Origin of the sequence: Aeromonas sp. D3, assembly GCF_027705025.1 — a bacterium.
Lineage (GTDB): Bacteria > Pseudomonadota > Gammaproteobacteria > Enterobacterales > Aeromonadaceae > Aeromonas > Aeromonas salmonicida.
The window spans coordinates 1-56,881 of the sequence record NZ_JAPDBE010000022.1 but is presented as its reverse complement, the minus strand read 5'-3'; the positions used below and the strand labels follow the sequence as shown (position 1 = coordinate 56,881).

Below are 56,881 nucleotides of genomic sequence, written 5' to 3'. Positions count from 1 at the left end.
CGCGGCGTGATGACGGTGATGAGCGGCGAGGAGAACTTCATCTCCGGCGACGTGGAGTGGAGCGCCCAGAACTACAGCATTCCTTCTCTGCCGAGCCATGTGGATCAGATGCTGCTGACCCCCAACTTGCGCATCCTGTTTGTGCGTGAGGGCAACCGCCTCTCTGTCTACGACATCCACAACCTCAATAATATCGCCCTGCGCAACGTGCTGGAGATCAACGCCCCCAATGCCAATGTGACCCGGATTGAGCTGCTCGCCGGTGCCTCCTCTTTACTGGTGGGCAACGACAACGGTGTCATCTCCCAGTGGTTCGAAGTGGCCAAGGATGGCAAGCGTCAGTTCACCCAGATCCGTGATTTCAAAGGCGATGGCCCTGTGGATCTGCTGACCCCGGAGCACTTTCGCAAGGGCTTTGTCAGCGCAGGCAAGGATGGCACCATCAGCTTCTTCCACGCCACCGGCGAGAGCAAGCTGCTGAGCGAGAAGATAGAGGGGGGCGCACTGTTGGCGCTGGCCATCTCGCCCCGCCACAACGTGCTGCTGATGCAGCAGGACGATACCTTCAAGCTGTTTGCGGTCGAGAATGATCACCCTGAAGTGACCTGGTCTGCCCTGTGGCAAGAGGTGTGGTATGAAGGCTACCCGGAGCCCATGTATGTGTGGCAATCCACCTCTGCCAGCAACGATTTCGAAGCCAAGCTGAGCCTGATCCCCATTTCGTTCGGCACGCTGAAGGCGGCATTCTACGCCATGATGTTTGCGGTCCCGCTGGGGGTCGCCGGCGCCATCTATACCGCTTATTTCATGTCTGCCGGCATGCGCAAGTTTGTCAAGCCGACCATAGAAATCATGGAGGCACTGCCAACCGTTATCCTCGGTTTTCTGGCTGGTCTGTGGCTGGCACCCATTGTCGAGGATTACCTGCCAGGGATCTTCATGATGCTGGTGATGCTGCCGATGGGGATGTTGCTGGCCGCCCTGGCCTGGCATCTGCTGCCGGGCAAGCTCAAGCAGTGCGTGCCGGAAGGGAGCCAGGCTGTCTTGCTGATCCCCGTGGTGCTGCTGGTCGGCTGGTTGTCGTTGACCCTGAGTCCTGTGGTGGAAAATGCCTTCTTTGGCGGGGATACCCGTAGCTGGCTGACCCATGAAATGGGGATAAAGTTTGACCAGCGCAACTCCCTGGTGGTTGGTATCGCCATGGGCTTTGCGGTCATCCCCACCATCTTCTCCATCGCCGAAGACGCTGTCTTCTCCGTGCCTAAGCATCTGACTCAAGGATCGCTGGCACTGGGTGCCACTACGTGGCAGACACTGAGCCGTGTGGTGATCCTCACCGCCAGCCCGGGCATCTTCTCGGCAGTGATGATGGGTCTTGGCCGCGCCGTGGGCGAGACCATGATAGTGCTGATGGCGACCGGCAATACCCCCATCATGGACTTCTCCATGTTCCAGGGACTGCGAACCCTGGCTGCCAACATAGCGGTGGAGATGCCGGAATCGGAAGTGGGCAGCTCCCACTACCGGGTACTGTTCCTCGCGGCCTTCGTACTGTTTGTGTTCACCTTTTTCTTCAACACCCTGGCCGAGTTCGTGCGTCAGCGGTTGCGTGAAAAATACAGCTCCATGTAACGGGCAAGGAATCGACAATGGGTAAGTGGTTTAAGTCAGGGGCCCCCTGGATCTGGATGACAGGCGGTGCAGTCAGCCTGAGTCTGGTGGCGGTACTGGGTCTGTTGCTGCTCATCGGCTGGCGTGGTCTGATCTATTTCTGGCCTCACCCCATCTATGAGTGGCAGATCCAAGATGTCAGCGGCAACAAGAGCGTCTTGATCGGTGAAATCAATGACAGCGAGCTGGTGCCGGTGGAGCGGCTACGGGCTGCGGGTATTCCGCTGGAAGGTGAAGATCGCGAGGTGTTGACCCGCTATCTGGTCAAGACCGGCAACCGTGAGTTCGTCGACCTCGATTTCCGCTGGGTGCTGGAGACTGACATCAAGTCCCAGTCACTGCCTGCCGAGATGGCGGTGATTGAACGTACCACCAATGGTAACTTCTATGGTTATGTGGTGCAGGCCAAGGAAGATGGCGTGCTCCACGAGCAGGATCTGCACAAGGTACTCAAGAGGATGCTGGCTCGCAGCAACGGCCTCTCCGAGCAGGCCAGCAAGCTGCAAAAAGGTGCCATAGGATCAATCAACTACCAGTTGGAGAAGTTGCGTCTCAAAGAGCGCAAAGCCGAGCTCAATGATGAGCTGACCGATCAGCTTAAAGCCGAGCTGGTCGAAGAGCGCAAGGCACTCAACGACCGCTATCAAATATTGGAAAAGGAACTCTTTTCCCTGCGAGCCCAAGCGGATCGTGATGCCATCACAGTCAAGGACATGCGTGGTGAGCTGGTGACCATGCCCATGTCCAAGGTACTGGATGTGACCTGGCCCAACGCCATGGGGTTGCCTGCCAAGGTGGGCCACTGGTTCCATCAGATAGGCAAGTTCGTCACGGGTGAGCCTCGCGAGGCCAACACGGAAGGCGGTGTATTCCCGGCCATCTTCGGCACCGTCTTCATGGTGATCCTGATGGCGATCATCGTCACGCCCCTCGGTGTAGTGGCGGCGGTCTACCTGCACGAGTATGCGGGCAAGAACAGCCTGACCAAGCTTATCCGCATCGCTGTGATCAACCTGGCGGGTGTGCCCTCCATCGTCTACGGCGTGTTTGGTCTGGGCTTCTTTGTCTATACCCTGGGTGGCTCGCTGGATCAGCTGTTCTACCCGGAGGCGCTGCCAAGCCCGACCTTTGGCTCACCCGGTGTCATCTGGTCGGCACTGACCCTGGCCATCCTGACCCTGCCGGTGGTGATCGTCTCTACCGAAGAGGGACTGTCCCGTATTCCCAGCACCATCCGTCAGGGGTCGCTGGCGCTGGGGGCCACCCAGGCCGAAACCCTGTGGCGTATCGTGCTGCCCATGGCGAGCCCGGCCATCATGACCGGCCTTATCCTGGCGATAGCCCGGGCCGCCGGTGAAGTGGCACCGCTGATGCTGGTGGGGGTGGTGAAACTGGCGCCGACCCTGCCGATGGATGGCAACTTCCCGTACCTGCATGTGGAACGCAAGTTCATGCACCTGGGCTTCCACATCTATGATGTGGGATTCCAGAGTCCGAACGTCGAAGCGGCGCGGCCGCTGGTGTATGCCACCTCCTTCCTGCTGGTGACGGTGATCGTCGGCCTCAACCTGACGGCCATCGGCATTCGTAACCACTTGCGTGAAAAATTCCGGTCGCTGGAGCATTAATCCGGCGTCCTTGAGACAAGATCGAGAAAACAGATGCGCGGTTCAGAGAGTGCCGCCATCTGTCAGTAGCAATCATGGCGGTCGCTGGCAAGAGTCCGGCCACTCCAGACTGATTTTGAGGTAACAGATGATCAACGTATCGACCACATCCACTCAGCACACAGCGCTGGACCTGCTCAACCTGACCCCGGAGCAGACAGCGCTGGAGGTGAAGGATCTCAACCTCTACTACGGCAACAAGCAGGCGCTGTTCAACGTCAACATGAAGATCCCGAAAGGGCAGGTGACGGCCTTCATAGGTCCGTCCGGCTGCGGCAAGTCGACCCTGTTGCGCTGCATCAACCGGATGAATGATCTGGTGGAGATCTGCCGCATCGAGGGTGAAATCCAGCTGCACGGCCACAACATTTATGACAAGGGAGTGGATGTCTCCGCCCTGCGTCGTCAGGTCGGCATGGTGTTCCAGCGTCCGAACCCCTTCCCCAAATCCATCTACGAGAACGTGGTTTATGGTCTGCGGCTGCAGGGCATCAACGACAGACGCACCCTGGACGAGGCCGCCGAGCGTTCACTGCGTGGCGCTGCCTTGTGGGAAGAGGTGAAGGATCGACTGCATGACAATGCATTCGGTCTCTCCGGTGGTCAGCAGCAGCGTCTGGTGATTGCCCGGGCCATCGCCATCGAGCCGGAAGTCTTGTTGCTGGATGAACCCACCTCGGCCCTCGACCCGATTTCGACGCTTACCATCGAGGAGCTGATCAACGAGCTCAAGAGCCAGTTCACAGTGGTGATCGTGACACACAACATGCAGCAGGCTGCGCGAGTGTCGGATCAGACGGCGTTCATGTACATGGGCGAGCTCATCGAATATGCGGACACCAACACTATCTTCACCACACCGGCCAAGAAAAAGACCGAAGATTACATCACGGGTCGCTACGGCTAAGGCAAGGTTGGTGCAATAAGGTGATTGATATGAACAGCAAGCAACAGATTACCGGCCAGTTCAACGGCTAAGGCATAATCGGAGCATCAAGGATTATTTGTATGGACAATATGAACCTCAATAAACACATCTCCGGTCAGTTCAATGCCGAGCTTGAGAATGTGCGCAATCAGGTGCTGGTGATGGGCGGTCTGGTGGAGCAACAGCTTACCGACGCCATTGCCGCCATCCACGATCAGGATCTGGATGCGGCGCGCAAGATAGTGGCCAATGACCACAAGGTCAACGCCATGGAAGTGGCCATCGACGAAGAGTGCACCCGCATCATCGCCAAGCGTCAGCCCACAGCGTCCGACTTGCGTCTGGTGATGGCCATCATCAAGACCATCACGGATCTGGAACGCATCGGCGACGTGGCGGACAAGATAGCCCGCATGCTGACCGACAACGCCAACAAGCCACAGCCGCCGCTGGTGTCCCTCGAGAACATGGGGCGCCGCACCATCAAGATGCTGCACGACGTGCTCGATGCGTTTGCCCGCATGGATCTGGAGGCGGCCATCGCCGTCTACAAGGAAGATGACAAGGTAGATCGGGAGTACGAGTCCATCATCCGCGAGCTGATGACCTACATGATGGAGGATCCGCGCACCATTCCCCAGGTACTCAACGTACTGTGGGCGGCGCGAGCCATCGAGCGGGTCGGCGATCGCTGCCAGCACATCTGCGAGTACATCGTTTACTACGTCAAGGGCAAGGACGTTCGCCACACCAAGGCTGACGAGCTGAGCGATCTGCTTGGCAAGAGCTGATGAAATGAATAAAAAGGCGCGTTTCGCGCCTTTTTTGTTGCACTGCATGTCAGAGCAAGATATCGCCACCCGGATGGCGGTTTTCTGCTAGAATATGCCCCCTGTGTGAGTCTCGGATGGACTCACGGTCTGGTCTCCCAGGCCCAGTTTGCCGTCTTGTGCTAAGGCGGGTGTAGCAATAGGTTAATCATGAGTTTTGCCGATAGTATATTTCTTCTGATGCTGCTGGTTGCCGGCAGTGTGTTCTTCTCCCTTTCCGAGATCTCCCTTGCCGCCTCCCGCAAGATCAAATTGCAGGTGATGGCCGATGAGGGGAACCGCCATGCCGCCAAGGTGTTGGCGCTGCAGGCCCAGCCGGGTAATTTCTTTACCGTGGTGCAAATTGGCCTCAACACTGTCGCCATCCTGGGCGGTATCCTGGGCGAGTCTGCCCTGAATCCGGCCATCAAGGAGTTCATCTCCAGCTTCTATCAGGGCCCCTGGCTTGGCCAGATAAGTTCTGCCGCCTCCTTCGTGTTCGTCACTGGCATGTTCATCCTGATAGCAGACCTGATGCCCAAGCGCCTGGCCATGACCATGCCGGAGCGGATCGCTGTTGTGGTGGTACGCCCCATGCTGCTGTGCGTGACCCTGCTGATGCCGCTGGTGTGGTTCTTCAATGGCATGGCGAATGCGTTGTTCCGTCTGCTGCGGGTCTCCATGATACGCAATGACGAGATCACCTCCGACGATATCTATGCAGTGATGGATGCGGGCGCTGAGGCGGGCGTTATTCAGCGCGAAGAGCATCAGCTCATCGAGAACGTGTTCGAGTTGCAGTCCCTCGGCGTGACCTCCGCCATGACGGCGCGGGAGAGCCTGATTTACTTCACCCTGCAAGAGGGTGAAGAGAGTATCAAGGCCAAGATCGCCGAGCACCCCCACAACAAGTTCCTGGTCTGTGACCACAACCTCGACAGCATCAAGGGCTTCGTCGATGCCAAAGAGTTGCTGATCCGCGTCATCAGCGGCCAGAGCATAGATCTCAACAGCGGCTCCCTGGTGCAGAACGTCATCATCATTCCCGATACCCTCAACCTCTACGAGGCGATGGAATACTTCAAGAACCACAGGGGTGACTTCGCCGTTGTGATGAACGAGTACGCCCTGGTTGTGGGGATAGTCACCATGAACGATCTGATGAGTACCGTCATGGGTGAGTGGGCCACCCACGTAGTGGAAGAGCAGATTGTGCAGCGGGATGAAAATTCCTGGCTGGTGGATGGCGTGACCCCCATCTCTGACGTGATGCGTGCTTTCGACATAGAGGCGTTTCCGGATAGCCAGAACTACGAGACTATCGCCGGTTTCATCATGTTCATGCTGCGCAAGATCCCCAAGCGTACCGACTCGGTCAAATACGCGGGCTACAAATTTGAAGTCGTGGATATCGACAGCTACAAGATCGACCAGCTGCTGGTCACTCGGGTTGAACCCATAGTGACCGACAAGTCCGCTCAGGAATCGTAAAGGAGCTACCAAGGAGTCATGAAGATGCAGTCTCATTCCCGTGCGCTGGCCTGTGTGGCGCTTGCCCTGGCGCTGGGCGCTTGCAGTCAGAGCGCCCCCCGCAAGGCGGTTGTCGTTGCCAAACCGGTTGCCGCCAAGGCAGAAGTTGTGCCGCAATCCGATCCCGATGCCGTGGTACAAAGCGCCGTAGTGGAGCCAAGTCCGGTCTTTGATGAGGAGTACCACGGCCCGGATCAGGGATCCCTGGAGTCGGTAACCGCCCTGTTTGCCCGTGGTTACATCGAGTCTGCCATGCGTGAAACCATGCTGGCGGCGGTGCACAGCGACTATCCGCTGCTCGGCATGCGGGATGTGCGGTTGACTGATCCTGTCTCCAAGTTTCTCACCTCGACCCAGGCTGCCACCACGGCCCACGACTATCTCTATGCCGGTGTGCAGCGTCGTCTCGGTCGCCCTCTGAGCCCGGCCCAGTGGGCACAGATCTGGCAGGGATTGCCCCAGCAGGGGCGGGTCTCTGACTGGACCAAGCAGATCAAGCGAGTGCTGGCAGGGCGTTAAACCGCCAGCTAACCAGACAGCAGTGAGGCCACCCTTGGGTGGCCTCACTCATTTCTACCTTTCCTCATCTTTGCGTTCTGATTTCTGTTGATACCGATTGCCGCCTGCACTGCTTTGCTTTATCTTGTTTTAGCCGTCTAAACATCTATATGTTTTTATGGCTGGTGTTGATAGGGATGCCTCACCACCATGGGCCCGGCGACGCACAGCCGCAGAGCAACGCTAAAGAGTGCATGGCAGCGCAAAAAAGCTGCAAATCGACAAAACAGACAAACACAGAACAACAAAGAGACACGACAGATGGAAACACAGGCATTGTGGGTACTTGATGGTGGCATGGGACGCGAGCTGGCACGGCGAGGGGCGCCATTTCGCCAACCTGAATGGTCGGCGCTGGCGCTGATGGAAGCACCACAGACGGTGCGCGAAGTGCATCAGGCCTATGTGGCGAGCGGTGCCCGTGTCATCACCACCAACAGTTATGCCCTGGTGCCGTTTCATATCGGTGCCGAGCGATTTGCCGCCGAAGGGGAAGCGCTGGCCGCGCTGGCTGGCCAGCTGGCGCGTGAGGTTGCCAATGAGCAACCGGGCTCGGTGCAGGTCGCAGGATCCTTGCCGCCGCTGTTTGGCTCCTACCGCGCCGACCTGTTCGAGGCGGACAGAGTGGGCGAGCTGGCCACACCGCTCATTCGGGCGCTGACGTCCCATGTGGACATCTGGCTGGCCGAAACCATGAGCCTGATTGCCGAGCCGCTGGCCCTCAAGGCGCTGTTGCCACAGGATGGCAAGCCGTTCTGGGTCTCCTTCACGCTGGAAGATGAAGCGCCGGGCTGCGAGCCTGCGCTTCGTTCCGGTGAGCGGGTGGCGGATGCCGTCACCGCACTGGCATCGGCCGGTGTGGACGCCATTCTGTTCAACTGCTGTCAGCCCGAGGTGATCGAGGCCGCGCTGACGGTGGCCGGTGACAGCTTGCAGGCGCTGGGTCGAGGGGATATTCGCCTCGGCGCCTATGCCAATGCGTTTCCGCCCCAACCCAAAGAGGCGACCGCCAACGACGGGCTGGACGAGATCCGCGCCGATCTTGGGCCGCTGGATTACCTCGGCTGGGCCGAGCGCTGGCGCGCCGTGGGGGCCTCTCTCATTGGCGGCTGCTGCGGCATAGGCCCCGAGCATATTCAGGCACTGGCCAGCCGGCTGCGCTAAGGAGAGCATATGAAAGAGAGCAAAATAGGCCTCTGGTCCCTCACTGCGCTGGTGTTCAGCTCCATGGTGGGGGCGGGCATCTTCAGCTTGCCCCAGAACATGGCCGAGGTGGCCGGTGCCCGCGCCGTGCTGATCGGCTGGGGCGTGACCGGGGTAGGTATACTGGCACTCGCCGCGAGTTTTCTCTACCTGTCGCGGCTAAGACCGGATCTCGATGGCGGCATTTACAGCTATGCCCGCGCAGGCTTTGGCGATCTGGTGGGTTTTTTCTCCGCCTGGGGCTACTGGCTGTGCGCCACCATAGGTGTGGTAGGTTACCTGGTGATCGCGTTCGCCGCCCTTGGCAGCTTCGTCGATACCCCTGAACAGATTTGGTTTGGCGATGGCAATACCCTGGCGGCCTTTATCGGCGAGTCCTGCATCCTCTGGGCCGTGCATCTGCTGGTGGCCCGTGGCGTGCAACAGGCCGCTCTGTTCAATCTGGTGGCAACCCTGGCCAAGAGCCTGCCGCTGCTGCTGTTCATCCTGTTCGCCTGCTACTGGTTTGACCCTGTGACCTTTGCGACGGATCAGGGGGGCAGCACGCTTGCTGTGCCGGTCTCCGAGCAGGTGCGCAACACCATGTTGATCACCCTCTGGGTCTTTACCGGCATCGAAGGGGCGGCCGTCTTGTCGGCCCGTGCGAGGAACAAGCGGGACGTGGGCACGGCCACAGTGCTGGGGGTAGTGCTGGCGTTGCTGCTTTATGTGCTCATCTCGGTACTGGCGCTGGGGATATTGAGCAGACCCGAGCTGGCGGCTCTGCCCAATCCCTCCATGGCGGGGCTGATGGCCCAGATGACAGGCTCCTGGGGCAAGGTGCTGATCAGTGTCGGCCTCATCGTCTCTGTACTCGCTTCTTACGTGAGCTGGACCCTGTTCTCGGCCGAGGTGCCCTACAGCGCTGCCCGCTACGGTGCCTTCCCGGCCATCTTCCGACGCCAGAATCGCAACGGCACCCCCATAGCATCGCTGTGGCTCACCAGCCTGACGGTGCAGGGCTGCCTGCTGCTGGTGTGGCTGCTCGGCAAGGGGTATACCAACCTGCTGCTCATCTCCACCTCCATGATACTGGTGCCCTATCTGCTGATCGGCCTGTTCCTGCTCAAGCTTTCCTTGAGTGGCGAGGGCAATGGCCTGATGCGGACAGTGGCACTGGTGTCGAGCGGTTATGGCCTCTGGCTGCTCTATGCCGCCGGTGTGGAATACCTGCTGCTCTCCTTGCTGCTGTACGGGCCGGGCTTGCTGCTGTTTCTCTACAGCCGCCGACAGCTTGGTGACCATCAGCGGCTCAGTGGTCGCGAACGACTGCTGGCCGGGATAACCCTGGTGAGCCTCATTCCCGCACTCTGGTCATTTGCCTCTCCATAAAGGGGATACGTGATCCTTGCAAAATGAGAGAGCGCCTTGGTGGCGCTCTCTTTTTTGCTTTGTTCCCTGGCTCAGGCGCTGTCGGGGCCGGCCGGTTTGCCAAACAGCACCTTGAGCTTCTCTGACCAGGGGAGATCACGGGCCTCGCGCAGCATGTCGCGCCACTCGTGGAAGGTGAGGGTGAGCGGATTGAAGCTGCGAACCGGTTTGGTGATGCCAAAGCGGCATGGCTCGGCGGGATCCTCTTCCACAAAGGTGCCAAACAGCCGATCCCAGATGATGAGCACGCCGGCGAAGTTGCGGTCTATGTATTTGGCGTTGCTGGCGTGGTGCACCCTGTGGTGGGAGGGGGTATTGAAAACCCACTCAAGCCAGCCCAGCTTGCCCACCACCTGGGTGTGAACGAAGAACTGAAAACCCAGGCTCAGCAGCACGGTCGCCACCACTGCCTGGGGCGGGAAGCCGATGAGGATCATGGGGATCCAGAACAGCCACATGCCCGAGACGGGGTACATCAGGCTCTGGCGAAAGGCGGTGGAGAGGTTGAGTCGCTCCGAGCTGTGATGCACCACGTGGGAGGCCCACAGCCAGCGCACATGGTGGCTGGCAAAGTGGAACAGCCAGTAACAGCAATCCTGCAGCAGGAACAGCAGCAAGATGCTCCAGACATTGAGCTCGATGTCAAACAGCCGCCAGCCCCACAGGGTGTCATACAGGTAAGCGATGGCGATGGCCGTCAGTGCGTCGCCCCCCTGATGCATCAGGGCCAGGGTGGTGTTGGCGAAGAGATCCTTCCACTGGTAGGTGGCGGTGGGAAAGGCCGCCCCGTGCTTGCGCAGGTAAAGCATCTCCCAGCCGACAAATGCCAAAAAGACGGGGGAGAGATAAAGCAGCAGCAGTTGCACATCCATGTCGAGCATCCGGTTTGACCAGTTGTATTCCAGCATACCGAATGGATTTAAAATTTCATTAACATATTGCACCGCCATCTGGTGACGGACTTATGGAAAGCATTAGGATAAGCATTTGTTTTCATGTGACAAATAAGATGGCTGTGAGATTTGGCAGGGACGAAGTACCTGGCCCTGTGTTGCTGCAGGATCCAGCCCTATTAAGATGGCAGGCCAAGTCCGTGCTGGAAAAACAGAGGGAGCCATGGGCTCCCTCTTCTGCTTTCTACGGCTGTCAGCGTCAGAGCACCTGACTCAGGAACTGGCGCAGGCGCGGGGAGGGGGGATTGTCAAAGAAGTCGGTGGGCTTTTCATCCACCAGCAGCTCGCCGTTTTCCATAAACAGTACCCTGTCCGCCACCTCGCGGGCGAAACCCATCTCGTGGGTCACCACCACCATTGTCATGCCCTCGCGAGCCAGCCCCTTCATGACGTCCAGTACCTCGCCCACCATCTCGGGGTCCAAGGCGCTGGTGGGCTCGTCAAACAGCATGATGCGCGGCTGCATGGCAAGCGCCCGTGCGATGGCCACCCGCTGTTGCTGGCCGCCGGAGAGCTGGGACGGATAGCTCTCGGCCTTGTTCGACAATCCCACTTTCAGCAGCAGGGCCTTGGCCCTGTCCCGCGCATCATTGCGCGACAGCCCGCGCACCTTCTGCGGGGCGAGGCAGATGTTGTCCAGTACGTTCAGGTGGGGGAATAGGTTGAAGGACTGAAACACCATGCCCACCTCTTCCCGCAGTTTGTTGACGTCACCCGGTTCAGTCAGGCAGATGCCATCGACCACTATGTTGCCGTCGTTGATGGTTTCCAGCTGGTTGAGGGTTCGCAGAAACGTGGATTTTCCCGAGCCGCTCGGCCCGACGATCACCACCACTTCCCCTTCGGCGACTTCCGTGCTGACGTTCTTCAGGGCGTGCACACCACCGGCGTAGATCTTCTCCACTCCGCTGGCTTTTATGATGGGATCAGGCTTAGTTGCTGCGTGCATATTTCACCTCCAGACGACGCACCAGAAAAGAGAGGGTGCCGGTCAACACCAGATAGAGCAGGGCCACGGTGAACCACACCTCGAACGGGCTGAAGGTGGAGCTGACCACCTCACGCCCCGCCTTGGTGAGATCCGTGATGGAGATGACAGACACCAGGGAGGAGTCCTTGATGAGGTTGATGAACTGGCCTGCCAGCGGCGGCAGCACCCGCTTGAAGGCTTGCGGCAGAATGACGTAGCGCATGGTCTGGGCCGAGGTGAGCCCCAGGCTGCGGCCCGCTTCCATCTGTCCCTTGTGGATTGAGCTGATGCCGGCGCGCACGATTTCGGCCACATAGGCGCCGGTAAAGACGGCCAGTGCCGCCACCCCGGCGGTGAAACGGTCCAGGTTCAGCACAGTGCCGATAAAGAAATAGACGATGAAGATCTGCACCAGCAGCGGCGTGCCGCGAATGAGCTCCACATAGGTGACAGCCAGATTGCGCAAGGCCGGATTGGGGGAGAGGCGGGCCAGACCTGCCAGGGTGCCGAGCAGGATGGCAAACACCCCTGCCACCAGGGAGAGCTTGACCGTGACCCAGACACCCCAGGCGATGGGGCCCGCGGTCCAGGTGAGTTCGGTATCCAGGGTATCGCCCCGGAAAATGGTGTCCCCTTCGGTGACCTTCACTCCTGTGCTGGCGATGGCCTGTCGCTGATTGGGGTCGAGATCATTTTGCAGGAACAGTTTGCCCTGCTCGGCGCTGGTGGTGCCGGCGATCACTGTGCCGTCAAATTCGGCCAGGTTGTTCTGCTCCGCCTGATAGGCGATGTATTGGGGAATTCGCTCCCAGCGCCAGGTGTAATCCACGGACTGAACCGCTTTATAGATGCCGAATACGGCAGCCAGCAGCATCAGCAGGAAGACGCCGTGCCAGAGCAACTGGTTGGGTTGTTTTTCCATCTGTCTTGTTGGGTTGTGCACTGTCGCAACCTCTTTGTAGTTATTGTGTGGGGATCTGCGTGAAGGGGCGGCAGGCCGCCCCTTGCGAGGTTACTTGAGCTGGTTCAGCCAGGCGTTGGATTCGAACCACTTCTTGTAGAGGCGGTCGTAGCTGCCATCGCCCTTGATCTGGCGCAGATAGTTGTTGAACCAGTTGAGGGTGTCCTGATCACCCTTGCGGATGGCCCAGGCCAGGGGTTCGAAGGTGAACGGCTTGTCCAGGTGCACAACGGCACCGGTATTCTGGGAAGCGAAGATGGCGTTGTAGGGCAGGTCGTAGACGAAGGCGTCAACCTTGCCGTTGATCACTTCCAGCTTGGCGTCATCCTGGGTTTCAAACTGCAGCAGGGTCGCTTTGGGGATCAGACGTTTGACCGCCTGCTCGCCTGTGGTGCCGAGCTTGACCGCGATTTTGTACTTGGGATCGTTCAAATCGCTGAAGGATTTGATCTCGCCGGCCTTGTCCTTGCGCAGCACTATGGTCTGGCCCACGACTATGTAGGGATCGGCAAAGTTGACCCTCAGGTTGCGCTGGGGGGTGACTGTCATGCCGCCCATGATGACGTCGAACTTGTCGGTCAGCAGCGCAGGTATGATGCCATCCCAGGCGGTGTTGACGAACTCCACCTTGACGCCCATCTCCTTGGCGACCATCTTGGCGAGATCCACGTCAAAGCCGATGTACTGGCCCTGCTTGTTGGTCATTTCAAAGGGTTGATAGCCGGCGTCGAAACCGACTCTCAGCACGCCGCGATCGAGCACGGCATCCAGGGTGGAGGCAGGGGCGGCGGCGTTGGCGAGCCCGCACAGCAGCAAGGTAGAGAGAATGAATTTTTTGATCATAAGTGACGTCTCTGTCGGTGGTGTGTTCGGCCTTGAACCTGATCCCGTGCGACTCCGTGGCACAAGAGACTGCTGCATCCGGCAACAGGCAAGACAGGATTATTGTCTTGGTTGAGGCAAAAGCCCCATATGAGATTCCATTTCCTGTGTGCTGAGTGAAAAATGTACCAAATTCCGATTGTGCCAGATGACTCAACAGGTTAGTGACGCTTTTCCCCCGTGACTGCACTCATAAAATCACACGAAAACAACATATCTATCTAATGGGGCGGGTTCAAGTCCAAAATGCCAGCGGGACACTTTGTTACATCCGGCCTCGTCATCGGCAGTGCCAAACGTTACTCACTTTCTCAACTGCGATGGAATTGGGATTCCAATGGAGCATTTTTAGCGGATTTTTATGCAATACGTGAACTTTTATTGAGGATTTAGTCAGACACCACTGGGTCTTGTTTTGCGCTTCAAATATACTCAGTTACCTTCGTTTAGTGGCACGGGTATGGACGCCTCAATACTGCTCAAGCTGGATGTATTCACCCTCATGGTCATGGCCTTGGGTGGCTACAGCCTCGGTTTTATCACCCTCTCCATCATATGGTTGACCCACAGGGAGATCCCCGGACTCGGATTCTGGTGGTGGTCGAGCCTGTGCGCCCTGGCGGCCCAGAGTCTCTTCTCCCTGCAGGCTTTCATGCCCAATCTGGCGGGGATCTGGCTGGCCAATCTGCTGATCACCGTCTGTATCGCCCTGATGCCGCTGGCACTGCAGCGCTTCTTCGGCAAGCCGCTCAGCTGGGGTGCCAGCGCGCTGTTCATGCTGGTCTATGTGCTGATCCTGAGCTGGAGCATCTTGTTCAACGACCATATGGCGCCCCGGGTATTGCTGGCCTGTCTGAGCTACATGGTTTTGGGGGCCGTGATCGTCTTTCTCATCTGGCGACACGGCTATCCCGCCTACCTGCCGGCTGTGCTGGTGTTCACCGTGGTCAATATCCTGCTTTATGGCTTCAACCTGATGCGGATGGGCTTCCTGCTGGAAGGGGATGCCAGGGTGCTGATGGATCAGAGCGGGGTCAACGTGCTGCCCTTTCTCTCCATGTTGATGGGCAGTTACCTCTCCACCTTCGGGGTGCTGCTGCTCTGCACCCAGTACCGGGCCCTGGCCCTGCGTCAGCAGGCCAGCCATGACTCACTGACAGGTCTGTTGAACCGGCGCGGTTTCATGGAGCAGATGGGAGCTCGGCGGATTGGCGAGTTCGGCGCGCTGGCCGTACTGGATCTGGATGACTTCAAGCAGGTCAATGATCGTCATGGCCACGAGATAGGGGACAGGGTGCTGGAGGCGGTCGGCGCCTATCTCGGCGCTCAACCTGAGCTGGTGGCCAGCCGTTTTGGTGGGGAAGAATTCGTCTTGTTGCTGCCCGGAGAGGATGAACAAGCCCAGCAGGCACGCTGCGAACGGATATTGCAAGATCTGGCGGCGCTGGATCTGAGCGGGATCCGCATCACGGTCAGCATGGGGCTGGCGCGCTGCCAGCACGACTGGCATTTCGATACCCTGTTCAGCCAGGCCGATAGCGCCCTTTATCAGGCCAAGCGAGAGGGCAAGAACCGCATCTGCCGACTGGCCTGAAGGGACTGGCTCATGCTGCTTCTGCGGCGAGAGGGCGTGGTGCCTGGGCCTTGAGGAAGGGGAGCAGCAACAGGGCCGAGACCCCTGCCGCAACCGAGATCACCACGAAGAAGCCGTTCCAGTGCCAGATCTCCATCACCTTGGCCAGCGGATAGCCCGACAGCGCCGCCCCCATGTAGGCAAACAGGCCGACGAAGCCGGTGGCGGCCCCCGCCGAGTTTTTATGGGAGCACTCGGCTGCCGCCATGCCGATCAGCATCTGGGGGCCGAACACGAAGAAACCTATGGTGAAGAAACAGGCTGCCTGCATCACATAGCTGAAGAAGGGCATCAGCCACAGCGACCCCACCGCCAGCAGTATCCCCACCGCGAAGATGAGGTTCATCGGCCCGCGATTGCCGTTGAACAGCTTGTCCGATCCCCAGCCCGCCACCAGGGCACCGATAAAGCCCCCCACCTCGAACATCGAGATAGCCGAGTTGGCGCTCATCAGATTGAAGCCGCGCAGCTCCGTCATGTAGAGATTGCCCCAGTCATTGATGGCGGTGCGCACCACATAGACCAGCACGTAGCAGCAGGCAAGCAGCCAGATGTAGGGATTGCCAAGCACGTATTTGCGCAAGATCTGGCGATGGGATAGGCCGGCATCCTGAGTCTGCTGGGCCAGCTCCATGGCATCCTGGCGCCACTCCCCGACCGTGGGCAGCCCCATGGCGCTCGGGGTATCTCGCAGTCGCCAGCACAAGAACAGCCCGGCCAGAATGGCGATGACGCCGGGCACTATCATGCCGTAGCGCCAGCCGTGCTGCAGAGCTATGGTGCTGACGATAAGGGGAATGAGCGCCCCACCCACGTTGTGGGCCGTGTTCCAGACCGACCACCAGACGCCCCGCTCGCTGCGGGAATACCAGCTGGTGAGCAGCTTGGAGCAGGGGGGCCAGCCCCAGCCCTGAAAGAAGGCGTTGGCGACCCAGAGTGCCGCGAACAGCCAGAGGGATGACGACAGGCCGAACAGTATGTTGATGACACCGGTGGCCATCAGCCCCAGCCCCATGAAGTAGCGGGGGTTGGCCCGGTCGCTGATGATGCCGGAGAAGAACTTGGAGCAGCCGTAGGTGATGTAGAACAGGGTCCACAAGATGCCGATGTCGGACTTGTCCAGCATGCCGTCCGCCAGCATGTCCGGCATGGCGAAGTTGAAGCTCTTGCGGGTGAAATAGAAGACAGCGTAGCCCAGGTACATGGTCAGCAGAATATGCAGTCGCCAGTGACGGTAGCTGGCATCGATCTCGGCCTGATCACGGATGAGCGGCAGTGGCGGTGCGCTCCTCATAAAGCTCAACATAAGACGGTCTTCTCCCGGGATGGCGCGTCAGTCACGGGGATCTTCCCGTTTGCGATTGGGCAGGTGTACGGTCAGCTGGGTGCCGTGGATGCAGGAGAGCTGCAGGCTGCCACCGAGTGCCTGCACTCGTTCGCGAATACCGAGCAGGCCATAACCCTGGGGAGATCTGTGCTCCGGCAAGCCGCAGCCGTCGTCTTCCAGCAACAGCAGCAAACGCTCGGCCTGGCGATGGGCCCGAATGGTGACCGAGCTGGCGTTGGCATGCTTCACCACGTTGTTGAGCCCCTCCTGACAGACCCGGAACAGGGTGACCCGCTGGGCGTCGGAGAGCCCTTCGTCCGTCAGCTGCCACTCGAGCCGGGTGACGATGCCGTGGCGTTCCAGCTCCAGCTCCCGCAGCAGGCCGCGCACCGCCTGCTCCAGACTCATGTCGTCGAGCTGGCGGGGGCGCAGGCGGCCGAGCAGGCCGCGCACCGCATCATAAATACCCAGGGAGAGCGTCTCGATGAGGGCGCTGCTCTGGCCGACCCCGGCATTGTCCGGCGCGAGACGCCGTACTATGCCGGCCTGGGTGCGAATAGCCGTGATGGTCTGGCCTATGTCATCGTGCAGCTCGCGGGCCACTTCCTTGCGGATGCTCTCCTCGGTTTCCAGCAACCGCTCTGTGAGTTGACGGTTATGGGCGAGCTGGCGGGTCAGTGCCTGATTGAGCTCACGCTGGCGCTGGATGCCGGCCCCCAGCAGCAGGCCGGTCAGGCTCTGGGCCAGCAGGGAGAGCAGCAGATCCAGCGGGTGTTCGTGCCAGGCCTGCCCTGCCATCAGGGCGACCGTGTTCATCAGGGTGGCGAGCAGGGCCCCCTGCCAGCCGTAGCGCCAGGCCATGGCCATGATGGGAATGGCCAGACAAAACGGGGTGAAGCGCACCAGCGAGTCCGGCAGGCCGAGCTGCAACCAGAGGCTCAATACAAACAGCAGCAGATACCAGACCAGATGGCGAAAACGCCAGTCCACCGGTTGATCCACCAGAGCGGGTCCCAGCGGCACCCAGGTAGCACGGGTGAGGTAGTGCCAGATCAGCATGCAGGTGGAGGTGAGGGTCAGGCCGCCGGTCAGGGTGAGCAGCAGGGCGGTGAGGCCATCTTCCCCGGCCAGATGCCAGAGCAGGGATTGCAGCAGCGCCGCCACCGTCACGGTGGCTAGCAATACCAGCAGTTGTTGCCAGTCGTTGCGCACCTGCTGGCGGCGGGCGATGAGCAGTGGCAGCAGGGTGAGCAGGCTACCCGCCTGAACAAGTGGCCAGGATGGCAGGCCGACTTCGCTGTCGAGCCAGTAGAGCAGCAGGGATTCACTGAGCAGCAGCGGCGGCCAGTAGGCGATCGGGCTTTGCAGCAAGAGGCCCAGGCGAAGACCAAACGGGAACAGCAGTACTGCCAGTATGGGGGACCCCGCCAGATGCAGGCTGATGCTCCACAGGCAAAACCAGCCCGCGGCAAAGATGAAGCAGGCCGCCAGCGAGATGGCGACATAGCTGGCAAACCGGGAGATCACCAGCTGTCCAGCATGCGGTGGGCCAGCTCCACGTTGTTGCTGACTTTCAGTTTGTCCATCAGGTTGGCGCGGTGCACGTGGACCGTCTTGGGGGAGAGTCCCAGCTGCTCGGCGATGGCCTTCACTTCCAGCCCCCGCGCCAGCAGCTGCGCCACTTCCCGCTCCCGGTTGGTGAGGGGATCCTGACTGTTGCAGGCCAGCTTGTGGGCTATGTCCGGGGTCAGGTAGCAGCCACCGTGGGCGGCGGTGCGCACAGCGGCGATCAGCTCGTCCGGGCTGCAGCGCTTGGAGAGAAAGCCCTTGGCGCCGGCCTGCAACGCCTGCTCGATCAGCGCCGGGCTGTCGTGCACCGACAACATCACCACGGCAAGGCCGGAAGGCAGTCGCTTGAGCAGGTCCAGTCCGGATTGATCCGGCATTGAGATGTCGCACACGCACAGCTGCACGCCGCTGCCCGGCAAACCGGCCAGGGCGTCGGCGGCGCAGCCGAATTCGGCCACCACCTTGAGGTCTGGCTCGAGATTGAGCAGTTGGGCAAAGCCGGAGCGGACGATCTGGTGATCGTCGATGAGGGCAATCTTTATCATGATGTCAGCCTGAAATCTGCGGCCAGGGTGCTGGCGCGGCCAACAAGATACCTGCCGCTTTGCCCGGGCTCAAGGGGAAGCACAAATTGTGGTCAAGATAGGGGCGGATCCCGCCCTAAAGCTTGATCGGGATCAGGGGAGGGGATAGCTCAGAGTCAAGGGGTGACCGGAAGCGGACAAGAGCAAGCGCCGCCGCCGAAGGCGGTCGGGTCGGCGCCTGCCCCTGCCCGTGTTGGCAGCTAGCTAGCGGTGCAGCTCGCCCGCCCGCTCCGGTTGGTAGACCACTTCCAGGATCTCGACCTGGATGGTGCGACCGGCGGGGCCCGGCCAGGCGATGCTGTCGCCCACCTTCAGCCCCAGCAGGGCGCTGCCGACTGGTGCCAGCACGGAGATCCTGGACTCATCCCCCTGCACATCCTTTGGATAGACCAGGGTCAGGCAAAATTCGTTTTCGCTGTTTTGCATCTTGAAGCGCACAGTGCTGTTCATGGTGACCACGTCCGGCGGCATGTCGGCCGGTTCGCGCATCTCGGCGCGATCCAGCTCCTCTTGCAGTGCCAGGTGTTGGGGGTGGTTGCCGAGCAACTGTTCGATACGATCCAGGTCCAGGCTGGAAATCACAAGATTAGGCTTTTGCATAAGATATTCCTTATCAATGGGTTATATGACCAGGATGGCAGGCAAGCTGGTCGCAAAAAGAGTATTGGATACGAAAAAACAGATCGGGAAGGCGATGCCCCCGAACGACTCGCTGTCAGGGGCGAGGGCGGGGGCTCAACGGAGTGTGAGCTGGCTTGGAAAAATCTTGAACGCTTTCATGGGGATACCATAACCATTCTGGACTGCTTTGGCAATTATCCTGATAGGGTTGTCAGGGGGCCTGATAATCGTACTGCTTGAGGATGCGGGCCAGGCTGCCATCGTCGTGCATGGCCAGAATGGTTGTGCGCCAACGCAGCGCGTCGGCAGGGGCTGGCGGCAAGATAGAGGGTGCTCTCTTGCAGGGTATCGCCACGCACCAGATCCGTCAGTGGCAAGCCCGCCTGCTGCTGGTTGTAACGGGCAGTATTCCAGGCAACGGCCCAGCCCTGAATGCGGTTTCGGGCCAGCTTGTTGGCATTGCTGACCTCGTCGGTGACCGGGTCCTGCTTCACCCGACCAAGCGGCTGGAGCAGGTTCTGACCGTGGGAGCCACGCATCACCCCTATGGTCAGGCCGGGCAATGTTTTGACAGTGAGTGGCGCCGGGTGGAATTGACGATGGCCCACCAGCACGAAGGCTTCGTCCAGCAGGGGGGCAATCCAGAGAAACAGGGGTTCACGCTGGGGGGTTCTGGCCGGTGGCAGCAGCAACACATCCTGGCGATGGCGGGTCTGGCTCAGGGCGCGTGCCAGCGGCATCAGCTCTACGGTCAAGGGCTCCTTGAGGCGGCGGGCTGCTTCTTCCAGTACCTCTATGGCCATGCCGCTCGGGGCTCCCTGGTTGGAGCGAATGACATAAGGGGGGATCTCGGCAGCAAGCACCACGACGGCGTGGGCCTGAGCGCCAGCGAAGAGGGCGGTGCAGAGCAGCAGGAGCAAAACGGGAATGCGCATAAGAGGCCGGATCCGGGATGAGTACACAGAGTGTAACATCCCGTTACCGCAAGTCAGCTCACCCCATTCAGGGGACAGGATCAGTCGAAGAAGTCCCGCAGATCCAGAGTCTGATAACCGTCCAGTTGCAGCCAGGGCAACTGCTTTGGCAAGGATTTGAGGGTGACCTCCATCCGGTAGCTGCGATAACCGTCCAGGCTGGCGGATTCCACCACCAGGGGTATCTGCCATCGGCTCGACCAGAGGATGCGGGTGCGCTGTTTGCCCTCGCGTTTTTCATACCAGCGTGCCTGCTCGGGAGCCACCTCATCGAGCGGGGTCATCTCTTGCAACAGGGCCGGGTTGATGAGGTAGCGGATCCGTTCCCAATCCGGTTTGAAGGCCACCTGACCATACTCTTCCACCGGCACCTCCACCAACTGGTTGTGCCAGGCGTCGGCGTAGCGCAGTTGCAGCTCACCGCGCGTGTCGCGGGTCACCCAGCGCGCCGCCATCTGGTGGGTAAAGTGTTTGTGGCCAGGGGTAGCATCGTGGGTGGCGTGATAGGCACGGGCCAGGGGCAGGGGGATCAATCGCTGGCTCCATACCTGGTTGTCGACCCGTATCCACTTTTCCTGCCAATGGTTCTCCCGGGCTATGCCATCGCTGCTGGTGACCCTGTCCTGATAGCTGATCCGGGCGGCGAGATCCGGGGGCGTGTCATCGGCATGGACATGAAAAGAGAAGGTGCTGCCGAGCAGCAATAAAGGAAGCAAGCATCGCATCATCATCTGTCGCTCGAAAGAGCCGGGGCCCGGGCTCAGGATGAACCTGGGCCCCCGCTGCTTACAGGCCGAGCGCCTCCCGCAGTTTGCCGAACACCTTGGTATTGTCCAGGGTGCCCTTGAAACGGTTGCTGCCGGCGCCATCGGCGAACAGCATGACGTCACCGCCACCGTGGGTCTCGGAGCCCAGCTTGACCCCTGTCTCCTGCAGGTAGTCGTTACCCATCACCTCGTCGCTGGTGAGGGTCGGGCGCACATCGGGGCGGTTGGGCCCGTTGCCAAACACCAGGGTCGTGAAGGGTTTGCCATCCACGTCGTTCTGGGTCGAGCCATCACCGTTCTTGACCAGATCCAGCACAGGGTTGCCCTTGGCGGAGTAGCCGTTGATGGTCATGGTGTGGTCATGGTCGGCAGTCACTACGACCAGCGTATCTTTTAGATCCACCTTGCCCAGCGCCGTCTTGACCGCTTCATCCAGTGCCACCGCATCGGTGAGGGCACGCTTGGCGTTGGTGCCATGCAGGGCGTGATCGATACGGCCTCCTTCCACCATCAGGAAGTAACCCTGACTGTTCTGGCTCAAGAGATCGATCGCCTTGGCGGTCATTTCGGCCAGGGACGGCTGGGTATTGGCATCCCCCTTGGCGACGCGGTCCAGCTCGTAGTCGAGGTGGGATTTGGTGCTGAACAGACCCAGCACCTTGCCGCTGCTGACCTTGGCCAGCTCGCTCTGGGTGGTGACATAGTTGTATCCCTGAGCGGCCAGCTCGGCGGTGAGATCCCGACCATCGGCGCGGCCACCTTTATTGCTGGCGCTGTAAGGGGTCCAGTGATTGGCACCGCCCCCCATCAGCACATCGACCCCATCCCCGAGGGCGGTGTTGAAGCCGGCGCCGCCCGGCACCGCCTGTTCGGCGATGGCATAGGCCGCATCCCTGTGACAGATGTGGGAATAGGTGGCCGCCGGGGTGGCATGGGTCAGCTCGGTGGTGGTAACGGCGCCAACCGACTTGCCCGCCGCCTTGGCCAGCTCCAGTATGGTGGGCGCCGGCTTGCCGTTGTCGGCGGTGCAGTTGTTGATGCCCTTGTTGCCGTTGGCATCCTTGCCGGGCGCCACGGCCAGGGTGTCGCTGCTCATGGCGATCACCTCGTTGTTCATCTTGACACCCGTGGTGTAGGCCGCCATGGAGGGGGCCGAATCCGTGGTTTGGGCATCGTTGGAGAAGGTCTTGATGCGGGCGCTGCGTGGCAGCTTCATCATCTCCAGGTTGCCCTCTTCCCCCACCTTGAACAGTCGGGTGGCGGTGAGCACTGTGGGGCCCATGCCATCACCGATAAAGAGAATGACGTTTTTGGCGTCACCGGCCTGGGCCTGGGTGGTTGCGCCCAGCGCACTGAACAGGGCGGCGCAGACCAGCGTGTGCTTGATGGATGTATTCATCTGTTTGCTCATGAAAGTGCTCCTTACAGCTTGGCTGCAGCCTTGACCTTGCCAAAGACGGCCGTGTTATCGAGAGAGCCGTGGAAGCTGTCCGCTCCCTGGCCGATGGCGCCGAGGAAGACGTCGGTACCGCCGTGGGTTTCGTTGCCAATGTCGCCGACCTTGACCACGACCTCCTGGTGATAGTCGTTGGCGGAGACGGTGGCATCGTCCAGCGGTGCCACGCTGCTGCGCGGGCCATCCACCCGGTTGTAGCCGTTGCCAAAGCCGATGATGGTGTAAGGCATGCCATCGGCATCCTTGCTGGGTTCACCGGTTTGGTAGTTCTTCACCAGCCCGAGCACACCCGGGTTGCCTGTGGTGGTCTTGCCGGTGCGTTTGGCATAGCCGTTGAGCACGAGCGTATGGTCATGGTCGGCGGTGACCACTATCAGGGTGTTCTTCAGCTCGGGGTCGGTTTTTTTCACCTCATCGATGGCGGCCTTGATGGCATTGTCGAAGGCGAGGGTATCTTGCAAGGCACGCTTGGCGTTGGTGTCGTGCAGGGCGTGATCGATGCGGCCCCCTTCCACCATCAGGAAGTAACCCTTCTCCTTGTCCTTGAGCTGCTTGATGGCGGCCAGCGTCATCTGGGCCAGTGAAGGCTCATCGGCCGGGCGGTCCAGTTCATATTTCATGTGGCTCGAACCGAACAGTCCCAGCAGCGGCTTGCCCGCCTCGGCCTTGTTCAACTCGCTCAGGTTGCTGGCAAACTGGTAGCCCTTGGCCTGCATCTCGCTGATGAGATTGCGGCCATCCTCCCGCTTGCCCTTGTCGGCTTTTGGCAGGAAGAAGCCGCTGCCACCGCCGAGCACCACATCCAACCCCTCTTTCAGGGCGCCGTTGTAACCGGCGCCGCCCGGCACCAGCTGGACGGCGATGTCATTTTCCAGATCCCGGTTGCAGATATGGGCATAGGTGGCAGCCGGTGTGGCGTGAGTGACCCGGGTGCTGGTGACGACACCGGTACCGCGGCCGTCGGCCTTGGCCAGCTCCAGCAGTGTGGTGACCGGCTTGCCGGCACTCTTGCTGCAGTCGCTTTCATAGGTGGCATCGCCGTCCATGCTGATGACGCCGTTGTTGCTCTTGACCCCTGTCATGTAGGCCGCCATGGAAGGAGCGGAATCTGTGACCTGGGCATCGTGGGAGAAGGTCTTGATAAAGGCCGTCTCTGGCAGGGTATCCATGGTCAGATCACCCTCTTCGCCGACACCGTAGATGCGGGCCGCCGTCAGGGTATTGAGGCCCATGCCGTCACCGAGAAAGAAGATGACGTTTCTGGCGCTGGGGTCGGGTGTGGTGCTGTCGTTGTTGGAGTTGCAGCCGGCAGCCAGGGCGGCGCCGATCATCAATGCAAGTCCTGCCATTTTTCTCATTGGGGTTCGCTCCTTGTAAAACCTGAGCGCAGCCTAGAGGCAGGAGATGACACTTTTACTGACTATTGGTGACGGTTGTGTGAACAGATGAACTAAATGTTACAATATATCAATACGTTATGTGTCAATTGCTGAGGGAGACAGGTGCAGGGCCGCCATCCTTCTCCCTTCATGGCGGCGTGGTGGTTTTATGGCCTGATGGCTAGAATGACCTGTCAAATCGGGGCGCCAGCAGGTAAAATGCGCCCCCTTGCGACGCCTGACGTCTGCCATCGCCCGCCGCTCGTTCCATAGCAAGCCAGCGCCCGCAGCCCCTATTTAGAGAGTAACGGATATGTCCATCAACTGGTTCCCCGGCCACATGCACAAGGCCCGCAAAGAGATTGCCGAGGTCATGCCACAGGTCGATGTCATCATAGAGATGCTCGATGCCCGCATCCCCTTCTCCAGCGAAAACCCGCTGGTGCCCGAGTTGCGTGGCGATACCCCTGTTATCAAGGTGCTGAACAAGGCGGATCTCGCCGACCCCGAGATCACGGCGCTGTGGGTGGCCCACATGGAAAAGGAGAAAGGGATCAAGGCCCTGCCGCTGACCCAGCAGGAGCCCGAGAAGATCAGGCAGCTGCTGACCCTGTGCCACGAGATGCTGCCGGAGCGCAATCTGGAGCTGCGCGGCGTGCGGGCCATGATCATGGGGATCCCCAACGTGGGCAAATCCACCCTGATCAATACCCTGGCGGGTCGCATCATAGCCCGGACGGGCAACGAGGCAGGGGTGACCAAGTCCCAGCAGCGGATCAAGCTCGACAATAACGTCGTCCTGACAGATACCCCCGGCTTCCTCTGGCCCAAGCTCAACCCGCCCTCCGGCGGTTATCGTCTGGCGGTCACGGCGGCCATCAAGGACACGGTATTTGACTATGCCGACATTGCCATGTTCGCTGCTGACTATTTTATCAAGGCGTACCCAGAGCGGATCAAGGCGCGTTACCAGATAGCTGAACTGCCCGAGACCGAGATCGAGCTGCTGGAGATGATCGCCCGCCAGCGCGCCTTCATGCGCAAAGGCGGCCTGGCCGACCTGCACAAGGCGTCAGAAATACTGGTGAACGAGTTCCGCTCCGGCCTGCTGGGCCGCATCTCGCTGGAAACTCCCGAGATGGTGAGTGTCGAGATAGTCGCAGCCGAAGAGGACGCGGCGCAAAAGGCCAAGGAGAAGGCCGAGCGGGAAGATGAGCGTCAGGCGCGCGCCCGTCGCAAGTACGCCAGGAAGCGTCAAAAGTAGGTTCAACGTTATCCCGCCAAGGCAGGTTTGCGAAGTGTGAGCGGACTGTTTGACGCCTGTGTGGTCGAGGTAAAGAGACAAGATAATAAAGAAGAGGCGACCCAAGGGGTCGCCTCTTCTTTATTATGAATCCGGGTACACGGCAGGCATGCTGGTTTGGCCAAAGCGCTTGTGCGCCTCCTCAAACAGCGTCATGTGCAGCGGGATCAGCCGTTGCCACTCCCGACGGTAACCACCACCGGGCACAGCGGCGACAGGCAGCCCATGCTTGATTGCACAGTCAAATACCATGGCATCGCGCTGGCGAATGCCTTCATCACTCAAGGCCAGATAGCCGAGCTCGTCGGCATGGTGCACATCGACCCCGGCCTGATAGAGAACGAGGTCGGGATTGTACAGGCGCAGCGCCAGAGTGAGTGCCTGCGCCAGGGTGTCGAGATAGGCATCGTCCTGCATGCCGCTTGGCAGGGCAAAGTCCAGATGGGAGGCCGGCTTGTGGCGGGGAAAGTTGTGCTCCCCGTGCAGCGACAGCGTGATGATGTCACGCCGCCCGGCACAAAGGGCGGCGCTGCCATCCCCCTGATGGACATCGAGGTCCACGATCAGCACCTGATCGCAGCGCCCCTCGTCCAGGCAGGTTTGCGCAGCAATCACCAGATCGTTGAACAGACAAAAACCGCTGCCGTGAGCCCGGTGGGCGTGGTGATAGCCGCCGGATATCTGCAGTCCGCAGCCCTGTTCGAGAGCGTGGCGGCTGGCGGCCAGGGTAGCCCCGACCGAGAGCAGGGTGCGCTCGATGAGCCGTGGCGACCAGGGAAAACCGAGCTGGCGGATGGCGTTATCGTCAAGCTGGCCTGCAAGTGCGGCACTCACATAGTCACTGTCGTGAACCCGGTCGATCTGCGCTCGGGTTGCGGCTTGTGTCTCCTGGAGCGGATAGCCCCGGGTGCTGAGCGTCTGAAACAGGGCCTGGTATTTTGCCAGGGGAAAGCGATGGCGTTCTGGCAGCGCCAGAGAGGAGTAATAAGGGTGATGGAAAATGCGCAGTGACATGGGTGTCAGACCGGATAGGGTATGAAAAAGGGGAGCCAGGCTCCCCTTTTTGCACGATACGGCATTACTGCTGCTGGATAACCCAGATCTGGAAGGCTTTGCGGGTTTCCGCGTCGGCCTTGTTGTACCAGCTCTGCAGCTGGGTCAGGGCTTCCGGATTGCTCTGAGCCTTGTTCGGGGCAACTTGTACCGGCGCGCTGGCGGCGGCCATGACGGCGGCGGTGGAGACGGCGACTGTGGTCGGCTGGTTGAAGGCCTTGCCCATGCCCAGCAGCTCTTGCTGATAGTCACGGGTCAGCTGGAAGCCTTCGACCTTTGGCATCACGAACTGCTCGCTGGCAACGATTTGGCCGCTGTTCTTGTCTTTCAGAACGACTTTTTGATCCTTCACAAACTGCTTGGCTTCGCTTTCGTTGCGCGGCTTCTTGAAGTCCAGTACCAGTTTCTGGTTGTCGGCTGCGGTGAAGTTGATCACCAGCGGCTCGGCTGTCACCAGTTTGATGTCGCTACGGCTGGAGTAGTTGCCTTCGAAGGCGACGACCAGTTGATGATCACCCGCCTTGATGGGGTAGGTGTTGCTCTTGTCGAGCAGCTTGGGATTGATGGGTTGGCCATCGATCAACTGGGCAACATAAGGATTGGTGACTTCCAATTGGGCATCGGCCAGGGCACTACCTGCCCACAAAAGACCAGCCAGAGCCGGCACCAGAACAGTCAGTTTCATTTCATCTCCTTGAACAGTCAGGCGATTGCCCACTGAAAAACAGGGGCTCATTTTTACAGGTTTGCCCAAGGGCGGCAATAGGCGTTTATGGTGCCTCATATTTACCTGGCTGCTGACTTTTCTATGAAACAGTGGTCATGCCAGTGGGCCATGCTGGCCAGTTCAGAGCTGGCCCTATTCAATCCGGCGGCTGAAGGGGGGCAATGCATCGAGCAGTCCCTTGCCATAGCGCTTGGTCAGCAGACGCCTGTCGAGGATGGTGACCCGGCCCCGATCCGCCTCTTTGCGAATGAGGCGGCCGCAGGCTTGGATCAGCTTGCGAGAGGCTTCTGGTACCGTCAGTTGCAGGAAGGGGTTGCCACCCCGTTTCTCTACCCACTCGGCGGTGGCCTCTTCCACTGGCGAGTTGGGCACCGCAAACGGCAGCTTGGTGATCACCAGGTTGGTGAGGTAGTGGCCGGGCAAGTCCAGCCCTTCCGAGAAGCTGCCGGTGCCAAATAGAATGCTGGGCTGACCGCCATCGCATTTTTGTTTGTGCAGGGTGAGCAGGGCATTGCGGGATGCCTCACCCTGTACCAGCAAGGAGAGTCCCTTGGCCCTTAGCCCTGCCACTACTTCGTTCATCTGCCGATAGGAGGAAAAGAGCACCAGGCTTGCCTCCTTGCCTGCCAGTATGCGGGGCAGCACGCTGATGAGCTCCTCGGTAAAGGCGGGGGAGCTGGGCTCATGTTCCATCTTGGGCAGATAGAGCTCGGCTTTTTGGTAGTCAAACGGGGAGCGCAGGCGCAGATAACGGGTGCCGTCATGCTCTTTCAGTCCCACCTGATGGCGAAAATAGCTGAAAGAGGAGAGGGCTGTGAGGGTGGCTGACACCAGCACGGCGCCGAGGCACTTGGACCAGAGCCACTCTTCCAGCAGATAACCCACCTCTATGGGGGAGGCGTGCAACCAGATGTCGCCATCATCGCTCTTGGCCATCCAGCGAGCGAGCGGTGTCTTGCCCTCGGGCACATGGCGCCCCAGCATTTCCCACAGAGCGCAGAAACTCTCCAGCCGCTGCAGGTGAAAACCGCTCTCCGCCAGCAGGGGCTCGGCCTCCTTGCGACGGATTTCGCCGTCCTTGAGCGCCTCGCCGATGGCACCCTGCATCCTGTCCAGCGCCCGCAGCGCCTTCTTGCTCGCCTCCTTCAGGTTTTCCGCCAGCATGGGCAGGGGATCGGGCAGCACCCCCTCGGCAAACCTGTGGTGCTGCTCGGTGCCAAACAGCTGATCGTTGCCGGCGAGCCACTGCTCCAGCGCCTTGAGATCCGGTTGCAGGGAGGCCAGGGCATCCTGCAGCTTGAGCTGGGGGTCGAGCAAGCTCTCCTTGTTCAGTGCCCTGGCCAGCTTGCCGGCGCTCTGCACCAGCTTTTCCAGCCAGCGGCGAGACCCCTTGATGCTGGCCGAGGCGGCGCCGTGATCCCGGGCTATGGTCGGCAGGTGGTGGGCCTCATCCAGCACATAGATACACTCGTCCGGTGGCGGCAATATGATGCCGCCGCCCATGGTGAGGTCGGAGAGCAGCAGGGCATGGTTGACCACCAGCACATCGGCGGCGTCCATGTCATTCCTGGCACGGTGGAAGGGGCAGTGCTGGTGGTGGCTCAGCGCCTTGTTGCAGCTGTGGCGATCGGCGGCGATGCGATCCCAGCACAGATCCGGAATCGGCTTGGGCCAGTTGTCCCTGTCCCCGTCCCACTTCCCCTCGGTGTAGGCCTGCCACAGCGCCTGATAGCGCTCCTTGTCAGAATCTGACGGCTTGTGTTTGCTCAAGCTGCCGAAATCGAGTTCGAAATTGGCCATATCGGCGCCGCTTGCCGCTTGTTCAAGCAGATGTTCGCAGCAGTAACGCTGGCGCCCCTTGACCAGCATGAAGCGAAACGGCAGCTCGCTGTGGCGATGGTAGAAGGGCAGGTCCTTGTGGATCAACTGCTCCTGCAGGGCGACGGTGGCGGTGGAGATCACCAGCTTCTTCTGGGTGAGCCGCGCCACCGGGATGGCGCCCTGGGCATAGGAGAGGGACTTGCCGATGCCGGTGCCCGCTTCGGCCACCAGGATGCGGCGACTCTTTTCATACTCTCCGGTGAGGGTCTTGGCGATTTCGGCCACCAGAAAATTCTGCTCCTTGCGCGGCACAAAACCGGGTAAACCATCGGCAATCTGTCGATAGGTATTGCGAATGGTGGCTTTGAGGCGAGTCGATAGCATGAATGGGGTGTGACCGTGTCTGGGATGAATGGTCACAGGATACCCGCAACAGGCGGCCTGGGTCGAGGCAAGGTGAGGCAGGGGTTATGGGCCGGGATCCGCACTTATGTCATGGGGTGGATTGTGCGTGCAATAAACCACCAAAAAAGGGCGTTTCAGGCAGCGCGTATCGCTGTAAACGTTTTCCCTGAGAGGGCAAACAATATGGGATTCAGCTCACAATTTTTTCCCTATGACTATGGTTTTCTCAAAAAGTTCCAAGTTTTTTCATTGCGGATTGCAAAACCCGGTGCTAGTCTCGGGCCCCATAGTGATGCAAAGAACATCGCTAACACAGGGAATAACAACAACTTAGTGTTTAATTACAGTAGGCATTGGAAACTATGAAAAAGACAATTCTGGCTATTGCTATCCCGGCTCTGTTTGCATCCGCAGCTAACGCTGCCGTAATCTATGACAAAGACGGTACCACCTTCGACATCTACGGTCGTGTACATGCCCAGTACTTCGGCGAGTACGACTCCTACGATGCAGACGCAGATTCTTACTCCAAGAATGATGGTGAGCTGACCACCTATGCCCGTCTGGGCTGGTCCGGCAAAATGGCTCTGAATGACACCTGGTCTGGCGTTGCCAAAACTGAGTGGCAACTGGCCTCCGAAAACTCCTATGGCAGCGATAAGCGTGAGCTGAAGGCTCGTCACATCTATGCTGGCTTCGATGGTTCCCAGTATGGCCAGTTCCTGTTTGGTCAGACAGAAACTGCTTTCTACAATGCAACCGTCGCCAAGACCGATATCTTCAACGACTACGGTGACATGGCCAACGTCTATGATGGTCGTCAAGAAGGTCAGGCTATCTATAACGGTCAGTGGAACGGTTTTGGCCTGAAGGGTGGCTACATCACCAACAACGGCAGCTATGATGCGAACTACGCTGGCTGGTCTGGTGTTGAAGGTAAAATGGACCACGGCTACACCCTGGGCGCAACCTATGACTTCGACTTTGGTCTGGGTCTGGCAGCAGGTTACGAGTCCAAGAGCTTCGAAGATGCCTCCACCCTCACCATCACTTCCGAAAACGGTACTTTCAGCCGTGCTGATCTGACCGACAAGAATGACTGGGCTGTTGCCGCAAGCTACACCTATCAGGGTTTCTACTTCGCTGCCCTGTATAACGAATCCACCTACAAGTTCGACGGCTTCAACGATGCCAAGGCGCGTGGCTACGAGCTGGCTGCTTCCTACAACGTAGACGCCTGGACCTTCCTGGCTGGCTACAACTTCGCTGAAGCGAAAGTGGAAGGTGTAACTTCTTACGAAGACACCGTAGATTTCACCTCCATGGGTGTTGAATACGCCTTCAACTCCAAGCTGAAAGCTTACACCGAATACAAAATCCAAGGCCTGAGTCAGCAAGATGACGAGTGGACTGTTGGTATGCAATACAACTTCTAATCACGCTTCCCTCTCGTAGGGAACGTTGAAAGAGTTGATGAAACGGCCAAGCTTGCTTGGCCGTTTTGTTTTATCTGCCTTTCACCTTATTCCCTCCGCCGTTTGGCCCTGCGCCAGGTCACGTTGTCTCTTTTCCGCCCTTGGCTCCTTAGTCGTAAATCGCTAGATTATTCAATTCGTTGAAAGATGGTCTGCCGACAGGGAAGGATGCGTGTGATCGATTTCAGTCACCCCGAGTGGCGAGCGCTGGCTCAGCAGTTGCTGGATGAGGCGCCCCAGGTTATCCGCGGTCGCCAGTGGCAGCCCCTCATCGGCATGCTCAAGGACAATCAGCTGCTGCTCCCCCTTGGCAATCACCGCTATGAGCTGACCCCGGCCGGACGGCGCTATCTCACCCGTGAGCTGATGCTGGCCGAGCTGGCCTGTGCTCCCCCCGAACCCGAGGAGTGGCTCCATGCCCGGGGTTGGCAACTGGGGGAGCGGGTCAACGAGCGGGTGCTGGCGGCGCTCTATCGCAAGGGGGAGGCGAGCTTCAGTCCGGTCGAGCAGATCAACTTCGAAGACAAGGGGATACGGCTCTGTGCCGATCAGCTGCTGCGTCTGCGGGCGCCTGTGCCTTTCAGCCTGTTTTTCAGCGGCGGCACTCTGCTCGATGCAGCGCCCTGGTTGCAGGCGCTGGGGGAAGTGGCTGTGCCGGAGCGCACACTGGCTGACCTTGGCAAGATACTGTGGGGGGAGGGGGAGATTGAGCGGGTGATCACCACCGACAGTGTCGGTGCCTTTGCTGAGCTAAGCCTTTGTGCAGGAACCCTGCTGGTTTGGGCGCCCGCCACTGCCCAGCTCGCCTTGCAGCAAATGGTGGCGGCGTTGCCGCCCAAGGTACAGTGGAGCCACCTCACCTCCCTCGATCCTGCCGGAGTGGATCGGGTATTGGCACTGGCCCAGCGGCTCGGTCGTCCTGCCAGCTGGTGGTTGCCAACCGGCTTGCCCCCCATCATGGCAGCCTATGCCCAGCCGCTGACCGATTCCCGCCCCTGGGAACCGAGCCGCATCCCCAGACCTTTGTTAGCAGTTTGTAGCGGTTTGGTTGAGTCCAATGGTGGCTTGTCTGCCGAGGTGTGCGCCCTGGCGCCAGCATGGCATGCCATCGGTTGATATTGCCGCAGATGCCGTTGAGAAAGCGGTTTTCCCCCATTGAGCGCAGTGATATAAAGAGTTGACGAAGCGCTCGTCAAACGGGCGCTTTTGTCTGCCACGTTTTTGCGTGCGACAGACGGTTTGCCAACACGCTTTGCCACCAACGAACTCAACGGAATACAGGGAATACCATGTTTGAAAAGGTTGTTGCCGCCCCAGCGGATCCGATCCTGGGCCTGACCGAAGCCTTCCGCGCTGACTCTCGCAGCCACAAGATCAATCTGGGGGTCGGGATCTACAAGGATGAGACCGGAGCTACTCCAATCCTTCACTGTGTCAAGAAAGCAGAACAGAAGCTGCTGACCGACGAGAAGACCAAGAACTACCTCGGTATTGAAGGCAATATCGAATATGGCCGCATAGTGCAGCAACTGCTGTTCGGGCAGAGTTCCGCATTGGTTGCCAGCGGTCGTGCCAAGACAGCCCAGGCGCCGGGCGGTACCGGTGCCCTGCGCATCGCCGCCGAGTTCGTGGTGCGCAACGGTCTGGCCAAGACCATCTGGATCTCCGATCCCACCTGGGCCAACCATGTGAGCGTGTTCCAGGCCGCTGGCCTCTCCGTCAAGTGGTACAAGTACTATGATGCCGCCACCAAGGGGCTCGACTTTGCCGCCATGCAGGCCTCGCTGGCCGAGGTTCAGCCAGGTGAACTGGTGCTGCTGCACGGCTGCTGCCACAACCCGACCGGTATCGACCCCACCTGCGATCAGTGGCGCGCCCTGGCCAAGCAGAGCGCCGCCGCTGGCTGGTTGCCGCTGTTTGACTTCGCCTATCAGGGCTTTGCTCGTGGTATTGAAGAAGATGCCGAAGGTCTGCGCATCTTTGCCGAGTGCCATGACGAGTTGCTGGTGGCGAGCTCTTTCTCCAAAAACTTCGGCCTCTACAACGAGCGGGTCGGCGCCTTCACTCTGGTCAGCGCGAGCAAAGAGATTGCCGATGTGGCCTTTACCCAGGTCAAGACCGTTATCCGTGCCAACTACTCCAACCCGCCGTCACACGGTGCCGCTGTCGTCACTGCCGTGGTGAGTGATCCGGCTCTCTACGCAGAGTGGGTAGAAGAGGTGGCGGCCATGCGGGTGCGCATTCGCGAGATGCGCGAGCTGCTGGTAGAGAAGCTGGCGGCCCTCGGCGTGAGCCAGGATTTCAGCTTTATCCGCGAGCAGAACGGCATGTTCTCCTTCTCCGGTCTCTCCAAGGATCAGGTTGAACAGCTCAAGAGCGAGTTTGCCATCTACATCGTCGGTTCAGGCCGGATCAGCGTGGCCGGGATCACCCGTGCCAACATAGATCCCCTGTGCGAGGCCATCGCCAAGGTGCTGTAAGCGAGCCCTCGTTGTTCGGTGATGTACTCGCTCAGTAAAAAGCCCGCCAGGATCTCTGGCGGGCTTTTTAGTTCCTGCTGTTTGCACCTCAGCGACGTCGCTTGTTGCCTCCCAGCAGAGAGCCGAGCACCCCGCGTACCAGCTGGCGCCCCACTTCGTTGCCTATGGTGCGGGCCACGCTCCTGGCTGCGGTCTGCACCACACCGTCATGCTGGCCTCCGCGCGGGCCTGTGCGGCCAAACAGAATGCCGTTGAGGGTATCGAGCAGACCTCCCGCCGCTGGCAGCGTCTCTGTCGGGTCAGTCAGCGAGCCAGCATTTTCCCTCTTGCCGTTATTGAGCCGCTCGAAGGCTGACTCGCGATCCTCGAGAGTCTCGTATCTGCCATAGAGCAGGGATCCCCGGATCAGGGCAAGTCGCTCTGCCTCGCTCAGTGGCCCGATGCGGCTGGCTGGCGGGGCGATAAAGGCGCGTTCCACTACGCTCGGGCGACCCTTCTCATCAAGCAGGGAGACCAGGGCTTCGCCCACCCCCAGCTCTGTGATGACGCCAGCTGCGTCGAAGGCCGGATTGGCGCGCAAGGTGTTGGCGGCGATCCGCACCGCTTTCTGGTCACTCGGAGTAAAGGCGCGCAGGGCATGCTGCACCCGATTACCCAATTGCCCCAGCACGCTGTCGGGAATATCGGCCGGGTTCTGGGTCACGAAATAGACGCCCACTCCTTTCGAGCGGATGAGGCGCACCACCAGTTCTATTTTTTCCAGCAGCGCCTTGGGGGCATCGTTGAACAGCAGATGGGCTTCGTCGAAGAAGAACACCAGCACGGGTTTGTCCGGATCGCCCACCTCGGGCAATTGCTCGAACAGCTCGGACAGCAGCCAGAGCAGGAAGCAGGCATAGAGGCGGCTGGACTGGGTCAGTTTGCTGGCCGCCAGCACATTGATATGGCCGTGGCCGACCTCGTCGGTTTGCAGCAAGTCCTGAATGTCCAGCATGGGCTCGCCGAAGAAGTGATCGCCACCCGCGCTCTCCAGGGTGAGCAGGTTGCGCAAGATGGCGCCGATGGAGGCGGTCGACACATTGCCGTAGCGAGTGGTCAGGGATTTGGCGTTCTCACCGGTACATTGCACCATGGCGCGCAGGTCTTTCAGATCGAGCAGCAGCAAGCCCTCGTCGTCCGCCACCTTGAATACCAGCTCCAGCACCCCGCTCTGGGTGTCGTTGAGGCCGAGCAAACGGGCCAGCAGCAAGGGACCCATGTCGGAGACGGTGGCGCGCACCGGGTGCCCCTGCTCGGCGAACAGATCCCAGAAGAGGGTCGGGTTGGCGGCAAAGGCGGGGGCTGGGATGTCGAGCAGGGCAAGTCGGGCATCCAGCTTGCTCGACCTGGCACCGGCGGCGCCCAGGCCGCTGAGATCCCCCTTCACATCAGCCAGAAAGACCGGGACTCCCTGGCGGGAGAATCCCTCCGCCAGTACCTGCAGGGTGACTGTTTTACCCGTGCCGGTGGCACCTGTGATGAGACCATGGCGATTGGCCATGGCCGGTAGCAGGGAGAGCGTTTGGCCATTGGCATAGGCCAGTGTCAGTGGTGCGGCCATGGTGGACTCCTTGTCCTGGCAGGTGGTGTGGGGCAGCTAGCTACAAGGAGTGTGGCGGCAGAGCCAAATGATGGCAAGCGGGGGCAGGCAAGGGATAAGGGGAAGCAAGGGGATAGCCCCCTTGTCAGGACAAGCTCTGTCTTGACAAGGGGTTGCCGGGTCAGTGGGGACGGATCAGCTTGCCCAGTTGCAACAACAGTAGCGTCAGCACAGCCCCCAGAATGGCTGTCAGTACCGCCAGCAAGAGGCTGCCGAGCAGGAAAGGGGGCACCAGAGTTGCCGCTTCGTGCTCAAGCCAGTGCAGGGACCAGGTGAGATGGAATGGCTCCGGCGTCTTGTGCAGCACCAGGCAACCGGTGCGGTAGGCATAGAGATACATGAAGGGGAGCGTCACCGGGTTGTTGAACCAGACCGCCAGCAGGGCCAGTGGCAGGTTCAGACTGAACGCCAGCGCCAGAGCGACGGCGATCAGCGAGTGCATGGGGATCGGGAGCCAGCAGGCGAAGATGCCGGCCGCCACGGCGCCGCTCAGGGCGCGACTGCCACCTTGCCACAAGGCAGGTGCCAGCAGGCGATCGCCAAACAGCGCAAACCACTTCTGCTGGCGCAGGGTATCGGGGTCGAGTTTGAGACGGGGCAGCTTCATGCACGGGCCTTGCGGCGGCGCCATTGACGAATGATGCTCAAACGCCACATCAGGCGGATCGTGACATAGCCGAGCACAGAACTCAGCATCGCCAGCGCCAGTGACCCCAGCAGCAGGGGCGGTGCCACGGTTTCAAACACAGAACTCAGCCAGTGCCAGGTAAACTCGATGTCGACATGCTGGGCGGGGTGGCCGAGCAGCAGGCAGCCAACCCGATAGGCGGCATAAAACAGGGGAGGCATGGTAATGGGATTGGTCAGCCAGACCAGGGCGACGGCCAGCGGCAGATTGACCCGGCAGGCGATGGCGCCGCCAGCTGCCAGCAGCATCTGGCAGGGCACGGGGATCCAAGCCATAAAGAGGCCGACCCCGAAGGCGCCAGCGGCGGAACGGCGATTGAGGTGCCAGAGGTTGTTGTCGAGCAACAGGTTACCAAACAGCTGCAAGCGCTTGTTTTCTTTGAGCGTCTTCTGATCCGGCATCCAGCGTTTGATGATTCGTTTGGGCATATTGAAACCTTGCTAAATACTTGCACCATGGATCTGCGCTTGTTGTCGTTTGCCCTGGGGGCAAGCTCCTCGTTACTCTGGCCATGGTTGCCTTCCATCGCATGGGGGGGCGTCATGCTCTGCCTGCTGGTTCCCCTTGCATATTATCGTGCCTGGCGGCTGTTGTTTCTCCTGCTTGGCGTCCTCTGGATGCAGGCCAATCTGTCATATCGACTCGCCTGGTTGGATCAACTGGGAGCGCAGGGGAGCCACATCATAACCGCACGGCTGCAAAGTGCAGAGCCTCAGGGCGATAAATTTGTCCGGCTGCTGTTGCGGGTGACCTCCCTCGACGAGCGAGAGGTGACGCCTGAGCCCCTGATCCGGGTCAACGCCTATCAACAGTTGCCAGCCATGCCGGCGGGCAGCTCAGTGACCCTGGTGACGTCGTTGAAACCGGCCCATGGTCTTGCCAACGAGGCGGGGATGGATGGGCGACGTCTGCTGCTTGGCAAGGGGATCACCGCCACCGGCAACCTGCGCCGGGTCATCGAGATAGACCTTGCTTCCCCGGGATTGCGTGATCGCTGGCTGGCAAAGGCCACCGCCAGTTGGCAGGGATTGGCCCAGGCTCCCTTGCTCGCGGCCCTCACCTTTGGCGAGCGCAGCGGTATCAGCGATGAGCAGTGGGATCTTTTTCGTGGCGGCGGTCTGACTCATATCATCGCCATCTCCGGCCAGCATATCGCATTGGTCGCCGTGCTCGGCTGGTGGCTTGGGCGGCTGTTCGGGCTGAGGGGGGCCATTGTGGTCGCTCTGCTGTTTGCCGCCATTTACAGCTGGCTGGCAGGGTTTGCAGTGGCCACAGAGCGTGCCCTCATCATGGTGCTGGTGTGGAGTCTGTTGCGCTGGAGCAAGCGGGATTGGCCCGCCTATCGGGTCTGGTTGTGGGCGTTTGTGGTGCTTTGCCTGTGGGATCCTTTTGCTCTCTATTCGGCCGGATTCTGGCTCTCGTTTCTGGCGGTCGCCATCTTGCTGCTGGTGGGCTATCTCAATGCCAAGCCACGGTTGTGGCAGCTCCAGTTATGGTTGTTACTCGGTCTGCTACCCCTGCAACTGGCACTGTTCGAGGGCGTAGCGCCATTGGCCATGATGATCAACCTGCTGGCGTTGCCGCTGTTCTGCATTGTCATTATTCCGCTGGCCTTGCTCGGTGTTCTCTGTTCGCTGCTTTCACCCGCAGTGGGCCATGGGCTCTTCTGGGTGGCAGATCTGGGTCTCGGTTGGGTGACGGGCCTGCTCGGCTGGTTGGCTGCCAGATTCCAGCTCTGGTGGCCACTTCCCGGCTGGTGGGTACCGCTGTGCGCCCTGCTGTTATTGCTCTGGCTCGGTTGGCGCTGGTATCAGGCGCGCTGGATCTGGTTGCCAGGTGGTGTCGCTCTGTTATTGGCTTTTTGGCCTGTTTCCGAAAGGTGGCAGTTGCGTGTGCTGGATGTGGGGCAGGGGTTGGCGGTGCTGATCAGCCGAGGTGAGCGGGCCATCCTCTATGATACCGGCGACAGTTATCCCGGTGGCTACAACATGGCGCAAGCGGTGATCTTGCCTGTATTGGGTCATCTGGGGATCAAGCAGCTGGACCAGCTCATTATCAGCCATAAAGACAGGGATCATGCCGGTAATCGCCAACTGCTGCTGAAGGCATTGCCGGTGCGGGGGGAGTTGTCCTCGTTTGCATTCGAGCCGGCAGTCTTGCTATGCGAGCGTGGCCAGCAGTGGCGCTGGCAAGGGCTGACGTTTGCGGTGCTGTGGCCGGAACGCCCGGGGCATGGCCGCAATAACGACAGTTGTGTGGTGCGCATCAGCGATGGCCAACACAGCGTGCTGCTCAGTGGGGATATAGAGCAGCGTGCAGAGCAGCGCCTGGTGTTGCTGGAGGGTGAAGGGCTGGCCAGTACCCTGCTGGTGAGTCCTCATCACGGCAGTCGCACCTCATCCACTGTGCCCTTTGTCGAGGCTGTGGGGGCGGGCTATGTGGTACACAGCGCAGGGTATCTCAATCAGTGGGGTTTTCCTCGCCCCGAAGTGGTTGCCAGGTATGGACAGGCTCGCCAATGGGTGACCGGACAGGATGGCGCCATCCTGATTGAACCCGCGTCTGGCGGGCTCAATATCCGCGCCGAGCGCGACTTGGGACCCTGGTATCGACGAGGTGGCAGCTGGTGGATGCCCAAGCTTTGGCCTGGGCATTAATCCGTCATTTCCCCCTTGGGTTGCGGGTATCGAGATGGCGGCGCCTGGTGGATGCCCAAGCTTTGGCCTGGGCATTAATCCGTCATTTCCCCCTTGGGTTACGGGTATCGAGATGGCGGCGCTTGGTGGATGCCCAAGCTTTGGCTAGAATACCCCGTCATTTCCCTTATTAACGGCTATTCATGCAACAAGAAACCTCACAAGACAGCTGGCCTGTCTTCAAGCGTCTGCTCGGTTATGTCCGGGATCGCAAGTTGGGTCTGGTCGGCGGCATCATAGGGATGCTGGGCTATGCCGCCGTGGATACCACCTTCGTCTACTCCATCAAGCCGCTGATCGATCAGGGCCTCAATGGCAATGACAGCAGTGTGCTGAAGTGGATGCCTTTCTTCGTGCTTGGCATCGTTGCCCTGCGTGGCTGTGCCACTTTCCTCTCCAACTATTGCATGGCCTGGGTCGGCAACCATGTGGTGATGCGGCTGCAACAGCAGGTGTTCAGTCACCTAATGGCCATGCCCATGAGTTTCTTCGACCGCCAGAACACCGGCAACCTGCTGGCCAAGGTGACCTATGACGCAGGTCAGGTCTCCTCTGCTGCCAGCTCCACCCTGGTCTCGCTGGTGCGGGAAGGGGCGACCGTGATCGGTCTGCTCGGTCTGATGTTCTGGCACTCCTGGCAGTTGTCGGTGATCTTCCTAGTGGTAGGCCCGGTCGTCGGGATCCTCATTGGCCTCATCAGCCGCCGTTTTCGCAAGATCAGCCGCCACATACAGCAGGCGGTGGGTGACATCACCACCTCGACCGAGCAGATGCTCAAGGGTCATAAAGAGGTGCTGATGTTTGGCGGTCAGCAGGTCGAAGAGAAACGTTTCTTCCGCGTCAGCAACCACATGCGTCAGCAGACCATGAAGATGGTGGCTGCCGATGCCATCGGTAGCCCCATCGTCCAGATGGTGGCCTCCGTTGCGCTGGCCGTCTTCCTCTACGTGGCCACCATCGACAGCGTCAAGGCGACCCTGACAGCCGGTACTTTCACCGTCATGGTCACCTCCATGATGATGCTGCTCAAGCCGCTCAAAAGCCTGACCGACGTGAACAACCAGTTCCAGCGCGGCATCACCGCCTGTCAGAGCCTGTTTGGTCTGCTCGACTCCACACCTGAAGAGGATACAGGTACCCGTACTCTGGATCGTGCCCGTGGCGAGATCGAGTTTCGCAATGTCACCTTTACCTACCCGACCAAGGACACCCCTGCGCTGCACAACGTCAGCTTCAAGGTGGAGGCGGGCAAGTCCGTGGCCCTGGTGGGACGCTCCGGCTCCGGCAAGAGCACCATCGCCAGCCTGCTGACCCGTTTTTACGACGTGGAGCAGGGCGAGATCCTGCTGGATGGCGTCAACATTCGCGAGTACCGCCTGAGCGAGCTGCGCAAGCAGTACGCCTTGGTTTCCCAGCATGTGCACCTGTTCAACGACACGGTCGCCAGCAACATCGCCTATGCGGCAGAAGACAAATACAGCCGCGACCAGATCGTACAGGCCGCACGCATCGCCCATGCCGACGAATTCGTCAGCAAGATGACCCAGGGTTACGATACCGTGGTCGGCGAGAACGGGGCTTCGCTGTCCGGTGGTCAGCGTCAGCGTATTGCCATCGCCCGCGCTTTGCTGCGCGATGCCCCCGTCTTGCTGCTGGATGAGGCGACCTCGGCACTCGATACCGAGTCCGAGCGTCACATCCAGGCTGCTATCGACGAGCTGTGCAAGGCGCGCACCTCCCTGGTGATCGCCCACCGTCTCTCCACCATAGAGAAGGCGGACGAGATCCTGGTGATCGACGAGGGTCATATCGTCGAGCGTGGCAATCATGAAGCCCTGATGGCCAACCAGGGTACCTATGCCCAGCTGCGCGCCATCCAGTTCGGTAACACTTCCGTGGGTAACAAGGGCTAATGCTGCAGCAACTCTGGTACGGCAAGAGCGGCTGGCGCTGGTTGCTGGCCCCTTTTGCCCTGTTGTTTGCCATTCTTAGCGGCGCGCGCCGTTTCGCCTATCGGCGTGGCTGGTTCAAAGCCTATCGTGCCACTGTCCCTGTGGTGGTGGTGGGCAATATCTCGGTGGGCGGCAACGGCAAGACCCCTGTGGTGATCTGGCTGGTGGAGCAGTTGCAAGCTCGCGGATTCAGGCCAGGAGTGGTGAGCCGTGGTTATGGTGGCAAGGCGCCCCATTACCCCTATCGGCTCGATGCCGCCAGCACGACCGCGCAGGCGGGCGATGAGCCAGTGCTGATCGCCCGGCGCTGTGGTTGCCCCGTGGTGGTCGCCCCCAAGCGAGCCGATGCGGTGCGGCTGCTGGAGCAACGCGGTGAGGTGGATATCATCATCACAGACGACGGCCTGCAGCACTATGGGCTGTCCCGCGATATCGAGCTGGTGGTGGTGGATGGGGTACGCCGCTTTGGCAATGCCTGCCTGCTGCCCATGGGGCCATTGCGCGAACCGGTAACCCGGCTGAAGCGGGTCGATGCCATCATCTGCAATGGTGGTGAGCCTGCCAAAGGGGAGTATGCCATGCGCCTGGTGGCCGATGTGCCGCGCCGGGTGCGGGATGATGCCCAGGCCACCGAGCCCTTGCCCCGTGCGGTGGATGCCCTGGCCGGGATAGGTCATCCTCCCCGCTTTTTTGCTACCTTGGCCGAGCTGGGGTATGAGTTGCACCAGCAGGTTGGTTATGGGGATCATCATACGTTTGATCGTGATGAGCTGGTCGCCCGTTTCGGGCAGCGTCCGTTGCTGATGACAGAAAAAGACGCGGTCAAGTGCCGGACGTTTGCGCTGGATAGCTGGTGGTATCTGCCGGTCAGTGCCGAGTTGCCGACCTCCTTGCTCGATACCTTGCTGCAAAAACTGCCATCGCTGACAGTGCCGCGTTCAGGCTCCGGATTGTGACGCGACATCATAGGGGCCTGGTTATATCACCCGCTCGACATGGTTGAAGGGGGGTATTTCGGCCCGGAATCGAATATTGAATAGCTCGACATCATAAGGGCCTAGTTGTCTTGCCCGCTCGACATCGTTGAAGGAGTTTATTTTGGCATTGGACATTAAATTGCTCGACATCATTGCTTGCCCGGTTTGCAAGGGGAAGCTGCATTACAACAAGGCCGTGCACGAGCTGGTCTGCCGCTTCGACAAGCTGGCCTATCCGCTGGAAGAGGGGATCCCTGTGCTGCTGGAAAACCGTGCTCGCCAGCTCAATAGCGATGAGATGCCGTCATGAGTTTCGTGGTGGTCATTCCTGCCCGCTACGCCTCGACCCGCTTGCCGGGCAAGCCGCTGGCAGATATCCATGGCAAGCCCATGGTGCAGCACGTGGTGGAACAAGCCCTGCAATCCGGCGCGGATCGGGTGATCGTCGCCACCGATGACGAGCGGGTGCACAGCGCCCTGGCGTCTTTTGCCGAACAAGTCGGTGTCGAGGTGTGCATGACATCGCAGGATCACCAGTCCGGCACCGAGCGACTGGCGGAAGTGTGCCGTCACTACGGCTTCTCTGCCGACACTATCGTGGTCAACGTGCAGGGAGATGAGCCCCTCATTCCCCCCGCCATCATTCGTCAGGTGGCCGACAACCTGGCTGCGGCGAGCGCGCCCATGGCGACGCTGTCCGTACCCATTCAGGACGCAGAAGAGGCGTTCAATCCCAATGCGGTCAAGGTCGTGACGGACAAGGATGGCTATGCCCTCTACTTCAGTCGTGCTTGCATTCCCTGGGACAGGGATCGCTTTGCTGCCAGTGATCGCGCTGCTGGGAGCCACGAGCAGATTGGCGATCACTACCAGCGCCACATCGGCATTTACGCCTATCGCGCCGGTTTCATCCAGCGTTACGTGGACTGGGCGCCGAGCGTGCTGGAACAGGTCGAAGCCCTGGAGCAACTGCGGGTGCTCTGGTACGGGGAGAAGATCCACGTGGCCCAGGCGCTGCAAGCGCCACCGGTCGGGGTGGATACCCAGGCAGATCTGGACAAGGTACGCGCGTTGCTGGCGAACTGATGCCAGCACAATCAATGTGACCCTCTGAACGGTGCCTGCAGGCACCGTTTTTTGTGTTGAATCTTTATATAATTATTTGATTACAAACACCATTTACGAGCACTTTCAAACTTTTCCCGCCCATGGTTTGCCAAATGAACGAGTTTGGTTATGATGCAAGACGCCGTGTTAACCCTAACTGGCGTATAACGAGATAAAAAACGGGGTGTTTGGGTGATTAATGTATTCCTGGTCGATGATCATGAGTTGGTGCGTACAGGGATAAGACGCATTTTGGAAGATGTCCGCGGGATCAAGGTAGTGGGTGAGGCACAGAGCGGGGAAACCGCCGTTACGTTTTGCCGTCAGCACCATCCTGACGTGATCCTGATGGACATGAACATGCCGGGCATCGGCGGCCTGGAGGCGACCCGCAAGATACTGCGGATCCGGCCCGATGTGCGCATCATAGTGCTGACCATTCATTCAGAAAATCCGTTCCCGACCAAGGTGATGCAGGCGGGCGCCGCCGGTTACCTGACCAAGGGAGCCGCGCCGGACGAGATGATCCACGCCATTCGCCTGGTGCATTCAGGCCAGCGTTACATCTCCCCCGAGATCGCCCAGCAGATGGCCCTCAGTCAGTTTGCCTCGGCGGACGAGAATCCCTTCAAGTCCCTCTCCGAGCGCGAGCTGCAGATCATGATGATGATCACCAAGGGACAGAAGGTGACCGACATCTCCGAACAGTTGAACCTGAGCCCCAAGACGGTCAACAGCTACCGCTACCGCCTGTTCAGCAAGCTCGACATCAATGGTGATGTGGAGCTGACCCATCTGGCCATTCGCTATGGCATGCTGGATGCCGACACACTGTAACCGGCTGTCGTGTAGCAAGCAAAGGCGGCCCGGCCGCCTTTTTGCATTTCGCCGGCCTGGCGCAGTATGCTCTCTCCGTTGATGCTGACTTTTATCGTTTTCGCCCCTTTGTGTTGAGTCGAGTAGCTGATGACCTTTTCTCCCGAGCCCCTCTTTGACAGCAAAGCCTTTTTGAGTGCTGTGACGCGCCGGATCGACGTCTGTTGCCGGAGCCATCATGACGACTTCTGAACCTCTCTTTGACAGCAAGGCTTTTTTGAGCGCCGTGACCCACCAGAGCGGCGTTTACCGCATGTATGACAGCGGCGGCACCGTCATCTATGTGGGCAAGGCCAAGGATCTGAAAAAGCGGCTCGCCTCCTATTTTCGTACCAATGTCGACAGCATCAAGACCCGTACCCTGGTGCGCCAGATCGCCGACATTCAGGTCATGGTGACCCATACGGAGACAGAGGCGCTGATCCTCGAGCACAATCTCATCAAGCAGTACCAGCCGCGTTATAACGTGTTGCTGCGGGACGACAAATCCTACCCCTGGATCATCATCACGGCGCACCAGCACCCCCGCATCGGCGTACATCGCGGTGCCCGCAAGATTAAAGGGGAGTACTTCGGTCCTTACCCTTCCGGCGGCGCCGTGCGCGAGAGCCTGCATCTGATGCAGAAAATCTTTCCTGTGCGCCAGTGCGAAGACGCCGTCTATGCCAACCGCACCCGTCCCTGTCTGCTCTATCAACTCAAACGCTGCGCCGGTCCTTGTGTCGCCGGTCTGGTGAGCGAGGCTGAGTATGCCCAGCAGGTGGGGCTGGCCAAGCTGTTTCTGGCGGGCAAGAACCAGCAGGTGATAGGTGAGCTGGTAGGCAAGATGGAGTCCGCCAGCGGCGATCTGCGCTTCGAAGAAGCGGCCCGCTATCGGGATCAAATCCAGGCGCTGCGCCGGGTAACAGAGCAGCAATCGGTGAGCGGCAACGTGCTGGACGACCTGGACGTCATCGGTGTCGCATTCGAACAGGGCGCAGCCTGTATCCATGTGCTCTTTATCCGCCAGGGCAAGGTGCTCGGCTCGCGCAGCTACTTCCCCAAGGTCCCGAGTGACACGCCCCTCGAAGAGGTGGTGCAATCCTTCCTGTTGCAGTTCTATTTGTCGGGGCAGGGGGGCAGGCAGATCCCGAGCGAGGTGCTGCTGGACGTCGCCCTCGAGGATGAAACCCTGATCGCCGACACCCTGAGCCAGACTGCTGGCTACAAGGTACGGGTGGTGAGCCGTACCCGTGCCGAGCGGGCTCGCTTCATCAAGCTCGCCTCCATCAATGCAGAGACCGCGCTGCGCTCGCGCCTCGCCCACAAGAGCACCACCACGGCCCGCTTCAGCCAGCTGGAAGAGCTGCTGGAGCTGGAGCGCCCCATCGCCCGCATGGAGTGTTATGACATCTCCCACACCATGGGGGAGCGCACCGTGGCCTCTTGCGTAGTGTTCAACCGCGAAGGGCCGCTCAGCTCCGAGTATCGTCGTTTCAACATCGACGGCATCACAGGCGGTGATGACTACGCTGCCATGGAGCAGGTGCTGGAGCGGCGCTTTGGCAAGCTGCAAGAGCCGGACAAGGTGCCGGATGTGCTCTTTATCGACGGCGGCCTGGGTCAGTTGCGCCGCGCTGAGGAGATCCTGGCGCGTCAGCAGGAGTTTCTCGGCGGCAAATACCCGCTGCTGGTGGGCATTGCCAAGGGGGTAACCCGCAAGGCGGGGCTGGAGACCCTGATCATGGGGGAGAGCCACGAAGAGCTGCACTTGCCGGCAGATATGCCCGCTTTGCACCTGATCCAGCATATTCGCGATGAATCCCACCGTTTTGCCATTACCGGCCACAGAGCACGGCGCGCCAAGGCCCGAACTAGCAGTACCCTGGAGGACATTCCGGGGGTCGGGCCCAAACGTCGTCAAGCCCTGCTCAAGTATCTGGGGGGCTTGCAGGAGGTGAAAAAGGCAGGTGTGGACGATCTCGCCAAGGTGCCGGGTATCAGCCAGGAGCTGGCCCAGTCGATCCACGATGCACTGCGCTCGCTCTGAACATAGCTCTCAACCCCGGATCCTGATGCACAAGAGCCGTGACGCAAGGGGGCTGAAAATGCCATAATGGCCCGCATCCTGAGGTTATTGATGGATTAATAGACCAAGGCGGGCGCCTGTCCGGTTGCATCCGTGATCGGCTTGGGGCTACCATGTAGCGGCATACAAGAAGTGGCTGAAAATAATGACAAATATTCCTAACCTGCTGACGTTTTTTCGGATTTTGCTCATCCCCGTCTTCGTCATCCTGTTTTATGTTCCCTACCAGTGGTCCTATCTGGCGGCGGCTGTCGTCTTCACTCTGGCGGCCGCGACCGACTGGTTTGATGGCTATCTCGCCCGCAAGCTGAACCAGTCCACCGCCTTCGGCGCCTTCCTCGATCCGGTCGCTGACAAGATCATGGTGGTCGCGGCCCTGGTGGTCATAGTCGAACACTACAACACCATCTGGGTCACCATCCCCGCCATGACCATGATTGGCCGCGAGATCATCATCTCCGCCCTGCGTGAATGGATGGCCGAACTTGGCAAGCGTTCCGCGGTTGCAGTCAGCTGGATTGGTAAATGGAAGACCATGATCCAGATGGTGTCGCTCACCGGCCTTATCTGGCAATACGACATCTGGATGGTGTGGCTCGCTTACGTGCTGCTGTATGTGGCGACCGTACTCACCTTCTGGTCCATGTTCCAGTACATGAAAGCGGCCTGGGGCGATCTGACCTACCACTCCCGCTTCTAGTTTCTGCCCTGGCAGAAAACGGCGTTTCCTTGTCGTTGGGGCAGGGAAACACTCATGAGTGGTAAAAGTGCAGGAAAAGGGTAAAAAACACCCGAACGATCAGGGTATTAAATATTTTTGGTTGACTGAGCGAGGAACATCGCTAGAATGCGTCCTCGTAGTCAGGCAGTCAGCCAGACCAATGCGGGAATAGCTCAGTTGGTAGAGCACGACCTTGCCAAGGTCGGGGTCGCGAGTTCGAGTCTCGTTTCCCGCTCCAAATTCAGACAATAGAGAGCCAACTCTCTTTTGCATGGCGCGTTAGCAAAGCGGTTATGCAGCGGATTGCAAATCCGTTTAGTCCGGTTCGACTCCGGAACGTGCCTCCATATTGACAAGCCCGCCAGGCGGACTTGATACCGATTGCGGTGCCCGAGTGGTGAAATCGGTAGACACAAGGGATTTAAAATCCCTCGACGTTCGCGTCGTGCCGGTTCGATTCCGGCCTCGGGCACCATTAAAATCAAAGACTTACGAAGGCCACTAGCGATAGTGGCCTTTTTGTTTTCGGCCAAGTGGCGACAGAGTGGCGACAGAGAATGTCAGCGGTTGTCGTTATTTTTCTTGAGGTGTACTATGTACACCATTGGATTGATTGGCTAGAGTGAGTGATGGGTGAGTAACGCCATTGAGTTTATTGAGACATCGATCTTTACCAAACAGATAAAAGCACTCGCAACAGATGATTAGCTCAGAGCACTACAAACAGAATTGATTGCCCAGCCGGAAAAGGGCGATTTGATCCAAGGCACGGGGGGTCTGCGAAAAATTCGCATGGCAACTGGCCAGCAGGGGAAGAGTGGCAGCGCGAGAGTTATCTACTTTCTAGCGACAGCTGAGATGATTTACTTAGTGCTTGCCTATGCCAAGAGTGAGAAAGAAAGCCTGACATCGGCAGAAAAGGCCGAGTTAAAGCGCTTGACCACGTTACTAAAAGGCGAGGTTTAACATGAACATGTTTGACGAATTGAAGGCTTCCCTTGAGGAGGCTGTTGAAATTAAGCAGGGCCTTCTTGAGACTGCCGTGCGGACTCGCTATGAAGTGGCGGACGTAAAGGCTATTCGCCTCGCACTTAATGTTTCTCAGCAAGAGTTTGCCCAGGCTCTTGGGACGAGTGTTGATACGGTCAAAAGTTGGGAGACCCGGCGCCGCAACCCGACGGGATTGGCAGCGAAGGTCTTGACGCTTATGAAAGAAAAGCCAGATCTCTACAGTGAGCTAGCTGCTCACTAATGTGGATTGAGACGATAGATCGAGAAGAGGCCCATAATGTGGGCCTCTTCTGCTTTTGAGTGCGGAGAACGCCAAGATGAAGCTCATTTGCTATGACCGCCTCGGTTAACCATCACAACTTATGCTTTTTCAAAATTTCAGTTATCAGATCAGCCATAATCACGCCTAACTAGCTGAAAAAAAACGGCTTCTCGTTATTTTCTCGTAGCAAACGAGATCCTTCCCGATCATTCAAATCCCCACGAAAAGTACGAACCTCCCAATATATTCAATAGGTTACGTTTTCAGCTCGGCTATTCAGAGCCCCGCCGAACTGTAAAACCCTACAATTTCTTTCGATCCTTTCAGATCCTAACCTCGTCCGAGGTCCTTTATCTGGCGTGGCCTTGGCCTATGGTTTTGCGGTAATCCACTTCTGTAAAAAATTTTATTGATGCAGCCCGCAGGTGGTAGCAGAAGAGCGTGGATTCCATGGCGCAAACGCGGCGATGGGCGTCGCCGCCATATGTTGGGAGGCTGTGAGCGTGTACAGGCTTCACGTATGATGCCGCGCTGCGCCATTCCCATGCCATGTTCAGGCACCGTCAGGCAGATAGAAGAAGGCCCCACATTGTGGGGCCTTCTTGACGTTAAGACGCTTGGGTCGATTACAGAGACTGCAGTGCAATGGTTGCACTCTGGGAGTTCTGCTGGCTGTCTGCATCCATCCAAACCCACTGCGAGCCATCGCCCTGCAGGTTCTCAGTAATGCTTTGGATCTGGGAGGTCGTGATGGTAATTGCCCCGGTCTCACTGGCCGTCGGCCCCATCTTGGTGATCTGACCTTTGAGCAGACCATTGGAGGTCTCGTTGACGACAAACACGGTCGCCTTGTCTTGCCGGAACTGGCATGAAATGAACTGGGTGATGGTACTGGCGATCGTCAGGTTCATCCATTTTGACGGAGGCACTGCATAGTACCGAGTATATTTGTTGAACGGCACCGGATCACCGTTGGCTTGCAACGGCTGGTTGTTCAGACCGGCAGTATTGGTCGGCATGCTGACACTGCCCAGCCAGAGGTCAACTTGGGCGATGCCGCTGTTGCTGGGCAGAGAGACGGAAATGGTTTGAGTGTCAGTGCCAGACACAAAGCCCATTGATGCCAGGCCTGCGTTGGCCGTCGTACCCGGTACTGTGATTTGGCAGGGAGGTTGGCTGTTACTCCAGACAACGTTAACCGCAGCGTTGTTGTCATTTTGGGCCGAGTTGTAGATGAAGATCCCATACAGCTGGTCGGGACGCAGCACAGTACAGGTTGCAGTGTCACCGGCTTTGAGGGTGATGCGTTGTCCGCCGTTCCAGTTGAGCTGGGATGCTGCAATAGCGATGCTTTCCATGGTATTTCCTTTTCCTTGATGAAATGTAAGGGATACCGCGTAGCTACATATCTACTTCTGCTCCACGTGAAATGGAGCCTAGCAATGAGATTCGAATGGATCAAGTGACAATAATTCTTTTTTGATTAAGTTATCATTACAGGCGGTACTGGCTTGAGACGGAATGCACATCGTCGTTGATGGTGGGCTCTAAAAAGAACACAAATTCAATTGGATAAGCTTTCCAAGATAGATACTTGCTCATGAAAATCAGGAAGCTGAGGTGGCAACACAAAAGACTCCCATTGTAAAAGCACTCTAGCGGGAAGGAGCCGGTCCCATACCAAGCCGATCCTGTAGAGTTTCGGGAAAAGGGGATCTGGCGCACAACGAACTACCTTTGCATGCATCAAATAGTCCTGAGGTGATGGAATAATCAGCCTGTCGCCAGGCTTGAGCTGTGCCTTGCCCATCAGCCCCACGCCACGGATATTGACATCGCGAAGATTCATCCTTAGCGCAGGTCTGAATGCGTCAAACCAGATGTTGTCTAGATGGCACTGGACAACATAACCCCCACCAGAAAGAACAAAACGGACGTAACGCCGAGAGTCATAGCCAAGAGGAATGACATCATCAACTGGCCTTTCTATTTGCCCCCTATCTCTCATTGTTTAATTCCCAAATGACGACATACATATGGTCAATGATAGATGTGACATTTTAAATGCTAATTATATATTTTGGTTATAAGAAAATAGATTTATACTTAACGTATTGATTATTAAATCGTATTTTTTGGATTGATATCCCTAAATTGGTAATGCTTTAGTATGATGTTGTCACTCAGCAATGAGGTCTGGCTGCGTTGTCTACCTGCAGCAGGGCAAGCCGAACCGAGCAGGAGATGAAAGAAAAGATTACCAACAGCAAGGGGTGGGAAACTGTCGCCCTCTGTTCATCAATATCCCGGATGGCAAGACCGACAGCATCAAGCTTATCCCGGTGTTGGAGCGCGAGCTGGACTTGCTGTTACAGGGGGGCTTGTCTTGATCCATGAGCTCAAAGCAGGTTTGCCAGTGCGCAAGGCACTGACACACTGGAAATCTGATCTGTGTCATATGACGTTGTTTCCGTGCCGGTTCAAAACGGCAAGCGGAAGCAATCGATCACAGCTTTTAGTGCCGCAGGCAACTGCCTGTGGCCGGGATAATAGAGAAAGAAGCCGGGGTAGGTGATCGACCAGTCTGCCAGAACCCGTATCAGTCGGCCGGTTGTCACCAGGTCATCGTGTTCGGGGCTTTGCGCTGTATAGACCAGTCCTATGCCGTCCAGCGCGAGGCGAGTCATCATGCTGACGTTGTCGACTGTCACCGGACCATTAACCGGAACCGCGATTTGCCTGCCATCTTTTTCGAATTCCCAGCGGTATAAAGACCCTCCTGTGATTTCCCGCCGTCCGATGCACAAGTGATGCTGTAAATCGGCGGGGGTCAGCGGGATGGCGTGCCGTTCGAAGTACGCCGGTGAGCCATACACTGCAGAATGGAAATCTGCCGTCAGACGAACCGCACTCATATCTTGCTGAACATCGCTGCGAATGCGTACACCGGCATCAAAACCTTGGCTGATGATATCCACGAAGCCGTCGTTGGTAGCCAGCTCCAGCTGAACATCAGGATACTGATGGCAAAATTTCTGCAACTGCGGCAGAAATATCATGTCAGCTGCGATCCTTGGCGTGTTGATCCGCACCCTTCCCTGTGGACTTTCCCTGAACGCATTTACTTTCTCGACGGCATTCGCAATAACGTTGAATGCCGGGGCTATCTCTGCCAGCAGGGCCAGACCTGCCTGGGTCGGCGAAACGGTACGGGTGGTACGGTTCAGCAGTCTGACGCCGAGCCGCTCCTCCAGCGCACGCAAGGCATGGCTGAGCGTTGATGCCGTCAAATTCAGGCGTGCCGCTGCTTTGCGAAAGCTTTTCTCTTCCGCAACCGCAACAAATGCAGTCAGTTCTCCAAATTCATTTGTTCGCACTGCGTTCCCATTGCTGAATACAGGCCAGTAAATCATGCGATATAAGGTGACTTATTCGTGACAATAAAGCCACCTATAGTCTGACCTCCATCGAGTCTTTCATTAACGAGGTACAGAGATGTTTCAATCATTACGTCTGCAAGATAGTGTCGCGCTGGTTACGGGGGGCGGAAGTGGAATTGGTCGGGCAGCTGCGCTGGCGTTTGTCCGTGATGGTGCAAAAGTCGTGGTCGCCGGACGACGGGAGCTTGAACTGCTGGAGACTGTCGATTTGATCCACGCCCAGGGAGGGGAAGCGCTTGCGGTGCCAACAGACGTAACGGACAGTGCTCAGGTGAAGGCGCTGATTGCTGTGACGCTGGCTCATTTTGGGCGCCTTGATGCGGCCTTCAATAACGCAGGGGTGGAGGGGTTTGCGCCGATCAGCGAGATGACGGAAGTTGAATTTGATCGCGTGATCGCCACCAATCTGAAAGGGGTCTGGTTGTCAGTGAAATATGAGCTGGAAGCGATGACGGCCGCCGGTTGCGGTGGCGCTATCGTCAATACGTCATCTTGGCTGACCCGGGGCGCGACTGCTAGCTCGGCAGCGTATTCCGCCAGCAAGGGCGGGCTGGATGCCATGATCCGCGCCCTTGCGCTGGAAGCCGGCCCTCATGGCATCCGCATCAATAACGTCAATCCCGGCATCATCAATACGCCGATGGCACAACGGATGGGGGCGAATGAAGAGACGCTCAAGCCTTTTGTGAGACTGGCACCGGCAGGGCGTATCGGTGGGGCTGACGATGTTGGCGACGTGGTTGCCTGGCTGTGCAGCGACGAAGCCCGATTCATCACAGGCCAGAGTCTGCTGGTCGATGGCGGTTTCACCATTGCCGGATTGCGTTAAGCCAGGATGCGCTCGACCTTGGTTCGTGGTGAGCCTGTGTCCGTGCTGTGATCCTGCACCTGACTGAGCATGATGGCGATGACCCATGCAAAAAGCCCCTCGCGGGGCTTTTTCAGCGGATTGCCATTTCTCGAACGGCTACTTCTTGAGGTGTTTTCGGATGGCCTTGCCCGAGGTGCCGACGGCTTTCACCGCTCTTTTCAGCTGTACTTCGGTGCACTCGAAGGTCTTGATCCACAGCTTCATCTCATAGGGGTCATTGACGTTGATGCTCTTGGCGTCAAGGGGATGGGCTAGGGTGTTGTTGTCAGGCATACGAACCTCAACTGATGGAAATGGCTGGCGAGAAAGAAGTTTCTGCCTGGTCGCCATCATCCCCCATATACCCATGCCGCATGGTGACGAGCTTCACACAACCCTGTACCCGTTCAAGATAAGGGTGGGGACGGGTCAGCTGCGGATCTTGTTGAACACAAACAGCACTATCAGTGCCCCCATGGTCGCGATGGCGATGCTGGAGAGGTTGAAACCTGTCACTGAACCCAGGCCCAGCAGGGTGCCGACATAGCCGCCCACCATGGCGCCGATGATCCCCAGCAGTACCGTCATGAAAAAGCCGCCGCCATCACGGCCCGGCATGATCCACTTCGCCAGAATACCCACCAACAGCCCCAACACGATCCAGGTGATAAATCCCATGGCCAACTCCTCGTTATCTATGTGAGCTCACATTATAGGGGAGGGGGCGATGGTGCGAAGGGCTGGCGATGGTCGGCTGGTCACAGATTGTCGGACTCATGGGCCCCGGCAGGATTGAGCGATGGCAAGGTGCGCTGCTCCAGCCGCTGTTCGCCCGGGCGGCATACCAGCACGGATCCCTGCTCGAACCAGTCTCCCAGCACGATACGGCGGGCAGGTTGACCGTCGAGCGTAAAATCGTGAATGGCGGGTCTGTGGGTGTGACCATGGATAAGCAGCTGGCAGCCGTGCTGGCGCAGCAGTGCGTCCACCGCCGCTGGCGTCACATCCATGATGGTCTGGCTCTTTTGAACATTTTCCATCTGGCTTTGGCCACGCATCTTGCAGGCGATGGCAAGGCGACGAGTGAGGGGCAGGCGCAAGAAGAGCCAGCGCAGCCATTTGAGCTGGGTGATGCGGCGAAGTTTCTGATAGCCCAGATCCAGGGTGCAGAGCAGATCGCCGTGGCTCAGCAGCACCCGCTCCCCATAGAGGTCGATCACGCAAGGATCAGCCAGCAGTGTCATGCCTGATCGCTTGGCAAACTGCCGGCCCAGCAGAAAGTCGCGGTTGCCGTGGATAAAGTAGATGGGCACGCCGCGCTGGCGCAGGGCCGCAAAGGCATCGGCGATGGCGTGATGGAGCGGATTGGGGTCATCGTCGCCAATCCAGAATTCAAACAGATCCCCCAGCACATAGAGGGCATCGGCACCGGGAGCGTCGCGTTCCAGAAAGCGCACCAGGGCGGCCGTCATGTCGGGCCGATCGCTGCACAGGTGAATGTCACTGATAAAGAGGGTGCTCATGATGGTGTGCAAGGGGCCCTGATAACTGGGTGGCTGGAAAAAGTGGCTGGCTGAGCAGAGGGTGCCTGTGCCTGAGGCTGCCAGTCAAGCTGGTCAAGGTCGTGCCCCTCCAGCGTCAACAGCGCCTGATAAGGGTCACCGGGCAACTTCAGCAGGTGGCAGATGGCCGCTTCCCCTTTCAGCCCTTGTTGCAGGCGCAAGGTGCGCAGTGTCTGGTAAAAGTCGTGGCCAAAGTGTTCTATCAAGGCGGCCATCAGGCTGAGGTGGCGCCAGCCGTTGAGGGTATCGACCCGTGCCGGGGTCACATAGAGCTCGATGGGCCAGGGGGTGCCCACGCCATCGATCAGGGCCTGCTCCAGCAGCCAGATGTCGCTGCCAAGGGCGCGGCTCTGCCACTGACGTTGGGCAAACAGGTCGGCAAGGGCGGCGGGATCGCTGTGCTGGCAGAGGATGTCGAGATCGCTGCCTGGCCGGTCGAGCCCGATGGCCAGGGTGCTCACCAGCGCCACATCCAGACACAGGCTCTGCAACTCCCCCCACAGGGGCGTGTCGTTCAACAGGGCATGGGCCGCGCGCTGGCGAGGATTGCCCAGGGCCAGATAGTCGAAGCGGCGCCAGTTAGGGCCGGCGGTCAAGCGCGCAGATGGAAAAACTGCGGCCGGGGCCGCAGTCAGTTCATCTCGCAGAAGGCAGAGATCAGTCTGCAAGGGTCACCTTGGTGATCACCACGTCTTCTACCGGCACATCCTGGTGCATGCGGCCGGCGTTGCCGGTCTTGACGGCTTTGATCTTGTTGACCACGTCCATGCCGGCGGTCACTTCACCAAATACGCAGTAGCCGAAGCCCTGGGTGGTGGCGGATTTGAAGTCGAGGAAGTCGTTGTTGCTCACGTTGATGAAGAACTGGGCACTGGCAGAGTGCGGCTCCATGGTACGGGCCATGGCGACGGTGCCGACCTTGTTGGACAGGCCGTTGGCCGCTTCGTTCTTGATGGGAGCGCGAGTCTCTTTCTCTTCAAAACCGGGGGCATAGCCGCCGCCCTGGATCATGAAGCCGTCGATGACGCGGTGGAAAATGGTGTTGTCGTAGTGACCGTCACGGCAGTATTGCAGGAAGTTGGCCACGGTTTCCGGGGCTTTTTCAGCGTTCAGGGTGAGGGTGATGTCGCCGTGGTTGGTGTGCAGAGTAACCATGATATGTCCTTTCAAATGTGGCGCGGGCGCGAAGGTGGCTCGCGGCTATGGCATAAAGTGGTGGCAATTCTAGCCCATCAAGGGGCTGCGGCATAGATGGCACGCAGGATCCGGCCTGTTTTCTGCCTCGTTTTCTCCACCGGATGCGGGTAGAATGGCAGGCCATTTTACTCACAGGCAGTGGTCATAAGATGCTGAAGATATACAACACACTCACTCGTCAAAAAGAAGAATTCAAACCTATCCACCCGGGCAAGGTGGGCATGTATGTGTGTGGCGTCACTATCTACGATCACTGTCATATCGGCCACGGTCGCACCTTCGTCGCCTTCGACGTGGTGGCCCGTTACCTGCGTTACTGCGGTTATCAGCTCAACTATGTGCGCAACGTCACCGACGTGGATGACAAGATCATCAAGCGCGCCGCCGAGACCAACGTCACCTGCGACGATCTGACCGAGCGCCTGATCGGCGACATGCACCAGGATTTTGATGCCCTCGGCATGGTGCGCCCGGACGTCGAGCCCCGCGCCACCCAGCACATCAGTGAAATCATCGAGCTGGTAGAGAGCCTGATCGCGCAGGATCACGCCTACGTGGCCGACAACGGCGACGTCATGTTCATCGTCGACTCCTATGCCGACTACGGCAAGCTCTCGGGCCAGGATCTGGAGCAGCTGCAAGCCGGTGCCCGCGTTGGCGTGGTGGATGCCAAGCGCAACCCGCTCGACTTCGTGCTGTGGAAGATGTCCAAGCCCGGCGAGCCGACCTGGGAAAGCCCCTGGGGCCCGGGCCGTCCTGGCTGGCACATAGAGTGCTCCGCCATGAACTCCAAGCACCTTGGCAACCACTTCGACATCCACGGCGGCGGTTCCGATCTGCAGTTCCCGCACCACGAGAACGAGATCGCCCAGTCCTGCTGCGCCCACGGTGGCGACTACGTCAACACCTGGATGCACAGCGGCATGGTGATGGTGGACAAAGAGAAGATGTCCAAATCCCTTGGCAACTTCTTCACCATCCGCGATGTGCTGGCCCACTACGACGCCGAGAGCGTGCGTTACTTCCTGATGTCCGGCCACTACCGCAGCCAGCTCAACTACTCGGAAGACAACTTGAAGCAAGCCCGCGCCGCCCTGGAGCGCATGTACACCGCCCTGCGCGATCTGCCGGTGGCTGCCGCCGCCGGTGGTGATGAGCAAGTCGCCCGCTTCAAGGAAGCGATGGACGACGACTTCAACACCCCGGAAGCCTATTCCGCCCTGTTCGATCTGGTGCGCGAAATCAACCGCCAGAAAACCGAAGACATGAGCGTGGCCGCAGGTCTGGGTGCCCGTCTGCGCGAACTGGGCGCCGTGCTCGGCATCCTGCAACAGGATCCGGACGCCTTCCTCAAGGGCAATGACGCCGATGACGAAGTGGCCGAGATAGAGCAGCTGATCGCCCAGCGCAACCAGGCCCGCGCCGACAAGAACTGGGCCGCCGCCGATGCCGCTCGCAACCGTCTCACCGAGATGGGCATAGTGCTGGAAGACAGCGCCGGCAAAACCAGCTGGCGCCGTGCCTAAGGGCGGTTGCCCTGTTGGTGCCAACAGGTTGAGCCAATAAAAAAACCGCAGCCCAAGGGCTGCGGTTTTTGTTTGTGGTCTGCCGGAGGGCTGACACCTTCCCTCTCTCCTGATTGGCATGGCTTTGCCATGCAGGACGCGAGGGCTCCGCCCTCGACAGGATTTCGCCGCCGCTGCGCGGCTTGGCGAGTGACTTTTGAAAGACCCGCTCTCTTTGGCAAATAACACCAAAAGTCTTCTCCCCCGGCAAACCGCCCGCTTCGCGGGTTCCCTCGTCTCGTCCAACGGGTCGGACGGAGCGCCGCAGACGGCACTTTGGCCTACGCCATCCATGGCTTCGGCCAAAGCCCGCTTCGAACATCCTTGTTCTAGCGCCAAATCGGGGTCGAGCAGTGCTCGCCCTGATCCGATTTGGCCCCTATGCCGGCTGCGCCATCATCCCTGATGGCGCTCCTGACCCGTTGAACTCGACTCGGCGGTTTGCAGGGGGAACCAATACCGTGCCCGCCCGTGGCTTTAGCGTGCATGTTGACCGCCTTTTCCGCTGAAAGGGGAGGGTAGAGCAAGGGGGTGGGGGGAATAGGGGTTTGGTTGGGATGAAGGCATGTTTGGGGAATAGAAATAAAAACCGCAGCTCAAGGCTGCGGTTTTTTAGAAGATTTAATTGTATGGAGATGGTATTCACCTGACAGTTGCCCACAAAAGGGAGTGGTCATACGGCTTCAAACCGGATAACAAAACGGTACCCCTACCGTGTTATCTGGAGTCACCGTATGACCACCAACGAGAAAGTAGCACGTCGCAAACTCAGCCTGCTAGAACTCGCCAAAGAGCTCAATAACGTCAGCAAAGCCTGCAAGCTCATCGGCTACAGTCGTCAGCAGTTCTACGAAATCCGTCGTAATTACCAGACCTATGGCGCCGAGGGCTTGCTCGACAAACTGCCCGGCTGTAAAGGGGCTCATCCCAACCGGGTCGCTCCCGAGATTGAGCAGGCCATCCTCGATTATTCCCTCACCAGGCCTACTCACGGCCCGCTGCGGGTCGCGCAAGAACTAGCTCTACAAGGTATCAACGTCAGTGCCGGCGGCGTGCGTGGCGTGTGGCAACGTCACGATTTGCTCTCCAAACACGACCGCTTGTTACGTCTCGAGAAAACCCATCGGGAACAAACGATTGAGCTCAATGACGAG

The 56,881-nt window shown here is 59.1% G+C and carries 50 protein-coding genes, 3 tRNA genes and 2 pseudogenes (1 of these 55 cut by a window edge); 29 read left to right on the top strand and 26 right to left on the bottom strand.

The window, feature by feature from the left end; all coding sequences use genetic code 11:
* The 8 genes from OKC28_RS13790 to OKC28_RS13755 form a co-directional block, all read left to right on the top strand.
* A protein-coding gene (locus OKC28_RS13790) for an ABC transporter permease subunit (protein ID WP_270689790.1) crosses the window boundary here: on the top strand, window positions 1–1,632 show its 3' portion. Its footprint begins 606 nt before the window's first position; 1,632 of the gene's 2,238 nt are visible here — the last part of the coding sequence; its start codon lies beyond the left edge, outside the window; its stop codon occupies window positions 1,630–1,632.
* Between the two features lie 17 nt (window positions 1,633–1,649).
* On the top strand, window positions 1,650–3,299 hold the full coding sequence (gene pstA / locus OKC28_RS13785; protein WP_099993822.1) for a phosphate ABC transporter permease PstA: 1,650 nt from the start codon (window positions 1,650–1,652) through the stop codon (window positions 3,297–3,299).
* A 127-nt stretch (window positions 3,300–3,426) separates the two neighbouring features.
* The gene (pstB, locus tag OKC28_RS13780; protein ID WP_270689788.1) at window positions 3,427–4,245 is read left to right on the top strand and encodes a phosphate ABC transporter ATP-binding protein PstB; all 819 of its coding nucleotides are present in this window, start codon (window positions 3,427–3,429) and stop codon (window positions 4,243–4,245) included.
* 101 nt (window positions 4,246–4,346) lie between these two features.
* Window positions 4,347–5,057 (top strand): phosphate signaling complex protein PhoU, encoded by a 711-nt coding sequence (gene phoU, locus OKC28_RS13775; protein WP_011898554.1) that lies wholly within the window; start codon window positions 4,347–4,349, stop codon window positions 5,055–5,057.
* A 189-nt stretch (window positions 5,058–5,246) separates the two neighbouring features.
* Window positions 5,247–6,566, top strand: a complete 1,320-nt coding sequence (locus OKC28_RS13770; RefSeq protein WP_021139220.1) for a hemolysin family protein — start codon at window positions 5,247–5,249, stop codon at window positions 6,564–6,566.
* Between the two features lie 18 nt (window positions 6,567–6,584).
* Window positions 6,585–7,124, top strand: coding sequence for a hypothetical protein (locus OKC28_RS13765; RefSeq protein ID WP_005320140.1), 540 nt, complete (start codon window positions 6,585–6,587; stop codon window positions 7,122–7,124).
* Between the two features lie 300 nt (window positions 7,125–7,424).
* The gene (locus tag OKC28_RS13760) at window positions 7,425–8,327 is read left to right on the top strand and encodes a homocysteine S-methyltransferase family protein (RefSeq protein ID WP_270689785.1); all 903 of its coding nucleotides are present in this window, start codon (window positions 7,425–7,427) and stop codon (window positions 8,325–8,327) included.
* Window positions 8,328–8,336: 9 nt separating this feature from the next.
* Window positions 8,337–9,737, top strand: a complete 1,401-nt coding sequence (locus tag OKC28_RS13755) for a basic amino acid/polyamine antiporter (protein ID WP_270689783.1) — start codon at window positions 8,337–8,339, stop codon at window positions 9,735–9,737.
* A gap of 71 nt (window positions 9,738–9,808) precedes the next feature.
* Here the strand turns inward: OKC28_RS13755 and OKC28_RS13750 are convergent, their stop codons facing one another.
* The 4 genes from OKC28_RS13750 to OKC28_RS13735 form a co-directional block, all read right to left on the bottom strand.
* A complete protein-coding gene (locus tag OKC28_RS13750) occupies window positions 9,809–10,648 on the bottom strand; it encodes a sterol desaturase family protein (RefSeq protein ID WP_270689816.1) in 840 nt (279 codons plus the stop codon).
* A gap of 280 nt (window positions 10,649–10,928) precedes the next feature.
* Entirely contained in the window at window positions 10,929–11,678 is a 750-nt protein-coding gene (locus OKC28_RS13745) for an amino acid ABC transporter ATP-binding protein (protein WP_005320136.1), read from the bottom strand.
* Window positions 11,662–12,621: an amino acid ABC transporter permease gene (locus OKC28_RS13740; protein ID WP_005320135.1), complete on the bottom strand. Its 960-nt coding sequence runs from the start codon at window positions 12,619–12,621 to the stop codon at window positions 11,662–11,664. Before OKC28_RS13740 ends, OKC28_RS13745 begins: the two co-directional genes overlap by 17 nt.
* 90 nt (window positions 12,622–12,711) lie before the next feature.
* The gene (locus OKC28_RS13735) at window positions 12,712–13,503 is read right to left on the bottom strand and encodes a transporter substrate-binding domain-containing protein (protein ID WP_169045781.1); all 792 of its coding nucleotides are present in this window, start codon (window positions 13,501–13,503) and stop codon (window positions 12,712–12,714) included.
* A 499-nt stretch (window positions 13,504–14,002) separates the two neighbouring features.
* Here OKC28_RS13735 and OKC28_RS13730 point away from each other — a divergent pair, with 499 nt between their 5' ends.
* Window positions 14,003–15,136: a GGDEF domain-containing protein gene (locus tag OKC28_RS13730; protein ID WP_059112614.1), complete on the top strand. Its 1,134-nt coding sequence runs from the start codon at window positions 14,003–14,005 to the stop codon at window positions 15,134–15,136.
* 10 nt (window positions 15,137–15,146) lie between these two features.
* Here the strand turns inward: OKC28_RS13730 and OKC28_RS13725 are convergent, their stop codons facing one another.
* The 8 genes and pseudogenes from OKC28_RS13725 to OKC28_RS13690 all read right to left on the bottom strand — a co-directional run bounded on the left by OKC28_RS13725 (window position 15,147) and on the right by OKC28_RS13690 (window position 23,831).
* On the bottom strand, window positions 15,147–16,481 hold the full coding sequence (locus tag OKC28_RS13725; protein ID WP_270689778.1) for an MFS transporter: 1,335 nt from the start codon (window positions 16,479–16,481) through the stop codon (window positions 15,147–15,149).
* A 27-nt stretch (window positions 16,482–16,508) separates the two neighbouring features.
* A complete protein-coding gene (gene uhpB / locus OKC28_RS13720) occupies window positions 16,509–18,029 on the bottom strand; it encodes a signal transduction histidine-protein kinase/phosphatase UhpB (RefSeq protein WP_096118236.1) in 1,521 nt (506 codons plus the stop codon).
* Window positions 18,026–18,616, bottom strand: coding sequence for a transcriptional regulator UhpA (gene uhpA / locus OKC28_RS13715; RefSeq protein ID WP_021139640.1), 591 nt, complete (start codon window positions 18,614–18,616; stop codon window positions 18,026–18,028). Before uhpA ends, uhpB begins: the two co-directional genes overlap by 4 nt.
* 243 nt (window positions 18,617–18,859) lie before the next feature.
* Window positions 18,860–19,255, bottom strand: a complete 396-nt coding sequence (gene rnk / locus OKC28_RS13710) for a nucleoside diphosphate kinase regulator (protein ID WP_005320129.1) — start codon at window positions 19,253–19,255, stop codon at window positions 18,860–18,862.
* Window positions 19,256–19,487: 232 nt separating this feature from the next.
* A pseudogene (locus tag OKC28_RS13705) lies at window positions 19,488–20,250 on the bottom strand (substrate-binding periplasmic protein).
* A 41-nt stretch (window positions 20,251–20,291) separates the two neighbouring features.
* Window positions 20,292–20,978, bottom strand: coding sequence for a hypothetical protein (locus OKC28_RS13700; RefSeq protein WP_034523860.1), 687 nt, complete (start codon window positions 20,976–20,978; stop codon window positions 20,292–20,294).
* A 58-nt stretch (window positions 20,979–21,036) separates the two neighbouring features.
* Entirely contained in the window at window positions 21,037–22,428 is a 1,392-nt protein-coding gene (locus tag OKC28_RS13695; RefSeq protein WP_270689774.1) for an alkaline phosphatase, read from the bottom strand.
* 11 nt (window positions 22,429–22,439) lie between these two features.
* Complete coding sequence (locus tag OKC28_RS13690; protein WP_034523856.1) at window positions 22,440–23,831, bottom strand: alkaline phosphatase; 1,392 nt, start codon at window positions 23,829–23,831, stop codon at window positions 22,440–22,442.
* 334 nt (window positions 23,832–24,165) lie between these two features.
* Here OKC28_RS13690 and ylqF point away from each other — a divergent pair, with 334 nt between their 5' ends.
* The gene (gene ylqF, locus OKC28_RS13685; RefSeq protein WP_270689771.1) at window positions 24,166–25,116 is read left to right on the top strand and encodes a ribosome biogenesis GTPase YlqF; all 951 of its coding nucleotides are present in this window, start codon (window positions 24,166–24,168) and stop codon (window positions 25,114–25,116) included.
* Window positions 25,117–25,239: 123 nt separating this feature from the next.
* Here ylqF and OKC28_RS13680 read toward each other — a convergent pair whose 3' ends face one another.
* The 3 genes from OKC28_RS13680 to dinG form a co-directional block, all read right to left on the bottom strand.
* A complete protein-coding gene (locus tag OKC28_RS13680) occupies window positions 25,240–26,169 on the bottom strand; it encodes a histone deacetylase family protein (protein WP_270689769.1) in 930 nt (309 codons plus the stop codon).
* 64 nt (window positions 26,170–26,233) lie between these two features.
* A complete protein-coding gene (locus OKC28_RS13675) occupies window positions 26,234–26,893 on the bottom strand; it encodes a YccT family protein (RefSeq protein WP_270689767.1) in 660 nt (219 codons plus the stop codon).
* Window positions 26,894–27,067: 174 nt separating this feature from the next.
* Window positions 27,068–29,140 (bottom strand): ATP-dependent DNA helicase DinG, encoded by a 2,073-nt coding sequence (gene dinG, locus OKC28_RS13670; RefSeq protein WP_256684406.1) that lies wholly within the window; start codon window positions 29,138–29,140, stop codon window positions 27,068–27,070.
* 383 nt (window positions 29,141–29,523) lie between these two features.
* Here dinG and OKC28_RS13665 point away from each other — a divergent pair, with 383 nt between their 5' ends.
* The 3 genes from OKC28_RS13665 (at window position 29,524) to OKC28_RS13655 (ending at window position 33,116) form a co-directional block, all read left to right on the top strand.
* Window positions 29,524–30,597: a porin gene (locus OKC28_RS13665; protein ID WP_077095399.1), complete on the top strand. Its 1,074-nt coding sequence runs from the start codon at window positions 29,524–29,526 to the stop codon at window positions 30,595–30,597.
* Between the two features lie 213 nt (window positions 30,598–30,810).
* Complete coding sequence (locus OKC28_RS13660; RefSeq protein WP_270689763.1) at window positions 30,811–31,752, top strand: hypothetical protein; 942 nt, start codon at window positions 30,811–30,813, stop codon at window positions 31,750–31,752.
* A 173-nt stretch (window positions 31,753–31,925) separates the two neighbouring features.
* Window positions 31,926–33,116 (top strand): amino acid aminotransferase, encoded by a 1,191-nt coding sequence (locus OKC28_RS13655; RefSeq protein ID WP_270689761.1) that lies wholly within the window; start codon window positions 31,926–31,928, stop codon window positions 33,114–33,116.
* 88 nt (window positions 33,117–33,204) lie between these two features.
* Here OKC28_RS13655 and OKC28_RS13650 read toward each other — a convergent pair whose 3' ends face one another.
* The 3 genes from OKC28_RS13650 to OKC28_RS13640 form a co-directional block, all read right to left on the bottom strand.
* Window positions 33,205–34,716, bottom strand: coding sequence for a helicase HerA-like domain-containing protein (locus OKC28_RS13650; protein ID WP_270689759.1), 1,512 nt, complete (start codon window positions 34,714–34,716; stop codon window positions 33,205–33,207).
* A 160-nt stretch (window positions 34,717–34,876) separates the two neighbouring features.
* Window positions 34,877–35,362: a DUF2062 domain-containing protein gene (locus OKC28_RS13645; RefSeq protein ID WP_270689757.1), complete on the bottom strand. Its 486-nt coding sequence runs from the start codon at window positions 35,360–35,362 to the stop codon at window positions 34,877–34,879.
* A complete protein-coding gene (locus OKC28_RS13640) occupies window positions 35,359–35,871 on the bottom strand; it encodes a DUF2062 domain-containing protein (protein ID WP_021139626.1) in 513 nt (170 codons plus the stop codon). The genes OKC28_RS13645 and OKC28_RS13640 overlap by 4 nt, the downstream gene beginning before the upstream one ends.
* 27 nt (window positions 35,872–35,898) lie before the next feature.
* On the opposite strand from OKC28_RS13640, the gene OKC28_RS13635 reads away from it, so the two are divergent.
* The 13 genes from OKC28_RS13635 (at window position 35,899) to nadS (ending at window position 47,092) form a co-directional block, all read left to right on the top strand.
* On the top strand, window positions 35,899–38,100 hold the full coding sequence (locus OKC28_RS13635) for a DNA internalization-related competence protein ComEC/Rec2 (RefSeq protein ID WP_270689754.1): 2,202 nt from the start codon (window positions 35,899–35,901) through the stop codon (window positions 38,098–38,100).
* A 182-nt stretch (window positions 38,101–38,282) separates the two neighbouring features.
* Entirely contained in the window at window positions 38,283–40,052 is a 1,770-nt protein-coding gene (gene msbA, locus OKC28_RS13630) for a lipid A ABC transporter ATP-binding protein/permease MsbA (protein ID WP_099993790.1), read from the top strand.
* Window positions 40,052–41,047, top strand: a complete 996-nt coding sequence (lpxK, locus tag OKC28_RS13625) for a tetraacyldisaccharide 4'-kinase (RefSeq protein ID WP_270689752.1) — start codon at window positions 40,052–40,054, stop codon at window positions 41,045–41,047. Before msbA ends, lpxK begins: the two co-directional genes overlap by 1 nt.
* A gap of 142 nt (window positions 41,048–41,189) precedes the next feature.
* The gene (locus tag OKC28_RS13620) at window positions 41,190–41,378 is read left to right on the top strand and encodes a Trm112 family protein (protein ID WP_005320086.1); all 189 of its coding nucleotides are present in this window, start codon (window positions 41,190–41,192) and stop codon (window positions 41,376–41,378) included.
* The gene (gene kdsB / locus OKC28_RS13615) at window positions 41,375–42,154 is read left to right on the top strand and encodes a 3-deoxy-manno-octulosonate cytidylyltransferase (protein ID WP_059113889.1); all 780 of its coding nucleotides are present in this window, start codon (window positions 41,375–41,377) and stop codon (window positions 42,152–42,154) included. The genes OKC28_RS13620 and kdsB overlap by 4 nt, the downstream gene beginning before the upstream one ends.
* Before the next feature lie 213 nt (window positions 42,155–42,367).
* Entirely contained in the window at window positions 42,368–43,012 is a 645-nt protein-coding gene (gene uvrY / locus OKC28_RS13610) for a UvrY/SirA/GacA family response regulator transcription factor (protein WP_005320080.1), read from the top strand.
* Window positions 43,013–43,229: 217 nt separating this feature from the next.
* Window positions 43,230–45,080: an excinuclease ABC subunit UvrC gene (gene uvrC / locus OKC28_RS13605; RefSeq protein WP_011898565.1), complete on the top strand. Its 1,851-nt coding sequence runs from the start codon at window positions 43,230–43,232 to the stop codon at window positions 45,078–45,080.
* Window positions 45,081–45,264: 184 nt separating this feature from the next.
* Window positions 45,265–45,819 carry a CDP-diacylglycerol--glycerol-3-phosphate 3-phosphatidyltransferase gene (pgsA, locus tag OKC28_RS13600; RefSeq protein WP_270689751.1) on the top strand — a complete coding sequence of 185 codons (555 nt, stop codon included), beginning with the start codon at window positions 45,265–45,267 and terminating at the stop codon, window positions 45,817–45,819.
* A gap of 183 nt (window positions 45,820–46,002) precedes the next feature.
* Window positions 46,003–46,078, top strand: a tRNA-Gly gene (locus OKC28_RS13595).
* 35 nt (window positions 46,079–46,113) lie between these two features.
* A tRNA-Cys gene (locus OKC28_RS13590) sits at window positions 46,114–46,187 on the top strand.
* A 41-nt stretch (window positions 46,188–46,228) separates the two neighbouring features.
* Window positions 46,229–46,315: transfer RNA gene (locus OKC28_RS13585), tRNA-Leu, on the top strand.
* Window positions 46,316–46,569: 254 nt separating this feature from the next.
* Window positions 46,570–46,806, top strand: a complete 237-nt coding sequence (locus tag OKC28_RS13580) for a type II toxin-antitoxin system RelE/ParE family toxin (RefSeq protein WP_207794263.1) — start codon at window positions 46,570–46,572, stop codon at window positions 46,804–46,806.
* Window position 46,807: 1 nt separating this feature from the next.
* A complete protein-coding gene (gene nadS, locus OKC28_RS13575; RefSeq protein ID WP_021141034.1) occupies window positions 46,808–47,092 on the top strand; it encodes a NadS family protein in 285 nt (94 codons plus the stop codon).
* Between the two features lie 647 nt (window positions 47,093–47,739).
* Here the strand turns inward: nadS and OKC28_RS13570 are convergent.
* The 3 genes from OKC28_RS13570 to OKC28_RS13560 all read right to left on the bottom strand — a co-directional run bounded on the left by OKC28_RS13570 (window position 47,740) and on the right by OKC28_RS13560 (window position 50,490).
* On the bottom strand, window positions 47,740–48,471 hold the full coding sequence (locus OKC28_RS13570; RefSeq protein WP_021141035.1) for a hypothetical protein: 732 nt from the start codon (window positions 48,469–48,471) through the stop codon (window positions 47,740–47,742).
* A gap of 206 nt (window positions 48,472–48,677) precedes the next feature.
* A complete protein-coding gene (locus tag OKC28_RS13565) occupies window positions 48,678–48,962 on the bottom strand; it encodes a hypothetical protein (protein ID WP_125729364.1) in 285 nt (94 codons plus the stop codon).
* Between the two features lie 631 nt (window positions 48,963–49,593).
* Window positions 49,594–50,490: a LysR family transcriptional regulator gene (locus OKC28_RS13560; RefSeq protein ID WP_238583142.1), complete on the bottom strand. Its 897-nt coding sequence runs from the start codon at window positions 50,488–50,490 to the stop codon at window positions 49,594–49,596.
* A gap of 118 nt (window positions 50,491–50,608) precedes the next feature.
* Here OKC28_RS13560 and OKC28_RS13555 point away from each other — a divergent pair, with 118 nt between their 5' ends.
* The gene (locus OKC28_RS13555; RefSeq protein WP_270689750.1) at window positions 50,609–51,382 is read left to right on the top strand and encodes an SDR family NAD(P)-dependent oxidoreductase; all 774 of its coding nucleotides are present in this window, start codon (window positions 50,609–50,611) and stop codon (window positions 51,380–51,382) included.
* 138 nt (window positions 51,383–51,520) lie between these two features.
* Here OKC28_RS13555 and OKC28_RS13550 read toward each other — a convergent pair whose 3' ends face one another.
* From OKC28_RS13550 to OKC28_RS13530, 5 genes are all read right to left on the bottom strand, one after another.
* A complete protein-coding gene (locus OKC28_RS13550) occupies window positions 51,521–51,697 on the bottom strand; it encodes a DUF3606 domain-containing protein (RefSeq protein WP_005314534.1) in 177 nt (58 codons plus the stop codon).
* 135 nt (window positions 51,698–51,832) lie between these two features.
* A complete protein-coding gene (locus tag OKC28_RS13545) occupies window positions 51,833–52,081 on the bottom strand; it encodes a GlsB/YeaQ/YmgE family stress response membrane protein (RefSeq protein ID WP_017413027.1) in 249 nt (82 codons plus the stop codon).
* Window positions 52,082–52,161: 80 nt separating this feature from the next.
* The gene (locus OKC28_RS13540; protein ID WP_021141041.1) at window positions 52,162–52,926 is read right to left on the bottom strand and encodes a UDP-2,3-diacylglucosamine diphosphatase; all 765 of its coding nucleotides are present in this window, start codon (window positions 52,924–52,926) and stop codon (window positions 52,162–52,164) included.
* The gene (locus OKC28_RS13535) at window positions 52,923–53,633 is read right to left on the bottom strand and encodes a DUF4269 domain-containing protein (protein ID WP_021141042.1); all 711 of its coding nucleotides are present in this window, start codon (window positions 53,631–53,633) and stop codon (window positions 52,923–52,925) included. Before OKC28_RS13535 ends, OKC28_RS13540 begins: the two co-directional genes overlap by 4 nt.
* Window positions 53,623–54,120, bottom strand: a complete 498-nt coding sequence (locus tag OKC28_RS13530; protein WP_005314539.1) for a peptidylprolyl isomerase — start codon at window positions 54,118–54,120, stop codon at window positions 53,623–53,625. The genes OKC28_RS13535 and OKC28_RS13530 overlap by 11 nt, the downstream gene beginning before the upstream one ends.
* A 191-nt stretch (window positions 54,121–54,311) precedes the next feature.
* Between OKC28_RS13530 and cysS the strand changes: the two genes are divergently transcribed.
* Both cysS and OKC28_RS13520 read left to right on the top strand, forming a co-directional pair.
* Window positions 54,312–55,688, top strand: coding sequence for a cysteine--tRNA ligase (gene cysS / locus OKC28_RS13525; RefSeq protein ID WP_021141043.1), 1,377 nt, complete (start codon window positions 54,312–54,314; stop codon window positions 55,686–55,688).
* Window positions 55,689–56,461: 773 nt separating this feature from the next.
* Window positions 56,462–56,881: pseudogene (locus OKC28_RS13520) on the top strand (IS481-like element ISAs19 family transposase); the annotation flags it as partial.

Bases quoted from the DNA above. Each gene is read 5' to 3' on its own strand.
- rnk (WP_005320129.1), bottom strand. From the start codon at position 19,255: ATGCAAAAGCCTAATCTTGTGATTTCCAGCCTGGACCTGGATCGTATC.
- uvrC (WP_011898565.1), top strand. From the start codon at position 43,230: ATGACGACTTCTGAACCTCTCTTTGACAGCAAGGCTTTTTTGAGCGCC.
- pgsA (WP_270689751.1), top strand. From the start codon at position 45,265: ATGACAAATATTCCTAACCTGCTGACGTTTTTTCGGATTTTGCTCATC.
- cysS (WP_021141043.1), top strand. From the start codon at position 54,312: ATGCTGAAGATATACAACACACTCACTCGTCAAAAAGAAGAATTCAAA.
- OKC28_RS13760 (WP_270689785.1), top strand. From the start codon at position 7,425: ATGGAAACACAGGCATTGTGGGTACTTGATGGTGGCATGGGACGCGAG.
- OKC28_RS13650 (WP_270689759.1), bottom strand. From the start codon at position 34,716: ATGGCCGCACCACTGACACTGGCCTATGCCAATGGCCAAACGCTCTCC.
- OKC28_RS13565 (WP_125729364.1), bottom strand. From the start codon at position 48,962: ATGAATCTTCGCGATGTCAATATCCGTGGCGTGGGGCTGATGGGCAAG.
- OKC28_RS13725 (WP_270689778.1), bottom strand. From the start codon at position 16,481: ATGTTGAGCTTTATGAGGAGCGCACCGCCACTGCCGCTCATCCGTGAT.
- OKC28_RS13665 (WP_077095399.1), top strand. From the start codon at position 29,524: ATGAAAAAGACAATTCTGGCTATTGCTATCCCGGCTCTGTTTGCATCC.
- OKC28_RS13675 (WP_270689767.1), bottom strand. From the start codon at position 26,893: ATGAAACTGACTGTTCTGGTGCCGGCTCTGGCTGGTCTTTTGTGGGCA.
- OKC28_RS13540 (WP_021141041.1), bottom strand. From the start codon at position 52,926: ATGAGCACCCTCTTTATCAGTGACATTCACCTGTGCAGCGATCGGCCC.
- nadS (WP_021141034.1), top strand. From the start codon at position 46,808: ATGAACATGTTTGACGAATTGAAGGCTTCCCTTGAGGAGGCTGTTGAA.
- OKC28_RS13695 (WP_270689774.1), bottom strand. From the start codon at position 22,428: ATGAGCAAACAGATGAATACATCCATCAAGCACACGCTGGTCTGCGCC.
- pstB (WP_270689788.1), top strand. From the start codon at position 3,427: ATGATCAACGTATCGACCACATCCACTCAGCACACAGCGCTGGACCTG.
- OKC28_RS13545 (WP_017413027.1), bottom strand. From the start codon at position 52,081: ATGGGATTTATCACCTGGATCGTGTTGGGGCTGTTGGTGGGTATTCTG.
- lpxK (WP_270689752.1), top strand. From the start codon at position 40,052: ATGCTGCAGCAACTCTGGTACGGCAAGAGCGGCTGGCGCTGGTTGCTG.
- dinG (WP_256684406.1), bottom strand. From the start codon at position 29,140: ATGCTATCGACTCGCCTCAAAGCCACCATTCGCAATACCTATCGACAG.
- OKC28_RS13640 (WP_021139626.1), bottom strand. From the start codon at position 35,871: ATGCCCAAACGAATCATCAAACGCTGGATGCCGGATCAGAAGACGCTC.
- OKC28_RS13555 (WP_270689750.1), top strand. From the start codon at position 50,609: ATGTTTCAATCATTACGTCTGCAAGATAGTGTCGCGCTGGTTACGGGG.
- OKC28_RS13680 (WP_270689769.1), bottom strand. From the start codon at position 26,169: ATGTCACTGCGCATTTTCCATCACCCTTATTACTCCTCTCTGGCGCTG.
- OKC28_RS13770 (WP_021139220.1), top strand. From the start codon at position 5,247: ATGAGTTTTGCCGATAGTATATTTCTTCTGATGCTGCTGGTTGCCGGC.
- OKC28_RS13645 (WP_270689757.1), bottom strand. From the start codon at position 35,362: ATGAAGCTGCCCCGTCTCAAACTCGACCCCGATACCCTGCGCCAGCAG.
- kdsB (WP_059113889.1), top strand. From the start codon at position 41,375: ATGAGTTTCGTGGTGGTCATTCCTGCCCGCTACGCCTCGACCCGCTTG.
- OKC28_RS13550 (WP_005314534.1), bottom strand. From the start codon at position 51,697: ATGCCTGACAACAACACCCTAGCCCATCCCCTTGACGCCAAGAGCATC.
- OKC28_RS13730 (WP_059112614.1), top strand. From the start codon at position 14,003: ATGGACGCCTCAATACTGCTCAAGCTGGATGTATTCACCCTCATGGTC.
- uhpA (WP_021139640.1), bottom strand. From the start codon at position 18,616: ATGATAAAGATTGCCCTCATCGACGATCACCAGATCGTCCGCTCCGGC.
- OKC28_RS13530 (WP_005314539.1), bottom strand. From the start codon at position 54,120: ATGGTTACTCTGCACACCAACCACGGCGACATCACCCTCACCCTGAAC.
- OKC28_RS13700 (WP_034523860.1), bottom strand. From the start codon at position 20,978: ATGATGCGATGCTTGCTTCCTTTATTGCTGCTCGGCAGCACCTTCTCT.
- OKC28_RS13735 (WP_169045781.1), bottom strand. From the start codon at position 13,503: ATGATCAAAAAATTCATTCTCTCTACCTTGCTGCTGTGCGGGCTCGCC.
- OKC28_RS13635 (WP_270689754.1), top strand. From the start codon at position 35,899: ATGGATCTGCGCTTGTTGTCGTTTGCCCTGGGGGCAAGCTCCTCGTTA.
- pstA (WP_099993822.1), top strand. From the start codon at position 1,650: ATGGGTAAGTGGTTTAAGTCAGGGGCCCCCTGGATCTGGATGACAGGC.
- OKC28_RS13755 (WP_270689783.1), top strand. From the start codon at position 8,337: ATGAAAGAGAGCAAAATAGGCCTCTGGTCCCTCACTGCGCTGGTGTTC.
- OKC28_RS13745 (WP_005320136.1), bottom strand. From the start codon at position 11,678: ATGCACGCAGCAACTAAGCCTGATCCCATCATAAAAGCCAGCGGAGTG.
- OKC28_RS13655 (WP_270689761.1), top strand. From the start codon at position 31,926: ATGTTTGAAAAGGTTGTTGCCGCCCCAGCGGATCCGATCCTGGGCCTG.
- OKC28_RS13740 (WP_005320135.1), bottom strand. From the start codon at position 12,621: ATGGAAAAACAACCCAACCAGTTGCTCTGGCACGGCGTCTTCCTGCTG.
- OKC28_RS13570 (WP_021141035.1), bottom strand. From the start codon at position 48,471: ATGGAAAGCATCGCTATTGCAGCATCCCAGCTCAACTGGAACGGCGGA.
- OKC28_RS13690 (WP_034523856.1), bottom strand. From the start codon at position 23,831: ATGAGAAAAATGGCAGGACTTGCATTGATGATCGGCGCCGCCCTGGCT.
- OKC28_RS13750 (WP_270689816.1), bottom strand. From the start codon at position 10,648: ATGGATGTGCAACTGCTGCTGCTTTATCTCTCCCCCGTCTTTTTGGCA.
- msbA (WP_099993790.1), top strand. From the start codon at position 38,283: ATGCAACAAGAAACCTCACAAGACAGCTGGCCTGTCTTCAAGCGTCTG.
- ylqF (WP_270689771.1), top strand. From the start codon at position 24,166: ATGTCCATCAACTGGTTCCCCGGCCACATGCACAAGGCCCGCAAAGAG.
- OKC28_RS13765 (WP_005320140.1), top strand. From the start codon at position 6,585: ATGAAGATGCAGTCTCATTCCCGTGCGCTGGCCTGTGTGGCGCTTGCC.
- phoU (WP_011898554.1), top strand. From the start codon at position 4,347: ATGGACAATATGAACCTCAATAAACACATCTCCGGTCAGTTCAATGCC.